Annotated in this window: 58 protein-coding genes and 1 pseudogene (2 of these 59 cut by a window edge); 21 read left to right on the forward strand and 38 right to left on the reverse strand. The window is 68.3% G+C overall.

Going from position 1 to position 56651, the window contains the following annotated elements; genetic code table 11:
• The 3 genes in view from ABQF13_RS18035 to ABQF13_RS18045 are tightly spaced (each overlapping or abutting the next) and all read right to left on the reverse strand, a layout consistent with a single transcriptional unit that may run on beyond the window.
• A protein-coding gene (locus tag ABQF13_RS18035) for a multicopper oxidase domain-containing protein (protein WP_448394147.1) crosses the window boundary here: on the reverse strand, positions 1-1685 show its 5' portion. The gene continues 874 nt to the left of window position 1, outside the view; only the first 1685 of its 2559 coding nucleotides appear in the window; its start codon is at positions 1683-1685; its stop codon lies beyond the left edge, outside the window.
• Entirely contained in the window at positions 1682-2770 is a 1089-nt protein-coding gene (locus tag ABQF13_RS18040) for a DUF8744 domain-containing protein (protein WP_448394148.1), read from the reverse strand. The genes ABQF13_RS18035 and ABQF13_RS18040 overlap by 4 nt, the downstream gene beginning before the upstream one ends.
• Positions 2763-3461, reverse strand: a complete 699-nt coding sequence (locus ABQF13_RS18045) for a helix-turn-helix transcriptional regulator (protein WP_448394149.1) — start codon at positions 3459-3461, stop codon at positions 2763-2765. Before ABQF13_RS18045 ends, ABQF13_RS18040 begins: the two co-directional genes overlap by 8 nt.
• A 58-nt stretch (positions 3462-3519) precedes the next feature.
• Here ABQF13_RS18045 and ABQF13_RS18050 point away from each other — a divergent pair, with 58 nt between their 5' ends.
• Both ABQF13_RS18050 and ABQF13_RS18055 read left to right on the forward strand, forming a co-directional pair.
• On the forward strand, positions 3520-4275 hold the full coding sequence (locus ABQF13_RS18050) for a DUF2249 domain-containing protein (protein WP_448394150.1): 756 nt from the start codon (positions 3520-3522) through the stop codon (positions 4273-4275).
• 34 nt (positions 4276-4309) lie between these two features.
• Positions 4310-5374 (forward strand): phosphotransferase family protein, encoded by a 1065-nt coding sequence (locus ABQF13_RS18055; protein ID WP_448394151.1) that lies wholly within the window; start codon positions 4310-4312, stop codon positions 5372-5374.
• Here ABQF13_RS18055 and ABQF13_RS18060 read toward each other — a convergent pair.
• The 4 genes from ABQF13_RS18060 to ABQF13_RS18075 are packed head-to-tail and all read right to left on the reverse strand — an operon-like array spanning position 5358 to position 8803.
• Positions 5358-6083, reverse strand: coding sequence for a cobalt-precorrin-6A reductase (locus ABQF13_RS18060; protein ID WP_448394152.1), 726 nt, complete (start codon positions 6081-6083; stop codon positions 5358-5360). The two genes, ABQF13_RS18055 and ABQF13_RS18060, sit on opposite strands and share 17 nt — an antisense overlap.
• Positions 6083-6838: a precorrin-4 C(11)-methyltransferase gene (cobM, locus tag ABQF13_RS18065; protein WP_448394153.1), complete on the reverse strand. Its 756-nt coding sequence runs from the start codon at positions 6836-6838 to the stop codon at positions 6083-6085. Before cobM ends, ABQF13_RS18060 begins: the two co-directional genes overlap by 1 nt.
• Entirely contained in the window at positions 6835-8016 is a 1182-nt protein-coding gene (cbiE, locus tag ABQF13_RS18070) for a precorrin-6y C5,15-methyltransferase (decarboxylating) subunit CbiE (RefSeq protein ID WP_448394154.1), read from the reverse strand. Before cbiE ends, cobM begins: the two co-directional genes overlap by 4 nt.
• 28 nt (positions 8017-8044) lie before the next feature.
• The gene (locus ABQF13_RS18075) at positions 8045-8803 is read right to left on the reverse strand and encodes a decaprenylphospho-beta-D-erythro-pentofuranosid-2-ulose 2-reductase (RefSeq protein WP_448394155.1); all 759 of its coding nucleotides are present in this window, start codon (positions 8801-8803) and stop codon (positions 8045-8047) included.
• A 35-nt stretch (positions 8804-8838) separates the two neighbouring features.
• Here ABQF13_RS18075 and ABQF13_RS18080 point away from each other — a divergent pair, with 35 nt between their 5' ends.
• On the forward strand, positions 8839-9264 hold the full coding sequence (locus tag ABQF13_RS18080) for a F420-dependent biliverdin reductase (RefSeq protein WP_448394156.1): 426 nt from the start codon (positions 8839-8841) through the stop codon (positions 9262-9264).
• Positions 9265-9271: 7 nt separating this feature from the next.
• Here the strand turns inward: ABQF13_RS18080 and ABQF13_RS18085 are convergent, their stop codons facing one another.
• Positions 9272-10411, reverse strand: coding sequence for a M24 family metallopeptidase (locus ABQF13_RS18085; RefSeq protein ID WP_448394157.1), 1140 nt, complete (start codon positions 10409-10411; stop codon positions 9272-9274).
• A gap of 38 nt (positions 10412-10449) precedes the next feature.
• Here ABQF13_RS18085 and ABQF13_RS18090 point away from each other — a divergent pair, with 38 nt between their 5' ends.
• Positions 10450-11409, forward strand: a complete 960-nt coding sequence (locus ABQF13_RS18090) for a 5'-3' exonuclease (RefSeq protein ID WP_448394158.1) — start codon at positions 10450-10452, stop codon at positions 11407-11409.
• Positions 11410-11415: 6 nt separating this feature from the next.
• Here ABQF13_RS18090 and ABQF13_RS18095 read toward each other — a convergent pair whose 3' ends face one another.
• From ABQF13_RS18095 to pafA, 8 genes are all read right to left on the reverse strand, one after another.
• Positions 11416-12180, reverse strand: coding sequence for a DUF4333 domain-containing protein (locus ABQF13_RS18095; protein ID WP_448394159.1), 765 nt, complete (start codon positions 12178-12180; stop codon positions 11416-11418).
• Between the two features lie 54 nt (positions 12181-12234).
• Positions 12235-14997, reverse strand: coding sequence for a DEAD/DEAH box helicase (locus ABQF13_RS18100; RefSeq protein WP_448394160.1), 2763 nt, complete (start codon positions 14995-14997; stop codon positions 12235-12237).
• Positions 14981-15931, reverse strand: coding sequence for a twin-arginine translocase subunit TatC (gene tatC, locus ABQF13_RS18105; RefSeq protein WP_448394161.1), 951 nt, complete (start codon positions 15929-15931; stop codon positions 14981-14983). Before tatC ends, ABQF13_RS18100 begins: the two co-directional genes overlap by 17 nt.
• A 51-nt stretch (positions 15932-15982) precedes the next feature.
• Positions 15983-16237 carry a Sec-independent protein translocase subunit TatA gene (tatA, locus tag ABQF13_RS18110; protein ID WP_448394162.1) on the reverse strand — a complete coding sequence of 85 codons (255 nt, stop codon included), beginning with the start codon at positions 16235-16237 and terminating at the stop codon, positions 15983-15985.
• Between the two features lie 30 nt (positions 16238-16267).
• Entirely contained in the window at positions 16268-17254 is a 987-nt protein-coding gene (locus ABQF13_RS18115) for a helix-turn-helix transcriptional regulator (protein ID WP_448394163.1), read from the reverse strand.
• The gene (locus ABQF13_RS18120) at positions 17251-18255 is read right to left on the reverse strand and encodes a helix-turn-helix transcriptional regulator (protein ID WP_448394164.1); all 1005 of its coding nucleotides are present in this window, start codon (positions 18253-18255) and stop codon (positions 17251-17253) included. Before ABQF13_RS18120 ends, ABQF13_RS18115 begins: the two co-directional genes overlap by 4 nt.
• 84 nt (positions 18256-18339) lie before the next feature.
• Positions 18340-19227 carry an endonuclease domain-containing protein gene (locus ABQF13_RS18125; RefSeq protein ID WP_448394165.1) on the reverse strand — a complete coding sequence of 296 codons (888 nt, stop codon included), beginning with the start codon at positions 19225-19227 and terminating at the stop codon, positions 18340-18342.
• Positions 19228-19360: 133 nt separating this feature from the next.
• The gene (gene pafA / locus ABQF13_RS18130) at positions 19361-20719 is read right to left on the reverse strand and encodes a Pup--protein ligase (RefSeq protein ID WP_448394166.1); all 1359 of its coding nucleotides are present in this window, start codon (positions 20717-20719) and stop codon (positions 19361-19363) included.
• Positions 20720-20832: 113 nt separating this feature from the next.
• Between pafA and ABQF13_RS18135 the strand changes: the two genes are divergently transcribed.
• Both ABQF13_RS18135 and ABQF13_RS18140 read left to right on the forward strand, forming a co-directional pair.
• Positions 20833-22446 carry an alpha/beta hydrolase gene (locus ABQF13_RS18135; protein ID WP_448394167.1) on the forward strand — a complete coding sequence of 538 codons (1614 nt, stop codon included), beginning with the start codon at positions 20833-20835 and terminating at the stop codon, positions 22444-22446.
• Between the two features lie 94 nt (positions 22447-22540).
• A complete protein-coding gene (locus ABQF13_RS18140; protein ID WP_448394168.1) occupies positions 22541-23419 on the forward strand; it encodes an alpha/beta fold hydrolase in 879 nt (292 codons plus the stop codon).
• Here the strand turns inward: ABQF13_RS18140 and prcA are convergent.
• The 4 genes from prcA to dop form a co-directional block, all read right to left on the reverse strand.
• A complete protein-coding gene (gene prcA, locus ABQF13_RS18145; RefSeq protein WP_448394169.1) occupies positions 23416-24138 on the reverse strand; it encodes a proteasome subunit alpha in 723 nt (240 codons plus the stop codon). The genes ABQF13_RS18140 and prcA overlap by 4 nt on opposite strands.
• Entirely contained in the window at positions 24135-25016 is an 882-nt protein-coding gene (prcB, locus tag ABQF13_RS18150; RefSeq protein ID WP_448394313.1) for a proteasome subunit beta, read from the reverse strand. Before prcB ends, prcA begins: the two co-directional genes overlap by 4 nt.
• 20 nt (positions 25017-25036) lie before the next feature.
• On the reverse strand, positions 25037-25231 hold the full coding sequence (locus tag ABQF13_RS18155; protein ID WP_069408097.1) for a ubiquitin-like protein Pup: 195 nt from the start codon (positions 25229-25231) through the stop codon (positions 25037-25039).
• A 103-nt stretch (positions 25232-25334) separates the two neighbouring features.
• The gene (gene dop, locus ABQF13_RS18160) at positions 25335-26843 is read right to left on the reverse strand and encodes a pup deamidase/depupylase (protein ID WP_448394170.1); all 1509 of its coding nucleotides are present in this window, start codon (positions 26841-26843) and stop codon (positions 25335-25337) included.
• A gap of 40 nt (positions 26844-26883) precedes the next feature.
• Between dop and ABQF13_RS18165 the strand changes: the two genes are divergently transcribed.
• The 3 genes from ABQF13_RS18165 (at position 26884) to ABQF13_RS18175 (ending at position 29967) form a co-directional block, all read left to right on the forward strand.
• Positions 26884-28053, forward strand: a complete 1170-nt coding sequence (locus ABQF13_RS18165; RefSeq protein WP_448394171.1) for a hypothetical protein — start codon at positions 26884-26886, stop codon at positions 28051-28053.
• Between the two features lie 45 nt (positions 28054-28098).
• The gene (locus ABQF13_RS18170; protein ID WP_448394314.1) at positions 28099-29244 is read left to right on the forward strand and encodes a hypothetical protein; all 1146 of its coding nucleotides are present in this window, start codon (positions 28099-28101) and stop codon (positions 29242-29244) included.
• A 96-nt stretch (positions 29245-29340) separates the two neighbouring features.
• Complete coding sequence (locus ABQF13_RS18175) at positions 29341-29967, forward strand: hypothetical protein (RefSeq protein ID WP_448394172.1); 627 nt, start codon at positions 29341-29343, stop codon at positions 29965-29967.
• 105 nt (positions 29968-30072) lie between these two features.
• Here ABQF13_RS18175 and arc read toward each other — a convergent pair whose 3' ends face one another.
• Positions 30073-31908 (reverse strand): proteasome ATPase, encoded by a 1836-nt coding sequence (arc, locus tag ABQF13_RS18180; protein WP_448394173.1) that lies wholly within the window; start codon positions 31906-31908, stop codon positions 30073-30075.
• A 146-nt stretch (positions 31909-32054) separates the two neighbouring features.
• Between arc and ABQF13_RS18185 the strand changes: the two genes are divergently transcribed.
• From ABQF13_RS18185 to ABQF13_RS18195, 3 genes are read left to right on the forward strand one after another with little or no spacing between them, the layout of a single operon-like run.
• Positions 32055-32549 carry an MTB12 family secreted protein gene (locus ABQF13_RS18185; RefSeq protein WP_448394174.1) on the forward strand — a complete coding sequence of 165 codons (495 nt, stop codon included), beginning with the start codon at positions 32055-32057 and terminating at the stop codon, positions 32547-32549.
• A 9-nt stretch (positions 32550-32558) separates the two neighbouring features.
• Positions 32559-33104 (forward strand): lipoprotein LppK, encoded by a 546-nt coding sequence (locus ABQF13_RS18190; protein ID WP_448394175.1) that lies wholly within the window; start codon positions 32559-32561, stop codon positions 33102-33104.
• 5 nt (positions 33105-33109) lie between these two features.
• Positions 33110-33403 carry a DUF503 domain-containing protein gene (locus ABQF13_RS18195; protein WP_448394176.1) on the forward strand — a complete coding sequence of 98 codons (294 nt, stop codon included), beginning with the start codon at positions 33110-33112 and terminating at the stop codon, positions 33401-33403.
• Between the two features lie 76 nt (positions 33404-33479).
• On the opposite strand, the gene ABQF13_RS18200 is transcribed toward ABQF13_RS18195, so the two are convergent.
• On the reverse strand, positions 33480-34322 hold the full coding sequence (locus tag ABQF13_RS18200) for a tRNA (adenine-N1)-methyltransferase (RefSeq protein ID WP_448394177.1): 843 nt from the start codon (positions 34320-34322) through the stop codon (positions 33480-33482).
• 74 nt (positions 34323-34396) lie between these two features.
• On the opposite strand from ABQF13_RS18200, the gene ABQF13_RS18205 reads away from it, so the two are divergent.
• The 6 genes from ABQF13_RS18205 (at position 34397) to ABQF13_RS18230 (ending at position 38063) form a co-directional block, all read left to right on the forward strand.
• Positions 34397-35275, forward strand: a complete 879-nt coding sequence (locus ABQF13_RS18205) for a RecB family exonuclease (RefSeq protein ID WP_448394178.1) — start codon at positions 34397-34399, stop codon at positions 35273-35275.
• Positions 35272-36069 (forward strand): thioesterase family protein, encoded by a 798-nt coding sequence (locus ABQF13_RS18210; protein ID WP_448394179.1) that lies wholly within the window; start codon positions 35272-35274, stop codon positions 36067-36069. The genes ABQF13_RS18205 and ABQF13_RS18210 overlap by 4 nt, the downstream gene beginning before the upstream one ends.
• Positions 36070-36243: 174 nt before the next feature.
• Entirely contained in the window at positions 36244-36561 is a 318-nt protein-coding gene (locus ABQF13_RS18215; RefSeq protein WP_448394180.1) for an ArsR/SmtB family transcription factor, read from the forward strand.
• Positions 36558-37061: an SRPBCC family protein gene (locus tag ABQF13_RS18220; protein ID WP_448394181.1), complete on the forward strand. Its 504-nt coding sequence runs from the start codon at positions 36558-36560 to the stop codon at positions 37059-37061. The genes ABQF13_RS18215 and ABQF13_RS18220 overlap by 4 nt, the downstream gene beginning before the upstream one ends.
• Before the next feature lies 1 nt (position 37062).
• Positions 37063-37707 (forward strand): flavodoxin family protein, encoded by a 645-nt coding sequence (locus ABQF13_RS18225; RefSeq protein ID WP_448394182.1) that lies wholly within the window; start codon positions 37063-37065, stop codon positions 37705-37707.
• The gene (locus ABQF13_RS18230; protein ID WP_448394183.1) at positions 37707-38063 is read left to right on the forward strand and encodes a DoxX family protein; all 357 of its coding nucleotides are present in this window, start codon (positions 37707-37709) and stop codon (positions 38061-38063) included. Before ABQF13_RS18225 ends, ABQF13_RS18230 begins: the two co-directional genes overlap by 1 nt.
• Here the strand turns inward: ABQF13_RS18230 and ABQF13_RS18235 are convergent.
• The 6 genes from ABQF13_RS18235 to ABQF13_RS18260 all read right to left on the reverse strand — a co-directional run bounded on the left by ABQF13_RS18235 (position 38060) and on the right by ABQF13_RS18260 (position 43411).
• Positions 38060-39430, reverse strand: coding sequence for an FAD-containing oxidoreductase (locus ABQF13_RS18235; protein ID WP_448394184.1), 1371 nt, complete (start codon positions 39428-39430; stop codon positions 38060-38062). The two genes, ABQF13_RS18230 and ABQF13_RS18235, sit on opposite strands and share 4 nt — an antisense overlap.
• Positions 39431-39440: 10 nt before the next feature.
• Entirely contained in the window at positions 39441-39923 is a 483-nt protein-coding gene (locus ABQF13_RS18240) for a DUF4126 family protein (RefSeq protein WP_448394185.1), read from the reverse strand.
• 67 nt (positions 39924-39990) lie between these two features.
• Positions 39991-40842 carry an ATP phosphoribosyltransferase gene (hisG, locus tag ABQF13_RS18245; protein WP_448394315.1) on the reverse strand — a complete coding sequence of 284 codons (852 nt, stop codon included), beginning with the start codon at positions 40840-40842 and terminating at the stop codon, positions 39991-39993.
• 5 nt (positions 40843-40847) lie between these two features.
• Complete coding sequence (locus tag ABQF13_RS18250) at positions 40848-41129, reverse strand: phosphoribosyl-ATP diphosphatase (RefSeq protein ID WP_448394186.1); 282 nt, start codon at positions 41127-41129, stop codon at positions 40848-40850.
• A gap of 26 nt (positions 41130-41155) precedes the next feature.
• A complete protein-coding gene (locus tag ABQF13_RS18255) occupies positions 41156-42670 on the reverse strand; it encodes a sugar porter family MFS transporter (RefSeq protein ID WP_448394187.1) in 1515 nt (504 codons plus the stop codon).
• Positions 42671-42727: 57 nt separating this feature from the next.
• Positions 42728-43411: an HAD family hydrolase gene (locus ABQF13_RS18260; protein ID WP_448394188.1), complete on the reverse strand. Its 684-nt coding sequence runs from the start codon at positions 43409-43411 to the stop codon at positions 42728-42730.
• Positions 43412-43451: 40 nt separating this feature from the next.
• Here ABQF13_RS18260 and ABQF13_RS18265 point away from each other — a divergent pair.
• Positions 43452-43605: pseudogene (locus ABQF13_RS18265) on the forward strand (NmrA family NAD(P)-binding protein); the annotation flags it as partial.
• 55 nt (positions 43606-43660) lie between these two features.
• Here the strand turns inward: ABQF13_RS18265 and metH are convergent.
• Positions 43661-47407 carry a methionine synthase gene (gene metH, locus ABQF13_RS18270; protein ID WP_448394189.1) on the reverse strand — a complete coding sequence of 1249 codons (3747 nt, stop codon included), beginning with the start codon at positions 47405-47407 and terminating at the stop codon, positions 43661-43663.
• A gap of 352 nt (positions 47408-47759) precedes the next feature.
• Between metH and ABQF13_RS18275 the strand changes: the two genes are divergently transcribed.
• Complete coding sequence (locus ABQF13_RS18275) at positions 47760-48656, forward strand: PAC2 family protein (RefSeq protein WP_448394190.1); 897 nt, start codon at positions 47760-47762, stop codon at positions 48654-48656.
• Here ABQF13_RS18275 and ABQF13_RS18280 read toward each other — a convergent pair.
• From ABQF13_RS18280 to ABQF13_RS18320, 9 genes are all read right to left on the reverse strand, one after another.
• Positions 48653-49999 carry a DUF1254 domain-containing protein gene (locus ABQF13_RS18280; protein ID WP_448394191.1) on the reverse strand — a complete coding sequence of 449 codons (1347 nt, stop codon included), beginning with the start codon at positions 49997-49999 and terminating at the stop codon, positions 48653-48655. The two genes, ABQF13_RS18275 and ABQF13_RS18280, sit on opposite strands and share 4 nt — an antisense overlap.
• Complete coding sequence (locus ABQF13_RS18285; protein WP_448394192.1) at positions 49996-50874, reverse strand: SDR family oxidoreductase; 879 nt, start codon at positions 50872-50874, stop codon at positions 49996-49998. The genes ABQF13_RS18280 and ABQF13_RS18285 overlap by 4 nt, the downstream gene beginning before the upstream one ends.
• Positions 50875-50905: 31 nt before the next feature.
• A complete protein-coding gene (mshC, locus tag ABQF13_RS18290; protein WP_448394193.1) occupies positions 50906-52144 on the reverse strand; it encodes a cysteine--1-D-myo-inosityl 2-amino-2-deoxy-alpha-D-glucopyranoside ligase in 1239 nt (412 codons plus the stop codon).
• Positions 52145-52223: 79 nt separating this feature from the next.
• Positions 52224-53003, reverse strand: coding sequence for a 3'(2'),5'-bisphosphate nucleotidase CysQ (locus ABQF13_RS18295; RefSeq protein ID WP_448394194.1), 780 nt, complete (start codon positions 53001-53003; stop codon positions 52224-52226).
• 28 nt (positions 53004-53031) lie between these two features.
• Complete coding sequence (locus tag ABQF13_RS18300) at positions 53032-53850, reverse strand: Rv2133c family protein (protein WP_448394195.1); 819 nt, start codon at positions 53848-53850, stop codon at positions 53032-53034.
• On the reverse strand, positions 53834-54421 hold the full coding sequence (locus tag ABQF13_RS18305) for an Rv2134c family protein (RefSeq protein WP_448394196.1): 588 nt from the start codon (positions 54419-54421) through the stop codon (positions 53834-53836). Before ABQF13_RS18305 ends, ABQF13_RS18300 begins: the two co-directional genes overlap by 17 nt.
• Positions 54422-54467: 46 nt before the next feature.
• Positions 54468-55172: a histidine phosphatase family protein gene (locus tag ABQF13_RS18310; protein WP_448394197.1), complete on the reverse strand. Its 705-nt coding sequence runs from the start codon at positions 55170-55172 to the stop codon at positions 54468-54470.
• A complete protein-coding gene (locus tag ABQF13_RS18315) occupies positions 55169-55999 on the reverse strand; it encodes an undecaprenyl-diphosphate phosphatase (RefSeq protein ID WP_448394316.1) in 831 nt (276 codons plus the stop codon). The genes ABQF13_RS18310 and ABQF13_RS18315 overlap by 4 nt, the downstream gene beginning before the upstream one ends.
• Positions 56000-56042: 43 nt before the next feature.
• Positions 56043-56354 (reverse strand): hypothetical protein, encoded by a 312-nt coding sequence (locus ABQF13_RS18320; RefSeq protein WP_448394198.1) that lies wholly within the window; start codon positions 56352-56354, stop codon positions 56043-56045.
• Positions 56355-56508: 154 nt separating this feature from the next.
• Between ABQF13_RS18320 and ABQF13_RS18325 the strand changes: the two genes are divergently transcribed.
• Positions 56509-56651: the start of an NHL repeat-containing protein gene (locus ABQF13_RS18325; RefSeq protein WP_448394199.1), read on the forward strand. Its footprint extends 859 nt past the window's final position; only the first 143 of its 1002 coding nucleotides appear in the window; it begins with the start codon at positions 56509-56511; its stop codon lies off the right edge, out of view.

The raw sequence follows: 56651 nt of genomic DNA on the forward strand, positions 1-56651 counted from the left end.
ATCGATGCGACGCCGCCGTCATCGTGGTGGCCGGGGTGCGCCTCGGCGCCGACCGCGCGCACCACCAGCGACATTCCCATCTGACGGTGCCCGGCCACCGAACACCAGCCGTCGACGTCGGCGCCGATCACGCCGGCGTCGAGCACGGCGCTCTCCCCCGGCGCGAGGCGGCCGGTGCGGGTGCCGTTGGCCAGCACCAGATCGTGGCGGTCAGCGCCGGTGTTGACCAGCGTGACCACCAGCCGGTTGCCCGCGGGCACGTCGATGGTGTCGGGCACGTAGCGCATGCCCTCGACGTGCACCTCGACCTCGGTGGTCTGCCCGGTGGCGGTCACCGACGCCTGGGGCCCGCTGGCGATGCCGACCGCGGCGGGGTCGGCGGCCACCGCGGCCGCGGCCGTCAGCACCACGACGCCCACCCCCGCGGCGGCGACGCCGAGCCGGTATCGCACCGACGGCCCGGACGGCGGCGGCCCCGGCTTCGACGGCGTATCGCGGTGTTTGCGCGCTTGCCACACCGCCCGCACCAGCAGCGGCAGAAATGTGCCGTAGGCGATCAGCACCAGCACCGACGCCGCGACCCGCAGCAGGCTGGGGGTCGGCAGCACGCATAGCAGCAGCGCGGAGTTGGCGACCGCCAGCCGCCACGGCGCGCCGCGTTCCAGTTCGGTGGTCGCGGCGATCGCGGCGGCACGCCCGCCCACCACGATCGTCGTCAGATACGACAGCGCACCGAGCAGCACCTGGACCAGAAAGCCCGCGAGCACCACCACGGTGAGCGGGCCGGCCCGGTCCAGCACCGCGGGCCAGGTGGGTGCGGTCGCGAACGCGACGACGGCATAGCTCAGCGAGCCCAGCAGCCACACCACACCGGAAAGCACCGACAGCGTCGCAAAGCTGCTCGGCCGCTTGCGGCGCACCTCGTCGAGGTGGGGCCAGAGCACATATGCGGTCGCGGCGAGGTAACCCAGGGCGCCGGCGGCGGTGAACGCCGGTGAGCCCGCCAGCGCTCCCGACACCACCGCGGCCAACCCGGCGACCAGCGCGGGCAATCCGCGCCGGGCGGCCACCTCGACGCCGTCGGCCATCCGGGTGCGCAGCATCGTCGGCCACAACGTCACCAGCGTGCCCAGCACCGTCAACCCGACGAACCCGAACAGGTTCACCGCCGCGTGGGCGATGATGAACCGATCATGCAGCGCGCCAGGCAATGTCGCGTTGGCCATCGCCACGCCGAGGCCGGCGCCGACCGAAAGCAGCGCTGCCGCAGCGATGTAGTAGCGCACGGTATCGCCGAAGCGGGACGGCAGTGCGCAGCGCAGCTGACGTAGCAAGGTCGCGGCGTGGGCCAGCGCGACGGCAGCGACCGCGATGCCGCCGGTCAGTACCGCGGGCCAGAAGCCGACGATCATGCCGGCGACCACCGCAACGGCGCCGATGTTGAAAACCGCCAGCGCCCAGGCCTGCCCGGCCCGCGACGGGTCCGGCGGGCGACGCAGCAGCGCATCGGCGAAGTGGCGGCTCCAGATCAGGATCGCGTTGCCCGCCGCGCCGAGGCCGAGCAGATGCACCAGTAGCCAGCCCGATACCGGCACCGACCGGTGCACGAGCGCTATGCCGACAAGTGCTGCCAGCCAAGCGAATACGATCGACCCGACCCGAAGATGCCATCTACCGCGGTTCATGCCGGCACCGCGATCCGTCGGCGCGCCGCCGAACGCACGGCTACCGCGGCGAAGGCGAGCATCGCCACGATGTTGAGCACGCCGCCGACCTGCACCGCCCACTCGACACCGCGCACGTCGCCGGTCACCACCCGCAGCAGCAGCGAGGCGTGCAGCAGCGCGACCGGGCCGTACATCATCGGGGTGTACGGCAGCGGGCGCCGCAGCACCGCGGGCAGGATGACCGGTGCGTGCGCCATGATCATCGACAGCACGAAACCGAGCATCACCGCGTGCACGATCGCGTCGTAGCCGCCGCCGAAGTTCACCGGCCCGACCAGCAGCCACACCGAGCCGGGCACCAGCAACCACGCGTACCCGGCCAGCAGGCACACCGCCGTATAGCGCGTCAACCCGGTCGTGTGGACGGTGCGCCTGGCGACGTCGAACCGGAAGAGCCACAGCGCAATGGCCAGCACCGCTGCACCCAGCAGCGTGAAACCGACTGTCGGCCAGAGCAGTTGGGCGAGCGCACCGAAGACCAGCGCGGCCGCTGCCGTGCCGAGCAGCAGTTCCGCGTTGGTGCCCTGCATCGCCACCCGCGCCAGCTCGAGGCGTTCCCCGGCGATGGTCAGGATCAGGAATCCGGCCAGCCAGCCCAGCAGATCCGGGGTCGGCAGCCCGGCCGCCCACAGCAGCGCCGCTCCGGTCGCCAACACCGCGCCGGCGGCCTGCACCAGCACCGCGGCGTCCCAACTGCGCCGCCACAGCGGTACGTACACCGCCACCAGCAGCGCGGCGCCGGCCAGCAGCGTGACATCGGCGAGGTGACACGGCGCCGGGCTGACGAGCAGCACGCCGCCCAGCCCGAGCAGCGCCGGCGCGGCGTAGCACCACCGCCGTCCCGCCGCGACGGCGCGTTCGACCGCGATCAAGGTCCCGACGAAGCCGAGCACCAGCACGATGCCGTGCACCTCGGCCAGCCGGACCGTTTCGACGGGCGCGGGCAGCCCGAGGCGCAACAGCGCGGCGTCCAAACCGGCCAACAGCGCAACGGCTGCCGGCACCATCCAGACCGACCGAAGGGGAATTCGCTTCTCAGCCATGCTTTTTCACCACCGGATCGGGGAGGAACAGCCGGCAGGCACCGGGTTCGGCGAACGGAATCAGGTCCAGGCCCGGTCCGGTCGGTGCGCCGATGCTCTGCAGCAGTCCCTCGACGATGCCGAGGTGGACCTGGCAGACCACGCTCGGATAGCGGCGTGCGGCATCGAGCAGCGGGCAGCGGCGCAGGGCCACCCCGTTTCCGGAGCCGTCGTCGTCGGGGGCGAAGCCCAGCCGTGTCAGCGCATCGAGCACGGCCTGCTGTTGGTCGCCGTCGGCGCGGGCGGTCCCCTCGACCAGCTCGCGTCCCCACTCGACACCGGCAGCGCGGGCGTCACGCTCCGGGTCGGCGCTGGTGCGGGCCAGATGCCCGGCCAGCGCAGTGGCCAGGCCCGCGTAGTCGCGGGCGGCCAGGGCGGGGTCGGCGGCGGACGGCCGATACAGCGCGGCCGGCCGCCCGCGTCCGACGGCGGGTTCGGTGGCGCGTTCGACGAGATCGAGGTCGACGAGCGCGTCGAGGTGTTCGCGGACGGTGTTCTGGTGCAGCCCCAACGCGGCGGCCGCGTCGGTGGTCCGCACCGGGGCGTGTGTGCGCACGTGCTCGAGCACCCGCAGTCGCTGTCCGGACAGGGGCACGTGACCGGCCGCCGGCGGAGTCGGTGGAGGACCGAGATGCGGCGCACTATTTACCACGGAAATTATTGTAGTAAATTGCTGGGTGTCGGACCAGCCCAGCGGAAAGGAAGTCACCATGACCATCAACGAGGTGCTCGTCGCCACTACATCTGCCGATGCGGAGGCGGCCGAAACGGTCAAGAACCATCACGCCGAGCTGGCCGGACACCTGCAGGCGCTCACCGACGCGATGCTGGCGGCGGCCGAGCGCGGCAGCGACTTCGAGGCCGCGCGGTCGGCCGCAGCACAGTTCCTGACCGGCGAGCTGCTGCCGCACGCCGCCGCGGAGGAGGACCGGCTGTATCCGGCCGCCGCTCGCACCGAGCGGGCCCGGCCGTTGATCGAGTCGATGATCGCCGTGCACCGCATCCTGGCCGGCCTGGTGGACACGATCTGCACCGAGTCGTCACCGATGCGCGCCGCCGCGGCGGCGCACGCGCTGCGGGTGATGTTCGACGCGCACCTGGTCGACGAGAACGACCGGATCCTGCCGATCGTGGCCGCCGACCCCGACGTCTCGCTCGCCGATGCTCTGGGTGGGATGCACGAGTTGCTCGGCGACCACCACGGCGGCGGGGGGCACACGTGCGGCTGTGCGCACGACGCCGAGGAGCCGGTGCTCGACGTGCGCGAGGTCCCGCACGCGATCCGGCATGCGACGGTCTTCGGCGCGTTCGACGCGGTTCCGGCGGGCGCCAGCCTGGTGCTGGTCGCCCCGCACGATCCGGTGCCGCTGCTGCGCCAGCTCTACGACCGGACGTCGGGGCGGGTCGCGGTGGATTACCTCGAACGCGGACCCGACGCGTGGCGGCTGCGGCTCGCGCGACTCTGAGGAGCTTTGGCGTCGCGGGTGTTATGTTCGGCGCGTGACCGGCATTCCACGTGGCCCCGAAGATGTAACGCCTGACTGGCTCGGCACGGCGCTCGGCGTCGACGTGCGCGCCGTCGACATCGAGCCGATCGGTACCGGGCAGACCGGCGCCACCTACCGGGCGACGGTCACGTACGCGACGGCGCAGACCGCGCTGCCCGGGTCGTTCGCGATCAAGCTGCCCGCCCAGGACGACGCGGTCCGGGAGCGGGTGGCACTCGGCTACCGCTCCGAGGTGGAGTTCTACACCGACGTCGCCGAGAAGGTGGCCATCCCGGTCCCGGGCTGCTTCTACAGCGACATCACCGAGGACGGAACGGATTTCGTGCTGATCCTCGCCGATATGGCGCCGGCGGTACAGGGTGATCAGATCGCCGGATGCAGCGAGCAGGAGGCCGCGCTGGCGGTCGAGGCGCTCGCCGGCCTGCACGCGCCGACGTGGTGTGATCCGGCCTGGACGCAGCTGGCGGGCATCGCGATGCCCAAACCCGGCGATGAAGCGGCAGCCGGCGGCATGGGTGAGGTGTGCAAGATGGCCGCCGAGATCACCATCGACAAACTCGGCGACTCGATGAGCGCCGAGGACCGCGAAACCCTTTCCGCCGCAATGGACGTCGTGACCCCGTGGCTGTTGACCGAACCGCAGCGGTTCGCGGTGATGCACGGTGACTACCGGCTCGACAACATGCTGTTCGACCCCGACCGCAAGCGCATCAGCGTGGTGGACTGGCAGACCGTCGGCGTCGGCCTGCCCGCCCGCGACCTCGCGTACTTCACCGCCACCAGCCTGCTCCCCGAGACCCGGTCGGCCATCGAGAAGGACCTGGTGCGCCTCTACCACGAGGCGCTGACCGGTCACGGTGTCACTGACTACGACCTCGACACCTGTTGGCGCGACTACCAGTTGGGCGCGGTCCAGGCGCCGGTGCTCACCGCGCTGGGCTATGCGTTCGCCTCGTCGACCGAACGCGGTGACGAGATGATCCTGACCATGCTGAGCAGGGGCTGTCAGGCGATCCGCGACCTCGGCACGCTCGAGCTGATCACATCGTCGACCTGACCCACGCGACCGCGTCGTCGACGGTGCTCACGGTCATCACCCCGGCGGGCAGCGGCGGTCGGTCCACCACCACCACCGGGATGCTCAGCGCGTCCGCCGCATCGAGTTTGGGCCTGGTCATCGACCCGCCGCTGTTCTTTGTGACCAGCGCGTCGATGCGGTGCTCGCGCAACAGCGCCAGCTCGTCGTCGTAGCGGTAAGGGCCTCGCGACAGCACCACCTGGTGGCGACGCGGAAGGTCCACCGGCTCGGGCGGGGTGACGGCGCGGATCAGAAACCACGCGTCGACGCCGGCGAACGCGGCGATGCCGGACCGCCCGGTCGTCAGGAACACCCGCGAGTACCCGTTCTCAGCAACGGTTTTCGCCGCTTCGGTATCGGAGCTGACCAGGATCGCGTCACCGGGCGGCCAGGCGGGCCGGGACAGCAGCAGATGCGGGATCTCGAGTGCGGCGCACACCTCGGCGGCGTGCGCGGTCATGGTCGCGGCGTACGGGTGGGTGGCGTCGACGACGGCGTCGACGGGGTTGTCGCCCAGCCAGCGTCGCAGCCCATCCACCCCGCCGAACCCGCCGATCCGCACCTGACCCACCGGCAGCGCGGGGTCGGGCACCCGACCGGCCAACGAGCTGATCACCTCGACGTCGGGGTGCAGCTGTGCGGCCAGCGCGCGGGCCTCCGATGTGCCGCCCAGCAACAGGATTCGCATCAGTGCCGCTCTCCGCGCACCCGGTGCGCCGAGTACAGGTAGCTGTCGGCGAAACCCTCGGCGCTGAGCACGTCACCGACGACGATGACCGCGGTGCGGGTGATGCCCGCAGCCGTGGTCTTTTCGGCCAGTTCGGCCAGCGTGCACCGGACCACCCGCTCCTGCGGCCAGGATGCGAACGCGACGACCGCACAGGGTGTTTCGGGTCGATATCCGCCTGCCAGCAGCTCCGGCACGATCGAGTCGATCTGCGCGGCCGCCAAATGCAGCACCAACGTCGCACCCGACTGCGACAGCGTGCGCAGGTCCTCACCGGGCGGCATCGCCGTCGACAGCGTCGCCACCCGGGTCAACGTGATCGTCTGCGCGACACCGGGAACCGTCAACTCGCGACCGAGCGCAGCGGCCGCCGCAGCGAATGCGGGCACGCCGGGCACGATCTCGTAGCCGATGCCCAGCGCGTCGAGGCGACGACACTGTTCGGCCAGCGCACTGTAGATCGACGGGTCACCCGAGTGCAGCCGCGCCACATCCAGACCCGCGGTATCGGCGTCGGCGATCTCGGTGACGATCTGATCCAGCGTCAACGGGCCGGTGTCGACCACCCGGGCCTCGGGAGGGCACAGCGCCAGCAGGTCGTCGGGCATGATCGAACCGGCGTACAGGCAGACCGGGCATCGGTTCAGCAGCCGCTGCCCCCGCACCGTGATCAGATCGGCGGCGCCCGGACCCGCGCCGATGAAGTAGACGGTCATCGCTTGGTCACCGACCACTGCGTGACCGGAAATGCAGGCCGCCATCCGGTGAACCCGCCCAGCGGTTCTCCGGAGTAGTGCTGGTAGCGGCTCAGCTCACCGCCTAGCCGCGAATACCATTGAGCAACAACGGATTCTGATTCGGTGGTGACGGCGTTGACGACCAGCCGGCCGTCACCGGGCAGCCGGTCGAAGCACTCCTGCAACAGCCCGGGGCGGGTCAGCCCGCCGCCGATGAAGATGACGTCGGGCACCGTGGCGTCGTCGAAGGCCTGCGGCGCGTCGCCGCGGACGTCGACGTTGACCCCGAACGCCGTCGCGTTCTCGGCGATCCGGCTACGGCGCTGCTCGTCGCGTTCGAATGCCACTGCCCGGCAACCGATTCCGCTGCGGCACCATTCGATCGCAATGCTGCCGGAGCCGGCGCCGACATCCCACAGCAGCTCCCCCGGCCGTGGCGCCAACGCGGCCATCGTGACTGCGCGCATGGGTTGTTTGGTGATCTGGCCGTCGTTGGCGTAGGCGGTATCGGGCAGGATGCCGAATTGCCGCTCGTCGGGTAGATAGCGCACGGCCATCACGTTGAGGTCGTCGACGTCGCGCGGCGGGTCGGCGGCCCATTTTCGCGCCGTCTCCGAGCGGCGCCGCTCGGCCGGGCCGCCGAGTTGTTCGAGCACCGTGAACTCGGAGTCGCCGCGGCCGGTGGCGGTGAGCAATTGGGCCAGGGCCGCGGGGCTGCCGGCGTCGCGCGACAGCACGACGGCGGTGCCACCGCGGCGCACCGCGGTATGCGGTTCGGCCGTGACCAGGCTGACGACCTCGGTGTCGTGCACCGGCCAGCCGAGCCGGGCGCACGCCAGCGTCACCGACGACACGTGCGGCAGCACGGTGACACGGTGTGCACCGTGCAATCGGACCAGCGAGCTGCCGACCCCGTGCAGCAGCGGGTCGCCGCTGGCCACCACGTGCACGTCGCCGTCGGCGCCGACGCGCAGCGCGCGTAGGGCGGGCAGCATCGGCGACGGCCACTCGCGCCGCTCCGCTGTCACGGTGTCGTCGAGCAGGTCGAGCTGCCGGGGTGACCCGTAAACGACGGTGCTCCTTGCTAATTCGGCTCGTGCAGCCGGTGCCAGCCCGGCCATACCGTCCGCGCCGATGCCGACGACGATGATGCTCATGGCCGTCCGTTCTTCGCGCAAGCGCTCATCACCGCGGCAACCTCCGCCACACGAACTGCGGAAGCAACCGCATGCCGGCGAACACCGGCCGCAGTATTCCGGGCACCCACACGGTGCGGCGGCCCTTGGCCAGTGCGCGCGCGGTCGCGTCGGCGACCTGGGCCGGCGTGCTGGCGAACGGCGCGGGCGCCATCCCCTCGGTCATGCGCCCGATCACGAACCCCGGCCGCACGGTCAGCAGCCGCACCCCCGAACCGTGCAGCGCGTCGGACAGACCGCTGCAGAAGCCGTCGAGGCCGGCCTTGGCCGAGCCGTACACATAGTTGGCGCGACGCACCCGCACGCCCGCCACCGACGAGAACGCGACGATGGCCCCCGATCCGGCCGCGCGCATGGTCGCGGCGAGCACGGTCAGCAGGCTGACCTGAGCGACGAAGTCGGTGTGCACGATCGCCACGGCGTGCGCCGGATCCTGCTCGGCGTGGGTTTGGTCGCCGAGAATCCCGAACGCCAACACCGCGGTGCCGATCGGCCCGTGCTCGGCGACGATCGACTCCACCAGCGGCCCGTGTGAGGTGAGGTCGTCGGCGTCGAACTCGCGGACCGCGACGGTGGCGGCACCCGCAGCGCGCACTGCGGCCACCTGCTGGTCGAGGTCGTCGGCGCGGCGCGCCGCGAGCAGCACCCTGGCCCCGGGCGCCAGCCGGGTCGCCAACTCCAGCCCGATTTCGCTGCGCCCGCCGAAAACCACCACCAACGCCGCAGGGGTGTCGGCCGTGTCCTTCATGGCTGGGATTATCCACTGCGCTAAGTTGGGCCGTGATGGCCCAATCAAGTCGCAAGGCAACCACCAAGCTCAACAGCGATGCCTTGGCGTTTCTGTCCGAGCGGCATCTGGCGATGCTGACGACGCTGCGCGGCGACAACTCCCCGCACGTGGTGGCCGTGGGTTTCACCTTCGACCCGACCACCCACATCGCGCGCGTCATCACCAGCGGCGGCTCCCAGAAGGCCGTCAACGCCGAGAACCAGGGCGTGGCCGTGCTCAGCCAGGTCGACGGTGCGCGGTGGCTGTCGCTGGAGGGTAAGGCCACCGTCAACACCGACGCCGAGGCCGTCCGCGACGCCGAACTGCGGTATGCGCAGCGCTACCGCACCCCGCGGGTCAACCCCAAGCGCGTGGTGATCGAGGTCCGCGTAGAGCGGGTGCTTGGCTCCTCGAGCCTGCTGGACCGCGGCGAGGTTTGAGCCCGGGTTAGCTGCCCGGCACCACAAGCAGGTCATGCGGGCGGTTGTTGACCGGCTCGGCGCCATCGGCGGTGACGATGACGATGTCCTCGATCCGCGCGCCCCACTGGCCGGGGAAGTAGATGCCGGGTTCGACGGAGAACGCCATACCCTCCTCGAGCGGTAGGTCGTTGCCCGCGACGATGTAGGGCTCCTCGTGCACCGACAGCCCGATGCCGTGGCCGGTGCGGTGCACGAACGCCTCGGCCAACCCCTCGGCGGCCAGCGCATCGCGCGCGACGGCGTCGATCTGCTCGGCGGTCACGCCGGGACGCACCGCCTCGACGGCGGCGCGTTGCGCCCGCTGTAGCACCGCGTAGCGCCGCGCGATCGCAGGGCTGGGTTCGCCGATGCTGTAGGTGCGCGTGCAGTCGGAGTTGTACCCGGGTTCATAAGGGCCGCCGATGTCGACGACGACGACGTCGCCGGCGCGCAGTTCGCGGTCCGAGCATTCGTGGTGCGGGTCGGCGCCGTGCGGCCCCGAGCCCACGATGATGAACGCCACCTCCGAATGTCCTTCGGCGACAATGGCATCGGCGATATCGGCGGCGACGTCGGCCTCGGTGCGGCCGGGTTTTAGGAAGTCGGGCACCCTGGCGTGAACCCGGTCGATCGCCGCGCCCGCCCTGCGCAGGACGTCGATCTCCGCGACGTCCTTGATCATCCGCAGCCGGCGCAGCACGTCGGTCGCCAGCACCGGCGTCGCGCCGAGCACGTCGGCCAGCGGCAGCAGGTGCAGCGCGGGCATCGAGTCGGTGACGGCGATTTCGAGGGTGCGGCCGCCCAGCACATCGCCCATCACGTTGGCCACCATCCGGTACGGATCGTCGCCGTCGACCCAGTCGTGCACCGGCAGGCCGAGTTCGGGCACCGCCGAGGCCTTGAGCGCGGCCAACTCCAGGCGCGGCACCACGACCGTCGGCTCCCCGTCTGCGGGCAGCACCAGCGCGGTCAGCCGCTCGAAGGTCTGCGCACGCGACCCGATCAGGTAGCGCAGGTCGTAGCCCGGGCTGATCACCAAGCCGGCGAGCCCGGCTTCGGCGGCGGCGGTGGCGGCGGACTGCAGCCGTCGGGCATACACGTCGGCGCTGAAACGACTGGCGGTCATGGCTTTCAGGCTAGTGCGCCCCTGGCAGGATGACAGCCATGCCCGCACCCCTGTTGCTGCTCGACGGCGCCAGCATGTGGTTTCGCTCGTACTTCGGCGTGCCGTCCTCGATCACCGCGCCCGACGGGCGGCCCGTCAACGCGGTGCGCGGATTCGTCGATGCCGTCGCGACCGTCATCACCCGTGAGCGCCCCGAGCGGTTGGTGGTGTGCCGCGACGACGACTGGCGCCCGCAGTGGCGCGTCGACCTGATCCCGTCGTACAAGGCGCACCGCGTGGAGGAACCCCAGCCCAAAGGGGTGCCCGACATCGAGGAAGTGCCCGACGATCTGACGCCGCAGGTCGACATGATCTCCGAACTCCTCGACGCGTTCGGCATCGCGACCGCGGGCGCCGCGCAGCACGAAGCCGACGACGTGCTGGGCACCCTGGCGTATCGGGAACGACGCAGCCCTGTGGTGGTGGTCAGCGGCGACCGGGACCTGCTGCAGCTGGTGACCGACGATCCGGTATCCGTGCGGGTGCTCTACATCGGGCGCGGGCTGGCCAAGGCGACGTTGTTCGGGCCCAAGGAGGTCGCCGAGACCTACGGGGTGCCCGTGCACCGCGCCGGGCCGGCCTACGCCGAGCTCGCGTTACTGCGCGGCGACCCGTCGGACGGGCTACCGGGTGTTCCTGGGGTCGGCGAGAAGACGGCGACCACGCTGCTGGCCCAGCACGGGTCGCTGGAGGCCATCATGGCCGCCGCGCACGACCCGAAATCGAAGATGTCCAAGGCGTTTCGGACCAAGCTGCTGGGCGCCACCGACTACATCGAGGCGGCGGGGCCGGTGGTGCGGGTGGCCACCGACTGCGACGTCGACTTCTCGACGCCCGACGACACGTTGCCGCTGGCCGCCAAGCATCCCCGTAAGGTCGCCGACTTGGCCCAAGCTTACGGGGTCACCTCGTCGATCGGCCGACTGCAGAAGGCGCTCGACGGTCTGCCTGCGCGCTGATGGCCGCTACTTGGGGCGGCCGACCTCATAAGTGCCGCTGTCGTCCTGGAACGTCACGGTGACCTGACGTTTGGTGCCGTCGATGCTGACCTCGCAGTCGAAGGTGCCGCCCTTCTCGACGACGGGGTTCTGGCCGTCGTTGCACTTGACGTCCTTGACGTTCTTGGCGCCGTAGCCGTTGGCCTCGTCGGTGAGGATCTGCTGCACACCGCTTTGGGCCGCGTCGATGTCGAGCTTGGTGGTCACGAAGAAGCCGGGCGTCCAGAACCCGAGCACCAGCACCACCGCGATGATGACCGCGGCCAGCACGCCGACGACGCCGCCGATCACCTTCAGCGAACGCTTGGAACCCTCTTCACCGCCGGGCTGGCCGTACTGACCCGGCTGCTGACCGTACTGGCCGGGTTGGCCGTAGGGCTGACCGTACTGGCCGGGCTGGCCGTACTGGCCGGGTTGGCCATAGGGCTGGCCGTACTGGCCGGGTTGACCGTACTGCCCTGGCGGATAGCCCTGCTGCCCGTACTGCTCGGTCGGCGGGTACTGCTGCGGAGGCTGGTAGGCGGGCTGCTGGTACTGCGGATACTGCTGCGCCTGCTGGGGATCGTAGGCGGGCGGCTGCCAGGCAGGCTGCTGCTGCTCGCCGGTGGGCTGCTGCCACTGCTGGTTCGCCTGATCGGTCGACGGCGCATCGCTCGATGGCTGGTCCGTCGGCTGTTCCGGCTGCTGGCCGGGCCACGGCTGCGTCGGATCAGATCCCTGCGGTCCGCTCATCTCACTCCTTCACCCGCGGCCGCGCCGCGGTTCGGTTCCCGTTCTGCGCACACACTACCTCGCGTCAACTGCCACGACGCCGCGTCGAATATCGCTGACGGCGCGTTTTGCCGACGCGCGCAGCGCCGGGCTCGGGGCGGCGTTGCGCACCTGGTCGAGCAGGTCGAGCACCTGGCGGCACCAGCGCACGAAGTCACCGGCCGATAGCGGCGACCCCGATCCGGTGGCGTCGCTGGCCGCCAGCGCAGTGGGCAGATCTCCGGTGGTGGCCCAGCGATAGATCGCGGCGACGAATCCCGGGTCGGGCTCGCGGCTGTGCGCGATGCGGTGGCGCTGCTCGTCGGTGCGCAACTCGGCCCACAGCCTGATGGTCTGGTTCAAGGCCCGGCGCAGCCGGCCCGTCGGCACCTCGACGTTCTCGGGTGAACCGGGCGTGTCACCGCGCGACTCGAAGAGCACCGCCGACAGCACCGCTGCCAGCTCGGCGGGCTCCAGCCCCGCCCAAATGCCGCTGCGCAGCGATTCGGCGACCAGCAGGTCGCTTTCGCTGTAGATGCGGGCCAGCAGCCGGCCGTCGTCGGTGACCGTCGGGTCCTCCCCCGCGGCGATGTAGCCGCGTTCGGTGAGCAGCACCACGATCCGGTCGAATGTGCGCCCCAGCGAGTTGGTCGCCGCGGCCACCTTCTGCCGGATCTGCTCGTTGTCGCGCTCGATGCGCAGGTACCGCTCGGCCAGCCGGGCCTTCTCCTCGCGATCGGGCAGCTGATGGGCGGAATGCCGGCGCAGCCGCTCCCGCAGTGACGCCAGCTCGGGGTCGACGTCGCGATCTTTGACCGGCCCCCGACGTTTCCCCCTCGCCGACGGCACATCCAGCTCGGCCGCGGTCGAACGCAGCGCCGACGCCAGATCGCGTCGCACCCGCGGGCTGCGGTGTTCGACGCGCTTGGGCAGCGACATCGACCCCAACGGGTCGGAACCCGAATAGTCGGCCGACGAGATCCGCCCTGCCCACTTGTGCTCGGACAGCACCAGCGGACGCGGATCGTCCTTGTCGCGTGCCGGGTCGAGCACCACCGCCAGCCCGCCGCGGCGTCCGTGGCTGATGTCGATGATGTCGCCGCGGCGCAGCGCGGCCAGCGCATCGTTGACCGCCTGGCGGCGCTGCAAGCGCGACGCGCGTGACTGCGCCTTCTCCCGGTTCGAGATGTCCTGGCGCAGCCGCACATACTCCAGGACCGGCGCGTCGTGGCCGCCGTCGAGTTCGGCGGCGATCTCGTCGAGCATCCGCTCACCGCGCTCGATGCCGCGACGTAGACCGACCACCGACCGGTCCGCCTGGTACTGCGCGAACGAACTCTCCAAGAGTTGGTGCGCCTGCGCAGGGCTCATGTGCTGCACCAGGTTGATGGTCATGTTGTAGGACGGCGCGAACGAACTGCGCAGCGGGAAGGTGCGGGTGGAGGCCAGCCCGGCCACTTCGGCGGGATCAGAGGTGACGTCGTTGGGGTGCCACAACACCACCGCGTGGCCCTCCACGTCGATACCGCGGCGCCCCGCACGGCCCGTCAACTGGGTGTATTCCCCCGGCGTCAACGGCATGTGTTGCTCACCGTTGAACTTCACCAGCCGCTCCAGGACCACCGTGCGTGCCGGCATATTGATCCCCAAAGCCAGTGTCTCCGTGGCGAATACGGCCTTCACCAGGCCCGCGGTGAACAGCTCCTCCACGGTGTGGCGAAACACCGGCAGCATCCCGGCGTGGTGGGCGGCCAGCCCGCGCAGCAGGCCCTCGCGAAACTCGTGGTAGTCCAACACGATCAGATCCGATTCGGGCAGATCGCCGCAACGGCGGTCAACCACCTCGGCGATGGCCTTGCGCTCCTGCTCGGTGGTGAGCCGAAGCGACGAGCGCAGACACTGCTTGACCGCCGCGTCGCACCCCGCCCGCGAGAAGATGAAGGTGATGGCGGGCAGCAGCCCTTCGCGGTCCAGCATGCTGATCACGTCGGGCCGCGACGGCGGCCGGTACATGGTGGGCCTGCCGCGGTGGCTGCTCCTGCCGCGACCGCGTGGCTGCCAGTCCGACAGCCGATCGGCTTCGCGGCGATGGGCGATGTGGCGCAACAGTTCCGGGTCGACCACCAACTCGCGTTTGGACTTCTCCGATTTGGTGTTGCGGTAGTCGAACAGGTCGAACAGCCGCTTGCCAACCAGAACGTGCTGCCACAGCGGCACAGGGCGGTGCTCGTCGACGACCACCGCGGTGTCCCCGCGCACGGTCTGCATCCACCCGCCGAACTCCTCGGCGTTGCTCACCGTGGCCGACAAGCTCACCAGCAGCACCTCGTCGGGCAGGTGCAGGATCACCTCCTCCCACACCGCACCGCGCATCCGGTCGGCCAGGAAATGCACTTCGTCCATCACGACGTAGGAAAGTCCGTGCAGCGTAGGCGAGTTCGCATAGAGCATGTTGCGAAGCACTTCGGTGGTCATCACCACCACGTCGGCGTCGCCGTTGATCGACTGATCACCGGTGAGCAGGCCGATGTTCTGCGGCCCGTACCGGCGCACCAGATCGTTGTGTTTCTGGTTGCTCAACGCCTTGATCGGCGTGGTGTAGAAGCACTTTCCGCCCGACGCCAGCGCCAGGTGCACCGCGAACTCACCCACCACGGTCTTTCCTGCGCCGGTCGGGGCGCACACCAGCACGCCGTGTCCGTTCTCCAGGGACTGGCAGGCATCCCGCTGGAAGTCGTCGAGCGCAAACGGCAGTTGCTTGGCGAACTCGGCCAGTTGCCCGCTAAGTTGCATCGTCATCGACCACGGGCCGCGCCGGCGTCGGCACGGCCGACGACGTATCGATCGATTCGGGGCTGCCGATGGGCGCCGCTTGGTCGTCGGGCACCTCGTCGACCGCGGCGCGGCGCGCCTTGCGCTTGTCGTTGAACCGGGCGACCTGGATCGCGACCTCGAGCAGCGCGGTCAACGCCAGCGCCAGCGCCAGCATCGAGAACGGGTCCGAGCCCGGGGTGAAGATCGCGGCGAACACGAACAGCGCGAAGATCAGGCCCCGCCGCCACGCCTTGAGCCGCTCGTAGGTGAGCACGCCGACCAGGTTGAGCATGATGATCAGCAGCGGGAACTCGAAGCTGAACCCGAACACCAGCAGCAGGTTGATCAAGAACCCGAAGTACTGGTCGCCCGAGAGGGCGGTCACCTGCACGTCGGCGCCGACCGTCAGCAGAAAACCCAACGCCGTGGACAGCACCACGTAGGCCAGCACCGCGCCCGCGACGAACAACGCGGCGCCCACGACCACGAACGCGATCGCGAACCGGCGCTCCTTGCGGTACAGGCCCGGGGTGATGAACGCCCACAGCTGGTACAGCCACACCGGGCAGGCCAGCACGATGCCGGCGGTCAGGCCCACCTTCAAGCGCAGCATGAACTGGTCGAACGGCGACGTCGCAAGCAGTCGGCAGCCACCGTCGGCGGTGATGTCGGCACGCGACGACGCGGGCAATTCACAGTAGGGTCCACGCAGCCAGTCGCCCAGGCTGGGCAGCCCGAAGACGCCGTGGCTGTACCAGAGGAAACCGAGGATTGTGGTCACGACGATCGCGGCCGCGGCGATCAGCAACCGGTTACGCAGCTCCTGCAGATGTTCGACCAGCGACATGGTGCCGTCCGGGTTGGCCCGGGAACGACGCTGACGAGGATCGAGTTTCTTGAGGATCGCTGGGGGCTGCACGGCAGGCCTATCGACGCGGCGTCATGCCGCGGTCGGCTTCGTCGGCGACGGTCAGGCTGAACGTTTGTCCGACGGCTGCCCGGAGGGCGGCGTCGTATCGTCGACGCGTTCCGAGGCGATCGGTGTGGCCTGCTGCGTCGTCGTGTCGTCCTGCTTGGAGTCGGACTGCATCTCCTTGATCTCGGACTTGAAGATCCGCATGGACTTTCCGAGCGAACGCGCTGCGTCCGGGAGCTTCTTGGCACCGAAGAGCAGCACGAACACGGCGATGACGATCACCCAGTGCCAGGGTTGCAAACTACCCAATTTGGTTACCTCCAGAACGTCGTGGCCAGTCTACCGTCCCGCGGCGTCCGCGTCGTAGGCCCGCAGCGCCGCGGCGGCCGTTTTCTGGACCTGACGCGCCAGCGACTCCGGCGCCAGCACCCGCACCGCCGACCCGAAACCGAGCACGAAGCGCGCCATCCAGTCCTCGGCCGCGTAGGTCATCGCGGCCTCGACGGCGCCGTCGGGCAGCTCGCGGATCTCGCGCAGCGGGTAATAGTCGAACATCCAGGCCGCGGAGCGGTCGATGAGTAGAAGTGCGGAGGGCAGGGAAGGATCAGCCGGGTCGGCGTCGAATAGCGAGGTGTCGGGTTCGGCCGCCACGGCCGGCGGCGGCGGGTCCGACGGCTCATCGAGCACCTGCGCGTCGACGATGCGGTCGAACCGAAACAGCCGCACCCCCTCGGCCGACCGGCACCACGCCTCCAGGTAGCTGTGGTCGCCGACCAGCACCACCCGGATCGGGTCGACGGTGCGTTCGGACAACATGTCATGCGACGCCGAGTAGTACTCGAGGGTCACCGCCCTGCCGTCGCGCACCGCCTCGCGTACCGATGCGGCCGCCTCGCTCTCGATCGGGGCGCGCTCATCGACCGCGGCCACCGATGCCCCGGTGTCCTGGCCCAGCGCGCCGGCAGCCGACTCGATCTTGGCGATCGCGCTGCGCGCGGCTTCCGGATCGACCATGCCGGGCACGTCGGCCAGCGCGCGCAGCGCCACCAGCACACCAGTGGCCTCCGGCGACGTCAGCCGCAGCGGATGGTCGATACCGGCTGAGAAGGTGACTTCGATTGTGTCACCGGAGAACTCGAAGTCGATGAGGTCACCGGGCCCGTAGCCGGGCAGCCCGCACATCCACAGCTGGTTGATGTCGTCGCGCAGTTGTTTGACGCTGACCCCGAGGTCGGTTGCCGCTTCGGCATAGGTGATCCGTGGGTTGGCCTGAAAGTACGGGACCATGTTGAGCAGCCGCACCAGCCGCGCCGAGACGCCCGTCACGCCGTGACCCCCTCGGGTCGGTGCGCCTGTGCGCGCAGCCGGGCCACCACGTCGTCGCGCAGCGCCTGCGGCTCGAGTGCCACCGCGTCGGGACCGTAGCTGGCGACTTCGCGGGCCAGCCGGTCCAGCATGCCGATGTCCACGCTGATCTCCTCACCGGCGCGGCCGTCGAGCCGGCGTGGGCCGATGACGGTCGCCCGGCGGCGCAGGGCGGTGGCCCTGCCCTCGGCGACCCACACCCGCGCCTCACCGGTGCTCGGCCACTCCCCGACCGCGCGGTCGACGATCCCGCGCAGGTTCACACCCTCCGGGCGGGAAACCGCCCCGGCCGGCCCGATCGGGGTGACGTCGGCGCCGATGCGGGACAGCCGGAAGGTGCGCGTCGCGTTGCGGTCGCGGTCGTGACCGACCAGGTACCAGCGGCCCTTGTCGGTCAGCACGCCCCACGGTTCGACGGTGCGGGTGGTGTAGGGATCGCTGCGCGAGGGTCGGTGCGGAAACTGCACCGCCCGGCCGGCGTCGATGGCCGACAACAGGATTCCCAGCACGTCTTCCGAGCCACGCAGGCCCGGCAACGCGGCCGTCGACGTGATCGAGACGGCGGCGTCGACGGCGTCGATGTCGACGCCGGCGGCCCGCAGTTTGAGCAGTGCACCCTGGGTGGCGGTGATCAGCTCGGGTGACTCCCACAGTTGGGTGGCGACGGCGACGGTGGCGGCTTCGTCGGCGGTCAGCTCGACGGCGGGCAACGCGTAGGCCTCGCGGTTGATGCGGTAGCCCTCGGTCGGGTCGAACTGCGACACCCGGCCGGTCTCCAACGGGATGCCGAGGTCGCGCAGCTCGTTCTTGTCCCGCTCGAACATCCGGGAGAACGCCTCGTCGCTGGGGCTGTCGGCGTAGCCGAACACGGTCTCGCGGATCCGTTCGGCGGTGATGTAGGTGTTGGTGGACAGCAACGCGATGACCAGGTTCATCAGCCGTTCGACTTTGGAGATCGCCACTTGGCTCAGCCTAGCGTGGTCGGCCCACCGCGAGCGCTCACCCTGGTACGGGATTTCGCGCCAGAACCGTACGTGGTTGAGCGCTCACGCGGCCAACGTCCGCGTGAGCTGGGCGCGGATGCGGCGGACCATCGCATGGGGGTGCCTTCGCACATCGTCGCTGACAATGGACATCATCCCCCACCCGATCTCTTCGAGGGCAGCCCTCTTCTGGCGGTCCTTCCGTAGCGATTCTCGCGAGCTGTGGTAATCGAATCCGTCGAACTCGACGGCGACCCTGCGATCCGGCCAGGCAAAGTCGACCCGCCACAACCGGCCGTCTCTGTCGACGATCTCGTATTGCAGAACAGGTTCGGGTAGTCCGCCGTCGAGCATGACGAGGCGGGCCTCGCTTTCCATTGGCGACTCGGCCCCGGGCCGGGCCAACGGAATGAGCTCTCGAACCCCGACGATGCCGCGTCGGCCGGCCTGTGCCTTCGCCGCTGCCAGCAGATCGCCGCGATTGCACGTCTGGCTGCGCAAGGCGGCATCGAGCGTTGCCAATGCACGCGGTCGACCCAGGCCCCGCGCGACCTCGACCGCCGTCCAGCTCGGCGTGGTGAGCGGGCGACCCCGGCAGCTGGTGAGGGGCGCGCCCTGCCGCCGATGCACTTTGAGGCTGTCGTGGTCCCGCAGCAGGTGGCCCTCGGCATTAAGCACATGCAGGTCGGTGACGTCTTCGGTGTCGAAGCCGAAGAGCGCTGCGGCCGTGCCCAAACACACCGCGACCGGTGTGCCGCAGCGGAGGTCCAACCCGCGTAGCCGTGTAAAGGTGTCGGGGGTGCCAAAGCTGTAGACGTTCGGAAACATCTTGACGAGTTCGGCGCTACGGAGCCGACGCTGCATATCGCGTCGGCTCAAATGAGCCAGAATCTGAGCCGAGGTGGCGACTCCACCCTGCGCGGCAAAGATGGCGCGGAGCTCTGGCGGCATGCGGGAATTGTTGGCCGCAACTGCGCCCGACCGCCAATAGACCCTGTGGATAACCGTCGAGCGCTCAGCCTTGTACGGATTTTCGCCGCGAAACCGTACAACAGTGAGCGCTCACGGACCGCTAGACGGTCGGTCACATGCTGGCGATCAGCCGCTTGACCCGTTCGTCGACCGAGCGGAACGGATCCTTGCACAACACCGTGCGCTGCGCCTGGTCGTTGAGCTTGAGGTGCACCCAGTCGACGGTGAAGTCGCGGCCGGCTTCCTGAGCGGCGCTGATGAACTCACCGCGCAGCTTGGCGCGGGTCGTCTGCGGCGGTGTGGTGACCGCGGCTTCGATCTCCTCGTCGGTGGTGATGCGCGCTGCCAGCCCCTTGCGCTGCAGCAGGTCGAACACCCCGCGCCCGCGCTTGATGTCGTGGTAGGCCAGGTCGAGTTGGCTGATCTTCGGGTCGGACAGCTCCATGCTGTAGCGGTCCTGGTAGCGCTGAAACAGCTTGCGCTTGATCACCCAGTCGATCTCGGTGTCGACCTTGGCGAAGTCCTGGCTCTCGACTGCGTCGAGTTGGCGCCCCCACAGATCGACCACCTGCTGGATCTGCGTGTCGGGTTCGCGGTTCTGCAGGTACTCGACGGCGCGCGCGTAGTACTCGCGCTGGATGTCCAGCGCGCTGGCTTGCCTGCCGCCGGCCAGCCGCACCGGGCGGCGGCCGGTCAGATCGTGGCTGACCTCGCGGATGGCGCGGATCGGGTTGTCCAGCGAGAAGTCACGGAACGCGACACCTGCCTCGATCATCTCCAGCACCAACGACGCCGTGCCCACCTTGAGCATGGTGGTGGCCTCGGACATGTTGGAGTCGCCGACGATGACGTGCAGCCTGCGGTACTTCTCGGCGTCGGCGTGCGGTTCGTCGCGGGTGTTGATGATCGGCCTGCTGCGGGTGGTGGCAGACGACACGCCCTCCCAGATGTGCTCGGCGCGTTGGGACAGGCAGAAGGTCGCGGCCTTGGGCGTCTGTAGCACCTTGCCCGCGCCGCAGATCAGCTGGCGGGTGACCAGAAACGGCAGCAGCACATCGGAGATCCGGGAGAACTCGCCCGCACGCACGATCAGGTAGTTCTCGTGGCAGCCGTAGGAGTTGCCCGCCGAGTCGGTGTTGTTCTTGAACAGGTAGATATCGCCGCCGATGCCTTCGTCGGCGAGGCGTTGCTCGGCGTCGATCAGCAGGTCTTCCAGCACCCGCTCGCCTGCGCGGTCATGGGTGACCAACTGCGTCAGGCTGTCGCATTCTGCGGTGGCGTACTCGGGGTGGCTGCCGACGTCGAGGTACAGGCGCGCACCGTTGCGGAGGAACACGTTGGAGCTGCGGCCCCACGACACCACCCGCCGAAAGAGATAGCGCGCGACCTCATCGGGACTGAGCCGCCGATGGCCGTGGAACGTGCAGGTGACACCGAATTCGGTCTCGATGCCCATGATTCGTCGCTGCACCTCATCGAGACTACTGGTTGCCGGGCGGCGATGGTGTGCAAGCCGCGCCGATGCCGGCCCCGCCCCTGTGGATAACCGCAGCGCAGCCGCCCGCGGCTGTGCTTGCATGAGGCGTGGGCGAAGGGACGCGTCCGACCGTGTCGCAGGCCGAGCAGTGGCGACCTGATGACCTGCGCGAGTTCGCCGACCACCTGTGCGCCGCGGCGGCCGACGTCAACGACCGCGTCGAGGCCACCGTGCGCGGCGTGCTCGCCAGCGCGGACTTCTGGACCGGCGCGGCCGCCGAAGCCGCACGGCGCGAGGCGCTCTCGATCGGCGAGGAGTCCGACGCGGTCGCGCGGGCCGCGGTGCGCGCGGCTGTCGCGGCCTCCGACGGCGCGCAGCAGATCGCCGCCGCCCGCGAGGTGGTGCTGGCGCGCGTCGCCGACGCCACCTCCGAGGGGTTCACCGTCGGCGACGACGGCTCGGTGTCAGTGGGTGCGGATCCGACGTCGCTGCTGGTGGCGCTCTCCGGCGGCGACGACGGCGTCGCACGCGGCATGCTGGCGGTGCGCGCCGACGCGCTGAGCGCCCAGATCGTCGAGGCGCTCGACCGGTTGGCCGCCGCCGACGCCGACGCCGCCGACGATATCGCCGACGCCCTCGCGCTACCGGTGGCCGCCGCGCCCTCGACAGTGCCGGCCGGGGCATGGCCCGTGCATGCCGGCGACGTGGTGGCGGGCTGGCCGGCGCTGAGCCAGGACCGCATCGCCGAGCAGATCACGGCGATGACGCCCGAGCAGCGGCAGCGGCTGATCGTTGAGTTTCCGCACCAGGTAGGCAACACCGACGGAGTGCCCTGGGCGATGCGGGTCGAGGCCAATCGCACCAACATCGCGCAGGCGATCCTGGACGAAGAGGATCCCGACCGGCTGGCCGTCTACCGCGACCTGCTCTCCGAGGTCGACGACCCCGCGGGCAGCGGGGGCCGTATCGACCGGCAGATCCTTGCGTTTGACCCCGCCCGCGCGTCGCTGGTGGAGTTGCACGGCGACGTGTCGAGGGCCACCAGCGTGGCGGTGCTGGTGCCCGGGCTCAACACCACGATTGCGGGGTCTGCCGCCGTCAACGACACCGCCCGTCGGTTCGTCTCGGCGACCCGGGGCGAGGCCGCCGCGATCAGCTATCTGGGCGGCCCGTTTCCGCGCGGTGACAATCCGGCCACCGCGCTGGTCTCGGCGGCCGACCCCCGCTACGCCCTGCAGATGGCGCCGCGGCTGGTCGCGTTCAGCGAGGACGTCGACCGCACCGTCGGCACCGCAGCCGCGCCGGAACAACCGGTACCGGTGACATTCATCGGCCACTCCTACGGCGGTTCGATCCTCGGCACGGCCGAGGCGCTGGGCCTGACCGCCGATCGCACGCTGTATGTGGCGGCCGCCGGGGCCGGCGTCGGTGTCGACGATCCGGGTGACTGGCACAATCGCAACCCCCATGTGCTGCGCTTCTCGATGACCGCGCCCGGCGACTACATCCAGGCCGTGCAGGGTATCCCCGGCGGCCCACACGGCGCCGACCCCGACGAGATGCCCGGCGTAATCCCATTGGCCACAGGCCATTACGACGACGGCCGGCTGATGGCCGGGCCGTGGGCGCATTCCGATGTGCTCAACCGTCAGTCGGACGCGTGGCGCAACATCCTCGCGGTGATCACCGGGGACCGGGCCGCGATCCAACTGCCGGGTTGACTTCCCTCGGTGAGCAGACGCGAAATCGCACTTGAGCACCGCCAAATAGACGAGTTCGTGTCTGTTCGCGGGGGAACGCGGCCAAAATGGGGCGATGTGGTCGCGCAGCGCGCCGGTGGACGGGTTCCGCCTGGCCTTCGACCGGTTCGGCACCACAGGTGCGCCGCCAGTGGTGCTGCTGCACGGGTGGCCCGGCAACCGCCACGATTACCGCCACGTGGTGCCGCTGCTCGCTGGTGCCGCCGACGTCATCGTGCCCGATCTGCGCGGCTTCGGCGGCTCCGACAAACACGCCGTCGCGGTGCGGCACTTCTACAGCGCGACCGCCCAAGCCAGCAGCATCATCGGACTGATCAAGGAACTGGAGCTGCCGCCGGTGGTGCTCGGCGGATACGACGTCGGCAGCCGCGTCGCACAGAGCGTGGCCCGGATGCAACCGGACCTGGTTGCGGCGCTTGTGCTGTCTCCCCCACTACCCGGCGCCGGCGACCGCGTGCTGAGCGCACACGTCCAGAGCGAGTTCTGGTACCAGGCCTTCCACCAGTTGCCGATGGCCGCGCAGCTGATCGACGGCAACGCCGACGCGGTACGGGAGTACTTGCGGCACTTCTGGATTCACTGGTCAGGACCAAACTTCACCCTGCCCGAGGATGAGTTGGAAAGACTGGTGGGCGATTACGCGCTGCCCGGTGCGTTCACCGCGTCGATCGCCTGGTACCGCGCGGGGGCGGGGATGATCGCCCAAGCGCTCACCGAGCTACCACCCGAGCGGGCCATCAGGATCCGCGTCCCCGCCGATGTGTTGTGGCCCCACCACGATCCGCTGTTTCCGCGCGAGTGGGCCGACCGGATCGACCACTACTTCACCGACGTGACGCTGAACTACGCGTTCGACTCCGGCCATTTCACTCCGTTGGAGTGCCCGGAGCAGTTCGCCGAGTTGGTCCTGGTCCGCGCCGCGACAAACCCTTAGGAGCCGGCAGCCTGGTCCTCGGGCAGCAGCGCCTCGAGCGCAGCACCGGTGTAACGGCGAAACGCCCGGCGCGGCCGGTTGGCATCGAGGATGGCGACCTCCAGCGTGGCGGGTCCGAGGCTTCGCTGTTCTGAACCACCGTTGGCGTCCGCCTTCAGCGCGTCGACGGCGATCTTCACCGCGTCGGGCAGGCTGGCATTCTCGGTGTAGGACTCGTTGAGCGCCGCGGTGATCGGTTCGGTCGTGCCGCCCATTACGACGAAATGCGGCTCGTCGGCGATGGACCCATCGTAAGTGATGCGGTACAGCTCAGGCGGTTTGGACTCGCCGTAGTGCGCGACCTCGGCGACGCACAACTCCACCTCGTAGGGCTTGGCCTGCTCGGTGAAGATGGTGCCGAGAGTTTGCGCGTAGACGTTGGCCAGTTGGCGGCCCGTGACATCGCGCCGCGCATAGGCATAACCGCGGGTGTCGGCGAACTGGATGCCGCCGCGTCGCAGGTTGTCGAACTCGTTGAACCGGCCGACGGCGGCGAACCCGACGCGGTCGTAGAGTTCGCTGACCTTCTGCAGCGAACGCGAGGGGTTTTCGGCGACGAACAGCACACCGTCGGCGTATGCCAGCACGACCACGCTGCGGCCCTTGGCGATTCCTTTACGTGCGAGCTCCGAACGCTCGCGCATCGCCTGTTCTGGCGATATGAAATATGGAAAGCTCACGAGTCCCCTCGCGCGTCAGTCGATCGGTGGGTGGCATCGGGTCCGAATGTGTCGGTACGCGAACGGCTTTCGATGACTTGGCGCGCGAGATCGGCGATCCGTTCTTCGGTCACCTCCTCGGCGCCATCTTCGCCGATGATCACCGCGGTCGGGTAGATGCCGCGCACCAGGTCCGGTCCGCCGGTCGCCGAGTCGTCGTCGGCGGCGTCGTAGAGCGCCTCCACCGCCACCCGCAACGCCGAATCGCCGTCGCGGACTTGGGAGTACAGCTTCTTCATCGACGACTTGGCGAAGATCGAGCCCGAACCCACCGACTGGTAGCCCTCTTCCTCGAAGTTCCATCCGCCGGCGGCGTCGAACGACACGATCCGGCCTGCGGCCTCGGGATTGGGGTCATCGAGGTCGTATCCGGCCAGCAGCGGCAGTGCGACGAAGCCCTGCAGGGCCGCACCGAGATTGCCGCGCACCATGGTGGCCAGCCGGTTGACCTTGCCGTTGAAGGTCAGCGCGACACCCTCGAGCTTCTCGTAGTGCTCGAGTTCGACGGCATAGAGCCGGGCGAACTCCACCGCGATCGCCGCGGTGCCCGCGATACCGGTGGCCGTGTAATCGTCGGTGATGTACACCTTCTGCACGTCGCGTCCGGCGATCATGTGGCCCTGGGTGGACCGGCGGTCGCCGGCCATCACCACACCACCCGGGTACTTAAGCGCGACGATCGTAGTGCCGTGCGGCACCGCGTCGGTGACGGCGGCGTGCATGTTCACGGGCAACAGCTCCGGTGCCTGATGGCGCAGCAGATCAGAAAAAGACGATAGGTCCACGGATACAGACGGAACCAGGGGCGTAGGAAAGTTCGACTGGGTGGGCAAGGTCAGCTTTTCGCGATTCGCCCAGCTCACTGTCCGCCCTTCTGGACGTATGCGCGGACGAAGTCCTCGGCGTTCTCTTCCAGAACGTCGTCGATCTCGTCGAGCAGGTCGTCGGTGTCCTCGGCCAGCTTCTCGCGACGCTCCTGCCCGCCGGCCGCGTTGCCGGAGAGGTCGTCGTCCTCGCCGCCACCACCGCCACGCTTGGTCTGCTCCTGAGCCATCGCTGCCTCCTGCTATGTCTATAGCCGTCGCGGGCGGGCCATTTGCCTGCCCGCCGTCCTTCCACCCTACCGGTCGGCACGTGAAATGCCGGGCTTAGCGCTATCAGTTCGTGAGCTGTTCGACCAGTTCGACGGCGCTGTCCACCGAGTCGAGCAGCGCGCCGACATGCGCCTTGCTGCCCCGCAGCGGCTCGAGGGTGGGTATCCGCACCAGCGAATCGCCGCCCAGGTCGAAGATGACCGAGTCCCAGCTGGCGGCCGCGATATCGGCGCCGAAGCGCCGCAGGCACTCACCCCGAAAGTATGCACGGGTGTCGGTGGGCGGGTTCTCGACCGCGTCGAGCACCTGCTGCTCGGTGACGAGCCGCTTCATCGACCCGCGTGCCACCAGCCGGTTGTAGAGGCCCTTGTCCAGCCGCACATCCGAGTACTGCAGGTCGACGAGATGCAGCCGGGGCGCCGACCAGCCCAGGTTCTCCCGCTGCCGGAAACCCTCCAGCAACCGCAGCTTGGCGGGCCAGTCGAGGATCTCGGAACATTCCATCGGGTCGCGCTCCAACAGATCCAGCACGTGCGCCCAGGTCTGGACGATGTCGCTGGCGCGCGGGTCGAAGTCGCGGCTGTCGACCAGTTTGGCCACCCGGTCGAGGTAAATGCGTTGCAACGCAAGACCGGTCAGTTCCCGGCCGTCGGCCAGCGCGACGGTGGCGCGCAGCGACGGGTCGCGGCTGAGCACGTGTACCGCGTGCACCGGCCGGGCCAGCGCCAGGTCGGTCAGGTCCACCCCGATCTGGTGGCCCTCTTCGATGAGGTCGAGCACCAGCGCGGTGGTGCCGAGCTTGAGGTAGGTCGAGGTTTCCGACAGGTTGGCGTCCCCGATGATCACGTGCAGTCGGCGGTACTTGTCGGCGTCGGCGTGGGGCTCGTCGCGGGTGTTGATGATGCCGCGTTTGAGCGTGGTCTCCAGGCCGACCTCCACCTCGATGTAGTCGGCGCGCTGCGACAGCTGGAAGCCGGGCTCGTCGCCGGACGGGCCGATGCCGACCCGGCCCGAACCGGTGATCACCTGGCGCGACACGAAGAACGGTGTCAACCCGGCGATCACCGCCGAGAACGGCGTCTGGCGGCTCATCAGGTAATTCTCGTGCGATCCGTAGGACGCGCCCTTGCCGTCCACGTTGTTCTTGTAGAGCTGCAGTTTGACGGCTCCGGGCACGCTGGCGACGTGCCGCGCGGCGGCCTCCATCACCCGCTCACCGGCCTTATCCCAGATCACCGCGTCCAACGCGTCGGTGGTCTCGGGTGCCGAGTATTCCGGGTGCGCGTGGTCGACGTACAGCCGCGCGCCGTTGGTCAGGATCATGTTGGCGGCACCGACCTCGTCGGCGTCCACGATCGGCGGTGGGCCCGCCGAGCGGCTCAGATCGAATCCGCGTGCGTCGCGCAGCGGTGATTCCACCTCGTAGTCCCACCGGGTGCGCTTGGCACGTTGAATCCCGGCGGCGGCCGCATAGGCGAGCACCGCCTGCGTCGACGTCAAAATCGGATTCGCGGTCGGATCGGACGGCGACGAGATGCCGTACTCGACCTCAGTCCCGATAATCCGTTGCATGTGGCCCAGCGTAGGCGACGCCGCACAGTAGCCTGCCACCGTGCCGTCCAATCGCCAGGCCAAACAGGCCGATGAGGTGGTGCTGCGCCGCGCCGCCGACGCGTGGTTCCTCGACCACGGGCTGCCGGCCGTACTGCGGCCCGGCGCCCTGGTCCGGCGGGTGTGGCCGCGCTCGGCGCCCGCGCTGGCGGCGTTCGCGGTGTTCATGCTCAACTCCGCGTTGGTCGTGCAGATCACCGGTAAGCACACCATCGACATCGACGGCCAACCGACGCGCACCGAGTGGTTCGTTCTGGCGCTGGTGATTCTGGTGTTGCCGGCTGCTGCGGTGGTCGGCTGGCTGGTGTCACGCATCGCCACGGTGCCGCGCCGCAGGGTGGCTGCAACGGTGTCGCTGGCCGTCGCGGTCGTCGGCGGTATCCTCGGCGGCCCGGGCCCGCGGGTGATCGGAGACCTGATCTTCGAGGCCATCGTCATCGCGATCATCCTGGCGGCCACCGCGTGCGGCGCCGGTTCGATCCTGAGCTGGACGGCGCGAATGACGTTGTCGCATCTGGCCGCTGCCGGTTCGCTGGTCGTCCGCGCCCTTCCGGTGCTGCTGCTGACGTTCCTGGTGTTTTTCAACTCGCCGGTGTGGTTGATGGCGGCCAAGATCTCGCGTCAGCGGCTGTGGCTGGCGCTGTTGTTCCTGTCGTTGATCGCCGCGGCGTTCGTGGTGTCGGTGACCGTCGACAGGTTCCGGCCGCTGATGGAAACCCAGGGTCTGCTCGACGGTCGTGAAGCACAGTTGGACACAACGCCTTTCGAGGCGATGCCCGATCCGCCGGGCAGCCTTCCCCTGCGCAGACCCGAGCAGCTCAACGTGATGTTCGTGCTGGCCGCCTCCCAGCTGGCGCATATCTTCGTGGTGGCCGTCGTGACGGCGCTGATCTTTCTGGTGCTGGGGCTGATCGTGCTCTCCCCCGAGGTGCTGGCCGCCTGGACCCAGCACGGGTCAAGCGACGGAACGCTTCTCGGCATGACGATCCCCGTACCCCAGGCGCTGATCCAGGTCACCCTGTTTCTGGGTGCGCTGACGTTCATGTACGTCAGCGCCAAGTCGGTCGCCGACAGCGCTTACCGGCAGCAGTTCCTCGATCCGCTGACCGACGATCTGCGGCTCACCCTGATGGCCCGTGACCGCTACCGGGCCTACGTGTCGGCGCGCTGACCCGCCGGAGCCGTCGTCATCACGCACAATGTGGCGGTGTCCGACATGCGGCATGTCCACGAATGGTTTCTACATCGCGGCCTGCCGCTGGTCCTGACCCGGCGCGTGCGGTCACGTGCGCTGGTGGAACGCTCCGCGCCGATGGTCAGCGGTATCGGCGCGCTCATCGCGCTGACGTTTCTGCTCGCCGAATTGAGCGACGGCGATCCCGACTTCGGCATCGTGACCCGCCTGGCGGTGCTGACGCTGCTGCTGATCGCCGCACCGTTCGCGTTGTATGCGCTGCACCGCTCGGGCACGACCCGCTCTGATGCGGTCCGGCGGTCTGCCGCCCTGCTCGTGATCGCCCTGTTCGTGTTCGGGCTTCCGTTCGCCGACAGCGGCTTTACGGGTATCGCGGCGGCGGAGGCGGTGGGGTTTGCGGTCGTCGTGCTGGTGGCGATCTGGCTGACCTACATCGGGTTCGGCGCGATCGCGTTGTGGGCGCTGCGGTTCGCGTCGGTGCAGTTCGGCGCGCTCGGCACGTTGATGAGCCGAGCGCTGCCGCTGCTGATGATCACCGTGGTCGTGTATTTCACCGGCGAGCTGTGGCAGCTGGCCGCCCGGATGACCCGTCAACGACTGTGGGAGACAATCGGTTTCCTGGCGCTGGTGGCCCTGCTGTTCATGGTGACCACCATCCGCGACGAGGTCCGCGCGCTGCGGGAAGACCGCGCAGAACGAAACGATCCGGCCAAACTGCTGGCCGGCACCCCGTTGGCCACGCCGAACGGCCACCAGCCTGCGCGCACCCCGCTGTCACTGGCCGAACAGGTCAACGTCGTCGCGGTGATGGTGGTGTCGCAGACCATCCAGGTGGTGTTCTTCACCGCGGGTATCTTCGCGTTCTTCCTGGCGCTGGGCATCGTCGCGATACCCGACGACGTGGCCGTGCTGTGGGCGGCCGAGCAGTCCTGTGCTATCGGTCAACCACCGTGTCCAGGAACATGGTTCGGCGTCGACGTGCCTGTGCCGCAGACCGTCGTACACGTTTCGCTGTTCGTCGCGGTGCTGTCGGGGTTGTACTTCACCGTGAGCACCAGCGTCGACCCGCACTATCGGGAGCGGTTCTTCGATCCGCTGATCGCCGATGTGGCGGTCAGCCTCGCCGGCCGCGACGCATATCTGGAACGCGAAACCACCGGCCCGTAACCGCGGCGAGCGTGCGAGCCTGCCTGAGGGCGACACGCCGGTCATTTGCGCGATTTTCCGCACCCTCGTCGCGGCGCTGACGCTACGTTCGCGGGTATGCCCGACGATATGACGACGACGACCGACGTGTTCGGAAAGCGCTACGGCGAAATCTTGCTGGTGCACAACGCAGCGAACGGTCCGGAGGCCACCGTCTACAACACCTTTCCGCTGAACGACTGCCCGGCCGAGTTATGGGAGAAGCTGGACGCCCAAGCCATTGCAGCGGACAACGGCGCCGTCGCCGCGCTGCTCAACGGACCCCGGTACTGGCTGATGAGCAGCATCGGTAAGCGTGGTCGAGAAACGCTGGCACACAAGACCTTCGGCGGTATCGAAATGATCCGCCAGGCCACGGTGCAGCTGTCCTCGATGAACCCGGCGCCCTACAACGTCAACCGGGTGGACCGCAAAGCCGTGTTCACCTTCGACGCCGGCCGCGAGATCTACGAACTCGTCGACCCCGACGGCCGGTGTTGGGTGATGCAGACCTGGAGCCAGACGGTCGATCCGTCGCTGTCACTGGACGATCTGGCTGGATTGGGCGAGCGGCTTTCGCTACCGGCGGGCTGGAGCTACCGGTCGCGGGTGCCGACGTCGCCCCTGGTGGTCGACACCGCGACCGAGCGCGCCTGCGTCACCCAGGACGATCTGGCCAACAGCTACTCGCTGCAGACGGCGTAAAGCTGACCAGCCTGACGAGCGTGCGCAGAATCGGCTAGTGCACCGGCGTGCCGGGCTCAGACACGCACGATCGCGGCAAAAGGGGCTACACCCAGCGCACCCTCGCTATAGGTACTGGCCGAGGTTGCTTTCGGTGTCGATCGCGCGCGATGCGCTCGAACTCTTACCGGTGACCAGGGTGCGGATGTAGACGATCCGCTCACCCTTCTTACCCGAGATCCGTGCCCAGTCATCGGGATTGGTGGTGTTGGGCAGGTCCTCGTTCTCGGCGAACTCGTCGACGATCGAGTCGAGCAGGTGTTGGATGCGCAGACCGGGCTGACCGGTTTCCAGCACCGACTTGATCGCGTTCTTCTTCGCGCGGTCCACGACGTTCTGGATCATCGCCCCGGAGTTGAAGTCCTTGAAGTACATGACTTCCTTGTCACCGTTGGCGTAGGTGACCTCCAGGAACCGGTTGTCGTCGATCTCGGCGTACATCCGGTCGACGACCTTCTCGATCATCGCCTTCAGGCATGCCGACCGGTCGCCACCGAACTCGGCCAGGTCGTCGGCGTGCACCGGCAGGTCCTCGGTGAGGTACTTGCTGAAGATGTCTTGGGCCGCTTCGGCATCGGGCCGCTCGATCTTGATCTTGACGTCGAGGCGGCCGGGCCGCAGGATCGCCGGGTCGATCATGTCCTCGCGGTTGGAGGCGCCGATCACGATGACGTTCTCCAGCCCCTCGACGCCGTCGATCTCGCTGAGCAACTGCGGCACGACGGTGGTCTCCACGTCAGAGCTCACCCCGGTGCCACGGGTGCGGAAGATCGAGTCCATCTCGTCGAAGAACACGATCACCGGGGTGCCTTCGGAGGCCTTCTCGCGCGCCCGCTGGAAGATCAGCCGGATGTGTCGCTCGGTCTCGCCGACGAACTTGTTCAGCAGCTCCGGGCCCTTGATGTTGAGGAAGTAGCTCTTGGCCTCGCGGGCGTCGTCACCGCGGACCTCGGCCATCTTCTTGGCCAACGAGTTGGCCACCGCCTTGGCGATCAGCGTCTTACCGCAGCCGGGCGGACCGTAGAGCAGCACGCCCTTGGGCGGGCGCAGCGAGTACTCCCGGTACAGCTCCTTGTGCAGGAACGGCAACTCGACCGCGTCGCGGATCTGCTCGATCTGGCGGCCCAGCCCGCCGATGTCGTTGTAGCTGACGTCCGGCACTTCTTCGAGCACCAGATCCTCGACCTCGGCCTTGGGGATGCGCTCGAAGGCGTAACCGGCCTTGGTGTCGACGAGCAGCGAATCGCCCGGCCGCAACCGGCGGGGCCGTTCGTCGTCGAGGGGGTCGTACTCGTCGGTCAGATCCTCGACGGACACCAGCGGCTCGGCCAGCCAGACGATGCGCTCCTCGTCCGCGTGGCCGACCACGAGTGCGCGGTGGCCGTCGGAAAGGATCTCGCGCAGCGTGCTGATCTCACCGACCGCTTCGAAGTTGCCGGCCTCGACGACGGTCAGCGCCTCGTTCAGCCGGACCGTCTGACCCTGCTTGAGCGTCTTGGTGTCAATATTGGGTGAGCACGTCAGCCGCATCTTGCGTCCGGAGGTGAAGACGTCGACGGTGTCGTCGTCCTGCACGCCCAGCAGCACGCCGTAACCGCTCGGCGGCTGACCGAGACGGTCGACTTCCTCGCGCAACGCCAGCAGTTGCTGACGGGCTTCTTTAAGAGTTTCCATCAGTTTGGCGTTTCGCGCCGCCAGGGAGTCGATCCGCGCCTCGAGCTGATGCACATCGCGTGCGCTCCGCAACCCGCTCGCCGGGCCCACTGCGCTCTCCAACTGCTCCCGCAGAACTGCCGCCTCGCGGCGCAGTTCCTCGAGCTCAGCGGCATCGTCGCTGGACATGCCTGATTCCCGGCTGCCGAAACCATCTGGGTAGGCTTCAGAACGCTCGGATTCACTCATGTTGCGCCCCTTCCCGCACCGGAAGTTGGTGCAGTAACAACTTCAACGCTACCGGCGATTCAGCCATTGTGTGCGGTGTAGGAAGCCGACACACCAGCACCACTTGTTAACCTCTCTGCTCAGTTGGTCCCATCGAAAGGACAATCGTGATCCTGAAAACCCTCGTTACCGGCATGGCGGCGGCCGCTGTCGTAGCCGGTGCGGCGGCGGGTGTGACTTCCCTTGCATCCAATGGAAATTCTGCCGCCCCGGCCGTGCAACCCGTGGTGTGGGACATCCCCATGCCGCAGACGCCGGCGCCGGAGCTCGAGGGCCCGCTGCTGACGACGCTCAACGCGCTGGCCGGCGGAGGTTCGTTCGGCGGCTCCAAGGAGGCCTACATCCAGGGCGGCATCGGCCGCATCGAGGCCCTCACCGCCGACCGTGCGTTCAAGAACGCGGCGTCCAACGGCGTGTTCCCGCTGTCGTTCAGCCTGTCCGGCATCGAACAGAACGGCCCGTCGGCGACGGCGAATGTCACCGCCTCGGCCGCCAACGGTTCCGTCGCGACGCAGAACGTCCTCTTCGTCGCGGGTCCGAGTCCCACCGGCTGGCAGCTGTCGAAGTCCTCGGCCATGGCCCTGCTTTCGGCAGCCGGCTGACCGATTCCGGTGCCGCGCACCACGCAGTCCGTTGTCCTGGGCGCCGTCGCGATAGCGGCGGCGCTCGGGCTAGGTGCGTGCGGCGCCGACGAAACACCCCGGCCGGCGGCAAACGAGACGCTGCCGCCGATCACCAAACCACCGACGGTGCCGCCCTCTGCGCCATCGCCGACGGCCGCCCCGCTTCCCCCGGACACCGCGCTGACCGACGTGATCTACCGGCTCGGCGACCCGAACGTGCCCGGCGCAGAAAAGCTCACCCTAGTGCAGCACGCCACACCCGACGACGCGGCCGCGCTGGACAAGTTCGCCCGCGCGCTCGCCGACGGCGGGTTCGCCCCGCTGACCGTGGAGGCGCACGATATGAACTGGTCGCAGGGCGGCACCGGTGACATCGTCGCGCGCATCGTCATCAAGCCCGCCGACCCCCAAGGCGGCGACTTCGCGTTCCCGATGGAGTTCACCCCCGGCCCCGACGGCTGGCAGCTGACCCGTCAGACGGCCGACGTGCTGCTGTACGCGGACAAGGAACCGTCGCCGACACCGACGCGCTGACCGCGATGTGGATCGGCTGGCTGGAATTCGATCTGCTGCTCGGCGACGTGCGGTCGCTGAAGCAGAAGCGCTCGCTCATCCGTCCGGTCATCGCCGAACTGCACCGCCGGTTCACCGTGTCGGCGGCCGAGACCGGGGCGCAGGAGCTGTACCGCCGCGCCAACGTCGGCCTCGCTGCGGTGTCCGCGGACCGCGGACACGTCGTCGACGTGCTCGACGCCGCCGAACGGTTGGTCGCGGCGCGCCCGGAGATGGAACTGCTGTCCGCGCGGCGGGGCCTGCTTCGCAGCACCGACTGAGCGGAGCCGCGCGAAACCGACGCTTTGGTCGTTTCCGCGCGGCGGATTCGACCATTGCGTCGGTCTGGGCGAGCGACTAGCCGCCGAGCCGGCGTTTGCGTCGGCTCGGCAGCGGCGCGACGGTTCCCGGCGCCAGCCTGCGCGCGCTGATCAAGAACGCCGTGTGTCCGCGCATCGTGTGTTCCGGACGCACCGCGAGGCCGACGACGTGCCAGCCGCGTTGCATGCCCTCCCAGGCCCGGGGCTCGGTCCAGCACTGCTGCGCGCGCAGCGCCTCCACCGTGCGCGAAAGCTGGGTCACCGTCGCGACGTAGACCATCAGCACCCCACCCGGGATCAGGGCACCGGCCACCGTCTCCAGCACCTCCCACGGCGCCAACATGTCGAGCACCACGCGGTCGACTTCGGCGCCCGCGTAGTCGGTGAGGTCGCCGATCACCAACTCCCAGTTGCCCGGCCGCTCACCGAAGAAGGTGGCCACATTGCGGGCCGCGTGCTCGGCGTGGTCCGCACGCACCTCGTAGGAGGTGACCCGGCCCTCCGGGCCGACGGCGCGCAGCAGCGAGCACGTCAGCGCGCCGGAGCCCGCGCCGGCCTCCAGCACCCTGGCGCCCGGGAAGACGTCGCCTTCGTGCACGATCTGCGCGGCGTCCTTGGGATAGACGACCTGCGCGCCGCGCGGCATCGACATCACGTAGTCCACGAGCAGGGGGCGCAGCACCAAAAACTGGTCACCGCTGGTGGACTTCACCACGCTGCCCTCCGGCAGGCCGATCACGGTGTCCAGCGAGATGATGCCGCGATGCGTGTGGAACTCGCCGCCGGGGGTGAGCAGCATCGTGTAGCGCCTGCCCTTTGCATCGGTGAGCTGAACCCGATCGCCGACGGCGAACGGACCGGTCCGCGAGTTGCCTGCCACAGCCGTTTAGCGTGCCAGTCGACTCGCCGCCACGGCTGTCCGGGGTTGTCGGAGCTCAGTCTTAGGCTGCCCCTATGACCGACGTGCCGGACGAACGGGCGGCCCGGCGTCCGGCGCTGTCGCCGTCGCGGGCCGCCGACTTCAAGCAGTGCCCGCTGCTGTACCGGTTCCGTGCCATCGACCGGTTGCCCGAGCCGCCGTCGGCCGCTCAGGTGCGCGGTTCGGTGGTGCACGCCGCGCTGGAGCAGCTCTACGCGCTGCCGGCCGACCAGCGGCGTTGGGAGACGGCGAGGACGCTCGTCGTGCCGGCCGCCGAACGGCTGGTGGCCGCCGAGCCCGAGCTCGCCGATCAGATCGACCCGGCGCTGCTGGATGAGGCGCGGGCGTTGCTGGCGGGCTACTACCGACTCGAGGATCCGACCCGGTTCGATCCGCAGAGCTGCGAACAACGCGTCGAGGTCGAGCTCGCGGACGGCACGCTGCTGCGCGGGTTCGTCGACCGCATCGACGTCGCGCCCACCGGTGAGCTTCGGGTGGTCGACTACAAGACGGGCAAGGCCCCACCGGAGGCGCGCGCACACGCCGAGTTCAAGGCGATGTTCCAGATGAAGTTCTACGCGGTGGCGGTGCTGCGCTCGCGCGGGGTGGTGCCCACCCGGCTGCGGCTGCTGTATCTGGCCGACGGTCAGATTCTGGACTACACGCCCGACATCGAGGAGCTGCTGCGGTTCGAGAAGACGTTGTCGGCGATCTGGCGGGCCATCCAAACCGCGGGCGCCACCGGCGACTTCCGGCCCAGCCCGTCGCGGATGTGTGACTGGTGCGCCCACCACGCGCACTGTCCGGTGTTCGGCGGGACACCCCCGCCGTATCCGGGTTGGCCGCAGGCACCCGATGACGGCCGCGGGTCCAGTGACGACGTGGTGCTGCGCGGCGCGGAGCCGGCCGCGTGATCGACTGCTATTTCCGCCGCGTCGGCGTCGACGGCGATTACGCGGTCTTCGACTCCACCGACGGCACCCGCAGCAACTGGGATCCCGAAATCCAGCACGGCTCTCCGCCGCTGGCGTTGATGACCAAGCACATCGAGGCTCTCGCCGGCGATTCCGGGTTGCGGATCGGCCGGTTGACGCTCGACATCCTCGGCGCGATCCCGGTGACGCGGGTGCGGGTGCGGGCTTGGGTGGACCGCCCGGGCAGGCGGATCTCGTTGATGGTCGCCGAAATGGCTGCGGCGCAACCCGACGGTACGTACCGGGTGGTGGCGCGCGTCACGGCGTGGCTGCTGGCCACCAGCGATACTGCCGACGTGGCGACCGACCGCTATCCCCCGCTGGTCGAGGGTGAGGCGTTGTCGGTGCCGCACAGTTGGGAGGGCGCCAAGGGTTACCTGGAGACGGTGAGCTGGCGCAGGCAGCGCGTTACCGAGGGCGAGTCCGCGGTGGTGTGGTTGGGCCCGCTGGTGCCGCTGGTGGATGCCGAGCCGACGACGGATCTGCAGCGCCTGGCGATGGTGGTCGATTCCGCGAACGGGGCCGGCGCCGCGTTGGACCCGACGGAGTTCCTGTTCATGAACACCGACACCGCCGTGCACCTGCACCGGTTGCCCGTCGGCAGCGACTTCGCGTTGCGCGCGCAGGGTTCGATCGGTCCCGACGGGATCGGTGTCACCACCGCCGATCTGTTCGACCGGCACGGCTTCATCGGCACCTCGGCGCAGACGCTGCTGGTGCAACGCCGCCGATGACCGTACCCGTGGGGTTCCGAGCTCACGTTCACCCACACCGCGCTGTGGGTGAACGTGGAACTGACGAAGAACATCTCCGAGATCGGCCAACTCCGTTTTGATGCGCTCCGCCGCGGGCACCCCTAGGAGTTATATGTGTTTGCATCTATATAGACGAGATGCGATACTCGATGGGTGGATGTCTTCGAAGCCGTCGCCGAGCCGAGTCGTCGGGCACTGCTCGACGCGCTGATCGACGGTGAACGCACCGCCGGTGAGCTCGTCGCGACCCTGCCCGGCCTGACCCAGCCGACCGTGTCCCGCCACCTGCGCGTGCTGCGCGAGGTCGGGTTGGTCGAGGTTCGGCCGGACGCGCAGCGCCGGATCTACGCGCTGCGCGCCGACGGGCTCGTCGCCATGGACGCATGGATCAACCGTTACCGCCGCTACTGGACCGATCACCTCGACGCCCTCGAGCGGCACCTGGAACGCACGCACAAGGAGTCACAGTGACCGAACTCGACGGCCGGCTGACGGTCGACGGCGACCGCGCCGTGTTGAATTTCGAACGCCGTCTGCCCTTTCCGATCGAGGCGGTGTGGTCGGCCATCACCGATCCAGCGCAGCGGGCGCAGTGGTTCGGCGAGACGACGATCGATGCCCGCGAAGGCGGTTCGATCGAGATGGTGGCGACCGACCCGCCGCTGCCGCCCGAACGCAAGCGGATGAACGGGCGCATTCTGGTCTGGGATCCACCGCGCGTGTTCGAACACGAGTGGAAGCAGCCCATCGTCGAGGACGGCGTGGTGCGTTACGAGTTGGCGCCCGACGGCGACGGCACGCTGCTGCGATTCAGCCACCGCGGCCTGAGCGTCCGCAACGCGTCGGGCTTCTACGGTGGCAGCCACGCCTACCTCGACCGCTTGGCGGCCTATCTGGCGGGCACCGAGTTGCCGGACTGGGAGGGCCGTCGGCTGGAAGTGAACAAACTCGCCCATCAGGAAGCGAACTGACATGTCTCACAACGGATCCGATATCGCCGCAGCTACGATTGTTATCGCCTACCATTCCGGATTCGGTCACACCGCCACGCTCGCCGGCGCGGTGGCCGCCGGTGCGCGCGAGGCCGGCGCCGCGGTCACGCTGCTGTCGGTGGACCAGATGACCGAAACGGATTGGGACGTTCTCGACGGGGCGGACGGCATCATCTTCGGCAGCCCCACCTACATGGGCAATCTGTCGGCGGGCTTTCAGGCGTTCGCCGAGAAGACCGGACGGCGCTGCGCCAACGGCGACTGGCGCGACAAGGTCGCGGCGGGGTTCACCAACTCCGGCGCCAAGAGCGGCGACAAGCTCAACACGCTGGTGTCGATGGCGGTCTTCGCGGCCCAGCACCATATGCATTGGGTCAGTTTGGGTTTGGGTCCTGGATGGAACAGTTCGGGCAGCAGTCAGAACGATCTCAACCGCCTGGGCTTCTGGCTGGGCGCCGGCGCGCAGACCGACATCGACGCCGACCCCGATCGGGTGCATCCGTCCGATGTGCAGACCTGCCGGCACCTCGGTTGGCGGGTGGCGATCGTGACCCGCCAACTCAAGGTCGGCCGGTCCGTCACCCCGGCGGCGTCGTCTCCCGCAGTAGCGTCGGCGGCTCGCTGATGCTGACCACCGCGTACGTCATCGTCACGGCGGTCACCGCCGTCGTCAACGTCGCGGCAGCCGTCGCGGACTTCGCTCGTGCCCAATTCGTGCTCGACAACGCCGCCGCCGTTCACCTCTCGGACCGCTCCATCACACCGCTGGGTGTGCTCAAGGCCGCCGGAGCGGCCGGCCTGATCGTCGGGCTGGCCGGCGTGCCGGTCATCGGGCTCGCGGCGGCGGTCGGCCTGGTGCTGTTCTTCATCGGCGCGGTCGCCATCCACGTGCGCTACCGGGTGTTCCACAACATCGCCTACCCGACGATCTTTCTCGCGCTGGCGGTGGCGACGCTGGTGCTCGACCTGGCGCGGCCCTAGTCGAGCGGCTTCAACTCCTGCAGCATCGTCGGCACCAATTCGCTGACCGTCGGGTGGATGTGCATCGTGCGCGAGATCGCGGTGTAGGGCTCGTCGGCGGTCATGATGTCGAGGATCGCGTGAATCACCTCATCGCCGCCGACGCCGAGGATCGCCGCACCGAGGATCTTCTCGGTCTCGGCGTCGACGACCACCTTCATGAAGCCTTGCGTCTCCCCCTTTTCCACCGCGCGACCGACCCGCGTCATCGGGCGCGTGCCCACCAACGCCTTTCGCCCGGACTTGCGCACCTGGGCCTCGGTCATCCCGGCGCGGCCCAGCGGCGGGTCGATGTAGAGCGCGTAGGTGGTGATGCGGTCGCTCACCCGGCGCGGGTCGTCATCGAGCAGGTTCGCCGCGACGATCTCGAAATCGTTGTACGACGTGTGCGTGAACGCGCCCTTGCCGTTGCAGTCGCCCATTGCCCAGATGTGCTCGACGTTGGTTCGCAGCTGGTCGTCGACGACGATGTAGCCGCGATCGTCGGTCGCGACCCCCGCCTTGTCGAGCCCCAGGTCGTCGGTGTTGGGCGTGCGGCCGACGGCGACGAGCAGATGGGTTCCCGCGATCGGTGCCGCACCGTCGCTCGGGACGACTTCGAAGCCGTCGTCGGTTTTGGTGAACCGGATCGCGTCGGCGTCGACGACCACCTCGATCCCCTCGGCTTCGAGGATCTCTTTGATGGCGGCCGAGACGTCCTCGTCCTCCCGTGACGTCAACCGCGGGCCCTTCTCGATCACCGTGACGCCGGCGCCGAACCGGTGGTACATCTGCGCGAACTCCAACGCGATGTAGCTGCCGCCGATGATCACCAGATGCTCAGGCACGGCGTCGAGTTCGAGAATGCCGACGTTGGTCATGTAGTCGATGTCAGACAACCCGGGCATATCGGGGGCCACCGCGCGACCGCCGACGTTGAGGTAGATCCTGTCGGCCTCCAGCACCCGGTCGTCGACCCGGATCGTGTGCGGGTCCTCGAACCGGGCGTGGCCGCGGAGGAACGTACACCCCGACATCCCGGCCAGCCAGGACTCCACACCTTCGCGGTCGTCGTTGACGATGCTGTCCTTGCGGGCCTTGACCTTTCGCATGTCGATCGTGACTTCGCCTGTGCCGACCCCGTATTCGGCGCCGCGACGCGCCAATTGAGCGGCGTGGGCGCTGGCCACCAGGGTTTTGGTCGGGATGCAGCCGTAGTTGACGCAGGTGCCGCCGACCAGCTTGCGTTCGATCACCGCGACCGTCTGCCCGGCCTCGGTCAGCCGTCCCGCCAGCGGTGGCCCCGCCTGACCGGCGCCGACGATGATCGCGTCGAACTTCTCTGCCATCGGCTGCCGCTCAGATGAGGCTGACGAGGAAGGCGACGAGGAATCCGCCGCCGACAGCGACGATGTCCTCGAGGATGGCGCCGGGGCGGTCCTGGCCGTTGCGCAGCGATGCCAGCCGCTCGCGCGCCGCCGCACCGGCCAGGGTGCCGAGCACCGCACCCACCATTCCGGCGCCCAGCGCGCTGAACGTGTGGAAGAAGGCGCTGCCGATGACGGCACCGGCGAAGGCGCCCATGATGAGCCGGAAGACGAACTGGGGCGTCGTCTTGCGGCTCGGTGTCTGCGGCAGTTGGTCGGTGACCAACTCCACCAGCAGGAAGATCGTCAACACCGTGACGGTGATCGGATGCGCCATCCACTCAGACCACTTGTCGCCCACGTCGATCCAGCCCAGTACCGCGCCCCATGACACCACCGCGGGCGCGGTGAACGACCGCAGGCCGGCGATCACACCGATCAGTAGCGCGAGCAAGATAACCAGAGCCTGCGTCATGTCGACCTCCGACCGGTGAATACGCCTTTCGGACGCTAACACGGCCCACGCGTGCCGGCCGGGTGAATCAGATGCGGCAGAACCGGATATCGGAGGCCAGGATCGCCTTCGCGCCGATGGCTCCGAGCTGGTCCATGATGGCGTTGACGTCGCGGCGCGGTACCAGCGAGCGCACGGCCACCCACGCCGTATCGGCCAGCGGCGCGATGGTGGGCGATTCCAGGCCGGGCGTGACGGCGATCGCGGCGTCCAGCACACTGCGCGGACAGTCGTAGTCCAGCATCAGGTACTGCTGGCCCCGCACCACGCCTTGGACGCGTCCGGCCAATTGGTCGCGGGCCGAGCGGTTGTCGTCGGAGGCGTCGATGCGTTCGACGAGCACCGCCTCTGAATCGCACAGCGATTCTCCGAACGCCACCAGGTTGTGCAGCCCGAGGGTTCGGCCCGAACCCACCACGTCGGCGATCGCGTCGGCGAGGCCCAGCTGCACCGAAATCTCCACCGCACCATCGAGGCGGATGACCGTGGCCTCAATTCCCTTTTCCGCCAGATCTTTTCGGACCAGATTCGGAAATGCCGTGGCGATCCGCTTACCTGCGAGGTCCTCGACCCGCCAGGTGGTCCCGGCAGGCGCCGCGTAGCGGAAAGTCGAGTAGCCGAACCCCAGCGCCAGACGTTCTGTCACCGGCGCATCGGATTCGGCGGCGAGGTCACGTCCGGTGATACCGAAGTCCAGCTCGCCCGACCCGACGTAGGTGGCGATGTCCTTCGGCCGCAGGAAGAAGAACTCGACGTGGTTGGCGACGTCGACGACCGTCAAGTCCTTGGAGTCGGTGCGGCGCCGGTATCCGGCCTCCGACAGGATTTCGGAGGCCGGTTCGGACAGCGTGCCCTTGTTCGGGACGGCGACGCGCAGCATGTCGGTCATAGCTTCGCGTAGACGTCATCGAGCGTGAGCCCCCGCGCGAGCATCAACACCTGCGTCCAGTACAGCAGTTGGCTGATCTCCTCGGCCAGGGCCTCGTCACTCTCGTGTTCGGCGGCCAGCCACACCTCGCCGGCCTCTTCGAGGATCTTCTTACCGAGCCCGTGCACGCCGCCGTCGAGCGCTGCGACGGTTCCGCTGCCTGCCGGCCGGGTCCGCGCGCGCTCGGACAGTTCGGCGAACAGCGCTTCGAAGGTCTTCACGGCCTGCGATTGTTTCACGCCGGACCGGTGCGGGTCACGCGGGTTTAGCCAGCACGGGGTTTCGACACCGGAATGTCCTGCTGCATATCCTCCAGGTGCTTACCCTTGGTCTCTGCCACCCAGCGCCACACGAACACCAACGACAGCACCGCGCACACCGCATAGAAGCCGTACGCCGCGCCCAGATGGTCGCGCAGACCAGGGAACGTCACGGTGATCAGCCAGTTGGACACCCACTGTCCGGCCGCGGCCAGGCCGAGCGCCGCAGCGCGGATACGGTTGGGGAACATCTCGCCGAGCAGCACCCAGACCACCGGGCCCCACGACATGCCGAACGACACCACGAACAGGTTCGCCGCGACCAGCGCGATCGGCCCCGATGCCCCTTGGAGCACCGGTTGTTCCACGCCGTCGACGACCTCGGTGCCCGCGGTGGCAAAGATCACCGCCATCGTGCTCAGCGTGACCGCCATACCCGTCGAACCCACGAGCAGCAGGGGTTTGCGCCCGACCTTGTCGATCAGCGCGATCGCGATCAACGTCGTGACGATATTGGTCACCGACGTGATCACCGTGATGACGAACGCCTGGCTCTCATCGAAGCCGACGGCCTCCCACAGGATGTTTGAGTAGTAGAAGATCACGTTGATGCCGACGAACTGCTGGAACATCGACAACCCCAGGCCGACCCACACGATGCCGTAGATGCCGCCGGTGGGCTTGCGCAAATCACGCCATGACGGCGGCTTCTCGGCCTCGAGCGACTTCTGGATGCGGGTGATCGTCAACTCCAGGTTCTTCTCCCCCAGCAGCATGGTGAGGACCCTGCGCGCTTCCGGAATCCGGTATTTCGCAACGAGATAACGCGGCGACTCGGGGATCGTGAACGCCAGCGAGCCGTAGACGACGGCCGGGACCGCCATCATGAGGAACATCCAGCGCCACGCCTCCATGCCGAGCCACAGGACTTCACCGGACCCTCCTGCCAGGTGGGCCAGCAGGTAATCGATCGCCAGCGATAAGAAGATGCCCGTGACGATCGCCAACTGTTGCAGCGAGCCGAGCCGGCCCCGGATCCGCGGCGGCGAGGTCTCCGCGATGTACATCGGAGCGATCACCGAGGCGACACCCACCCCGACGCCGCCGACGATGCGGAACACCACCAGCATCCACAGGCCGCTCGGCAGGCCGAGATAGTGGTCGTCGTTGCCACCGATGAAGTTGAACGCCAAACCGGTGCCGAACGCGCTGATCAAAAAGAGCATGGCCGCGAGCTTCATGACCGCCAGGCGGCCGATTTTGTCGGCGAGCCCGCCCGCGGTCATCGCGCCGACCGCGGCCCCCAGCAAAGCCGATGCCACCGCGAAGCCCAACCCGAGGCCGCCGATTGCGAACTCGTCCTCGATCGCGGCGACCGCACCGTTGATCACCGCGCTGTCGTATCCGAACAGCAGCCCGCCCAGGGCCGCCACGGCCGCGATCCGCACGACCCGCCCGGCGTGCTCCGTCTCCTCGTAATCCAATCCGGATTCGGGTGCGCCAGCCGGTGAATGACTCATGAGTCGCCCCTCCGCAGCATGCGTGACAAGAGACACATTGAATCATTGGCGCCCGCGTCAGGCGGGCTGTTCGCCGAGTTCTCCCGTCAGTTGCGCGTAGATCTTCAGCAACGCCGCAGCGTCCAAACCCGCGAGCGAATCGACGTGTCGGCGCCGGGGCCCGGCGGGTACCTCGACGTCATTGGGTACCACCAGCACCGGGCAGCCGGCGTTCTCGGCGGCGGCGGTGCCGGTGACGGAGTCCTCGATCGCCAGGCACTTCGCCGGCGCCACCCCGAGCAGGTCGGCGGCCCGCTGGTAGGCGTCGGGCGCGGGCTTGCCGCGACGCACCTCGTCGCCGCAGACAGTTGCCGAAAAGTAATGCCTGCCAATGCTGTTCAGCGCACGCTCAGTCAGCAGGCGCTGCGTATTGGTCACCAATGCCATCGGAATTGCTTCGGCGGCAAGCGCTTCCAGCATTTCACGGGCGCCTTCACACCACGGCAGCCCGTCCTCGAACAGCTCGGCGGTGTAGGTATGCAGCCAACGGTCGGATTCGGCCATCGCGGCCGGGTCCGCGTCGAGGCCGAGGTCGGCGTACACCGTGCGGATGGTGTCTTCGGCGGAACTGCCCACCAGCGACGCCCTGACCTTCGCGGTCAACCCGCCACCGAGTTCGGTGTAGAGCGCGGCCAGCGAGACGTCCCAGAGTTTTTCGGAGTCGACGAGGGTGCCATCCATATCGAGCAGCACGGCCTGCATGTTCGCGATTGTGTCATGGCCGGCGCGGAGCGTGAAATCCGTGACAATTCTCGTGACGGGAGCCACCGGAAACATCGGTCGCCGCATTGTCGACCACCTGATCGACTTGGGCTGCAACGACATCCGCGCACTGACCAAAAACTCCCGCCAAGGCCAGCCTGCCCGATGGGGTCGGCGCCGTCACCGGCCACCTCGGCGAACCCGAAATCGTGCAGCAGATCGGCGTGGTTATCGGCATCGACGTCAGGCTCAGTCCTCCGGGTTGTAGCTGAGGTTCGAGCTCAGCCAGCGCTCGGCTTCCTTCAGCGTCCAACCCTTGCGCTTGGCGTAGTCGGCGACCTGATCCTGGGCCACCCGGCCGACCACGAAGTACTGGGACTGCGGGTGCGAGAAGTACCAGCCGCTGACCGCAGCACCGGGCCACATCGCCATCGACTCGGTCAGCTCGATGCCGGTGCGCTTGTGCACGTCCATCAACTCCCAGAGCGTCGCCTTCTCGGTGTGCTCCGGGCACGCCGGATAACCCGGGGCCGGGCGGATTCCGACGTACTTCTCCCCGATCAGTGCCTCGTTGTCGAGCTGCTCGTCGGGCTGGTATCCCCAGAACTCCGTGCGGACCCGCTGGTGCATCCGTTCGGCAAACGCCTCTGCCAGCCGATCGGCAATCGACTCCAGCAGGATCGCGCTGTAGTCGTCGAGCGCCGCCTTGAACTCCATGATCTTTTCCTGGCTGCCCAGCCCCGCGGTGACAGCGAACGCGCCGACGTAGTCGGCCAGCCCGGTGTCTTTGGGCGCGACGTAGTCACCCAGCGAGCGGTTCGGGATGCCTTCGCGGTGCTCACCCTGCTGGCGCAGGTTGTGCAGCGTGGTCAACACCTGGGTGCGGGTCTCGTCGGTGTAGACCTCGACGTCGTCCCCATTACCTGAGCCGACGGCGTTGGCCGGGAAGAACCCGATCACCCCGTTGGCCGTCAGCCACTTCTCCTTGATCACGGTGTCGAGCATTTCCTGGGCGTCGCCATACAGCTTGCGGGCGGTCTCGCCGGTCGACGGGTTGTTGAGGATGTCGGGGAAGCGACCCTTCATCTCCCAGGCGTTGAAGAACGGCTGCCAATCGATGTACTCGCGCAGTTCGGCGAGGTCGTAGTCCAGAAACTCCCGCACCCCGAGCCCCTGGGCAGGCACCGGCGGTGTGTAACCGTCCCACTCGATCGGCGTCCGGTTGGCGCGGGCCTTGTCCAGCGTCAACATCGGCCGCTCGTTCTTCTTGGCGTGCCGATCGCGCAGTGCTGCGTAGTCCTTCTCGGTGGCCTCCAGCAGGGCCGGCCGCTGTTTGTCGTCCAGCAATGCGGCGGCCACCGGCACCGAGCGCGAAGCATCCTTGACCCAGACCACCGGGCCGCTGCGCCGCGGCGAGATCTTCACGGCCGTGTGGGCCCGCGAGGTGGTGGCGCCACCGATCAGCAGCGGGATCTCCAGGCCCTCGCGTTCCATCTCGACGGCGAAGTTGGACATCTCGTCCAGGGACGGGGTGATCAGCCCGGACAGCCCGATGATGTCGGCGTCGTGTTCCCTGGCCGCGGCCAGGATCTTCTGCGCGGGCACCATCACACCGAGGTCGATCACCTCGAAGTTGTTGCACTGCAGGACGACCCCGACGATGTTCTTGCCGATGTCGTGGACGTCGCCCTTCACCGTCGCCATCACGATCGTGCCGTTGGTGTCCTTCTCGGCGGCCGTGCCCGACGCTTCCTTCTCCGCCTCGATGAACGGCAGCAGGTACGCCACGGCCTTCTTCATCACCCGGGCCGACTTCACCACCTGGGGCAAGAACATCTTGCCCGAGCCGAACAAATCCCCGACGACGTTCATCCCGTCCATCAGCGGACCCTCGATCACCTCGATGGGGCGACCGCCGGCCGCGGCGATCTCGGCCCGCAGCTCCTCGGTGTCCGACTCGGCGTAGGCGTCGATGCCCTTGACCAACGCGTGCGTGATCCGTTCGCGGACCGGCAGGTTGCGCCACTCGGCGGCGGCCGGATCCTCCGACTTCTCGGTGCTGTTGAACCGTTCGGCGATCTCCAGGAGCCGTTCGGCAGCGTCCTCGCGACGGTTCAGCACCACGTCCTCGATGCGGTCCCGCAACTCGGGGTCGATCGAGTCGTAGGGCACCAGCGCGCCGGCGTTGACGATGCCCATGCTCAGCCCGGCGTTGATGGCGTGATAGAGGAACACCGCGTGGATCGCCTCGCGCACCGGGTTGTTGCCGCGGAACGAGAACGACACGTTGGAGATGCCGCCGGAGAGGTGCACCCCGGGCAGGTTCTCCTTGATCCAGGCGCAGGCCTCGATGAAGTCGATGCCGTAGGTCGCGTGCTCCTCGATCCCGGTGGCCAGCGCGAAGCAGTTCGGGTCGAAGATGATGTCCTCGGCCGGGAAGCCGACCTGCTCGGTCAGGATCCGGTAGGCGCGCCCGCAGATCTCCTTGCGGCGCTCCAGGTTGTCGGCCTGGCCCTCTTCGTCGAAGGCCATCACGACGACGGCGGCGCCGTACTTGCGGCACAGCCGGGCCTCCTGGATGAACTTCTCCTCGCCCTCCTTCATGGAGATCGAGTTGACGATCGGCTTGCCCTGTACGTTCTTCAGACCGGCCTCGATGACCTCCCATTTGGAGGAGTCGATCATCACCGGGATCCGGCTGATGTCGGGCTCTGAAGCGATCAGCTTGGTGAACCGGTCCATCGCGGCCACGCCGTCGATCATGCCCTCGTCCATGTTGATGTCGATGACCTGCGCACCGACCTCGACCTGCTGCAGGGCCACCGACAGCGCAGTGTCGTAGTCCTCGGCCTTGATCAGGTTGCGGAACCGGGCCGAACCGGTGATGTTGGTGCGCTCACCGATGTTGACGAACAGGGAGTCGTCATCGATGTTGAGCGGCTCCAGCCCCGAGAGCCTGGTGGCCACCGGGATTTCGGGCACCTGCCGCGGCGCTTTGCCCTCGACGACTTTGGCGATCTCGGCGATGTGCGCAGGCGTCGTGCCGCAGCACCCACCGACCAGGTTGACGAAGCCCGCCTCGATGAAGTCGGCGAGGTATCCGGCCTGACGCTCGGGGGTCTCGTCGTACTCGGCGAAGGCGTTGGGCAGCCCGGCGTTCGGATAGCAGGAGACGAAGGTGTCGGCGATCCGCGACACCTCGGCGATGTAGGGCCTCATCTCCGGCGCGCCCAGCGCGCAGTTGAGGCCGATCGCCAGCGGTTTCGCGTGCCGGATCGAGTTCCAGAACGCCTCGGTGACCTGACCGGACAGCGTGCGCCCGGACGCGTCGGTGATGGTGCCCGAGATGATCACCGGCCAGCGGCGTCCACGTTCCTCGAACAGCGTCTCGATGGCGAACACCGCCGCCTTGGCGTTCAGGGTGTCGAAGATGGTCTCGACGAGCAGGATGTCGGCACCGCCGTCGACCAGGCCGTTGGCCGCTTCGAGGTAGGCGGCGGCGAGCTGGTCGTAGGTGACGTTGCGGGCCCCCGGATCGTTGACGTCCGGTGAGATCGACGCGGTCCGGGTGGTGGGCCCCAGTACCCCGGCGACGTAGCGGGGCTTGTCCGGGGTGGCGAACTCGTCGCAGGCTGTGCGCGCCAGGGCGGCGCCGGCGTAGTTCAGCTCGTAGCTGAGCTCGGCCATACCGTAGTCGGACAGTGAGACCGCGTTCCCGTTGAACGTATTGGTCTCCAGGATTTCGGCGCCCGCTTCCAGATATTCGCGGTGGATCGCCTCGATGATCTGCGGTTGCGTCAGGTTGAGCAGGTCGTTGTTGCCCTGAAGATCGCTCGGCCAGTCCTTGAACCGCTCGCCGCGGTAGCCGGCTTCGTCTGGCCGGTCGCGCTGGATCGCGGTGCCCATCGCGCCGTCGATGACCATGATCCGTTGGCGCAGCGTGGCCGCGAGTTCGTCGGTGCAGTCCGGGCGGATATTGGGCTCAAATTCAGTCATGGCGCTCCTTCCGTAACGGAAGGCGTCCTTGTTGACCTCGTCGAGCGTGGCGGATACCGAGGGGAACCCCGCCCCCCAGATAGCCGTTGCAACGCCTCTCGACCAGCAAAGTCTACGTCCTAACCTGTTTGGCGTCTCCTCGTCGCTGCGAATCGCCGTGCCCGCGGGTGACAGTCCGCATTAACCGAATTGCAGCTGAACGTATTTCGTCTTGGTGGCCTCGGCTGGCCGCTGGCGGCCGGTAGCGGCCGGTTGCTTCACCTCAGCCACGCATACAGGGTAGTCGCCCGGTTCAAGTCGGCTCGTGCGGCGATGCCGCTCCTCTCCCCCGCACAGGGCTTACGCTGGCGTTGTGACCCTGTCGGATGCAAGCGGCTCATCTGAAAACCGCCCGGGCCTGCCCAAACTCAACGAGACCATCATCGTTGCGGCTTTCGAAGGCTGGAACGACGCCGGTGACGCCGCCAGCGACGCGCTGGGCCACCTGGAGGCGGTCTGGGGCGCTGAACCGCTCGTGGAGATCGACGACGAGTCATACTACGACTACCAGGTCAACAGGCCGGTGATCCGCCAGGTCGACGGCGTCACCCGGGAGTTGGTGTGGCCCTCGATGCGCATCTCGCACTGCCGGCCCCCGGGGTCGGGGCGCGACATCGTGCTGATGAACGGAGTGGAGCCCAATATGCGGTGGCGTACGTTCTGCGCCGAGCTGCTGGCGATCGCCGACAAGCTCAACGTGCAGACCGTGGTGATCCTGGGCGCGTTGCTCGCCGACACCCCGCATACCCGGCCGGTGCCGGTGTCCGGGGCGGCCTACTCGTCGGACTCCGCGGAGACGTTCGGGCTCGAGGAGACCCGCTACGAGGGCCCGACCGGTATCGCCGGGGTGCTTCAGGACGCGTGCGTGCAGTCCGGTATCCCGGCGGTGACGTTCTGGGCGGCGGTGCCACACTATGTGTCGCAACCGCCGTGCCCCAAGGCCACGGTGGCGCTGCTGCGCCGGGTGGAAGACGTGCTCGACGTCGAGGTGCCGCTCGGCGACCTGCCCGCCCAAGCCGAGGAGTGGGAGCAGGCGGTCTCGGAAATGACGGCCGACGACGACGAGATCGCCGAGTACGTGCAGTCACTCGAGCAGCGCGGTGACGCCGAGGTGGATATGCACGACGTGCTCGGCAAGATCGACGGCGACGCGCTAGCCGCCGAGTTCGAGCGGTATCTACGCCGTCGCGGTCCGGGTTTCCGCGGCTAGACCTTCACCACCTGCGGTGGCTTCCATGTGCCGTTCAGCGCGTCGGGTTTGGGCCAGTACAGCCGCATGACCATCTGGAACGGGCCCTTCGGAGCCGGCAACCAGTTGGCCTCTCGGGCAAGACCGGGCGATGCGTTCTGCACATAGACGGTGTATCCGCCGTCGGGGTCGGGCACCAGGCCGGGCAGCATCTCCGAGTTGATCAGGTAGCGCTGGATCGGGTTATTCACCAGCAGGCTTTGCGGCATCTCGTACATCGTCACCGACCAGAAGGCGTTGACCGGGGGCAGCTGGCCGGCAGGCAGCTTCACGACGTAGTCGTTGGCTCCGGTCAGCGGCGCCCCCGTGGCATCGACGGCCAGACCGGGATATACCGCCTCGGCCGCGGTGTTGCCGAAGATGCCGTACACCGCGCCCGCCATCCGGTAGAGGTAGTTGCCGTTCAGATCCGCTGCGGTGCCGAAGAACTGCGCAGATCCGACCTCGCCGGTTTCGATCTTGTCCTTGGTCAGCGTGTCGAGCTCGACCCACGCGTCCGCCATACCGGCTTGTACGGCCGAGCGCATCTGCGCTGAGAGCTTGTCCGCTTCGAAGTCGCCGTCGGGCCCGATCCCGATGGACGCGAACCGCTCACGCAGTTCCTTCTCTTCGGGCAACGTCGGCATGCTCCGCAACGTGAACCCGAGAATCTCGAAGAACTGCGGCGACGTCCGCTGCTGATCCGGGCGCAGCGGCGGCACGAAGTCGATCGGAGGGGCCGGCTCGGGCGCCGGTTGGTTCAGGTATGCCGACAGGGGCGTCGCGGTGTATCCGGCCTGGATCTCCTCGACGTTCGGCAGATCCGCGGGCCCGAACAGCTGGGTGCGGTAGATCACCGACCCGAGCTGGGTGTCGAACCGGATGACCTCGTCAATGCCTTCGGGTTTCGGGCCGTCCCAGTCAGGACCGGTCAGAAGGTATTTGCCGCCGTCGTTTCCGGTGGTGCGGCTGCCGATATACGCGACGTTGTAGGTGTAGCCGTCGATGAACTGCAGCGAGTAGTAGCGGTCCTGTTCGATCCGCGGAACGGTGAGCACCAGCGGCTCGGTGCGCAGGTCGACACCCAGCATCGAATACGGCGTGTCCGCGTTCGGCGTCTGCACCGCCTTGTCCTCGGGTGTGAAAAGCCTTGCCTCGCTGTGAACTTCGTTGAATCCGCCCCTGTACTCCGGATCCTGCCGATCGACGAAGTAGGAGTACTGGATGCGGTAGCTGTCGACCAACGGGAAACCGTAGATGTAGGCCTCTTTGGCGATTGCCCTCGCCTGCTCCGGGCTCACCGGCGCCGCGGCGCGGCGGATCACCGCTTTTCCAGGCCTTCGGTGCGTGCGCTCATCGAGCGTCCGAGGGCGGCCACCTCGGCGTCCATCTGCGGCAGCAGCTCCGGCACCGATTTAGCGGTGATGCGGTCGCCTAGCTGCGACGCCATCAGCGGCTTGAGCCACCGCATCAAGCCGACCCAGCGCGGGCAGTTGATCTGGCGTTTGCGGGCTTCGATGCCCTCGACGAAGATTTCGCCGCACTTCTGTACCGACGTGGTCGTGCCCAACGGCCCCGGCAGCCGTCGCATCATCTCGCGGAAGGCGGCCGAATCGGCCTTGCCCTCGCGCACCATCGGCGTATCGATCCACAGCATGTGGCCCGAGCCGACGTCGACGCCGCGGTGGGCAACCTCCAGCCGCAGCGCGTTGGCGAAGTGTTCGACGCCGGCCTTCGAGGCGTCGTATGCCGCCATCCCGGCCCCGGCTGCGTAGGCGGCTGCCGACGACATGACCAGCACGTAGCCGCGCCGGTCGAGCACCGACGGCAGTGCGGCGCGCACGGTGTGGAACACGCCGACCACGTTGACGTCGATCAGCGTCTGAAACGCCTGCGGATCCACCCCGAGCACGGAGCCGGCCGTCGCGATACCCGCGTTGGCGATCACGATGTCGATGCCGCCGAAGCGTTGCACGCCCTGGTCCACCGCGGCCTGCATGGCCTGCAGGTCACGCACGTCGGCGACGGTGGTCAGCACCCGCTCTCCGCCGAGGCGTGCGGCCACCTTCTGCAGTTGGTCGTCGTCCAGGTCGGTCAGCACCAGGCGGGCGCCCTTGGCATGCAGGCGCTGCGCCACTTCGGCTCCGATGCCGCTGGCGGCGCCGGTGATTAACGCGACTTTTCCGTGCACAGAAGTCATGGCGCCAAAATTACCCGGCGGGTGCACCCGGTTACAGCTCCACACCCAGCAGCGCGTCGGTCACGGCCGCCACGGTGCGCGGGGCTTCGGTGTCGTGGCCGCCATACTCGAGCGCGTCGGTGGCCCAACCGTCCAGCGCGGCGAGCGCTTTCGGGGTGTCCAAATCGTCTGCCAGGTAGCGACGCACCCGCGCCACCACGTCGGTGGCGTCGGGACCGGCGGGCAGCGCGGCCGCCGTGCGCCAGCGGTGCAGCCGCTCGTTGGCCTCGGTGAGCACCGCGTCGCTCCAGTACCGGTCGGTGCGGTAGTGCCCGGCGAACAGGCCCAACCGGATCGCGGAGGGGTCGACGCCGTCAGCGCGTAGCGCCGAGACCAGCACCAGGTTGCCGAGGCTCTTGCTCATCTTCTCGCCGTCCCAGCCGATCATGCCCGCATGCACGTAGTGGCGCGCGAAACGCCGCTCTCCGGTGACGGATTCGGCGTGGGCCGCTGAGAACTCGTGGTGCGGGAAGATCAAGTCGCTGCCCCCGCCCTGGATGTCCAGCCCGGTGCCGATGCGGCTCAGCGCGATCGCCGAACACTCCACATGCCAACCGGGCCGTCCCGGTCCGAACGGCGATGGCCAGCTGGGTTCACCCGGTCGGGCCGCCTGCCAGAGCAACGCGTCGAGCTCGTCGCTCTTACCGGCCCGCGCGGGGTCGCCGCCGCGCTCGGCGAACAGCTCCAGCATGGTGTCGCGGTCGTAGCCGGACTCGTAGCCGAACTGGCGGGTGGCGTCGGCACGGTAGTAGATGTCGGGATGCTCGGGATCGTCGACGACGTAGGCCGCGCCGGAGGCCAACATCTTCTCGACGATCTCGATCACCTCGGCGATGGCGTCGGTGGCCGCCACATAGTCGTGCGGCGGCAGCACCCGCAGCGCGGCCATATCCTCGCGGAACAGCTGGGTTTCGCGTTCGGCGAGCTCACGCCAGTCGATCCCGTCGCGCTGCGCGCGTTCGAGAAGCGGATCGTCGACGTCGGTGATGTTCTGCACGTAGTGCACCCGGTGTCCCCCGTCGAGCCAGATCCGGTACACCAGGTCGAAGGCGAGGTAGGTGGCCGCATGGCCCAGGTGGGTGGCGTCGTACGGGGTGATTCCGCAGACGTACATGGTGGCGGTTTCACCGGCGCCGACCGGGCGTACCTGCCGGTCGGCGCTGTCGTAGAGGCGCAGTTGCGGACTGCGACCCGCGATCGCCGGAACGACGGGCGCCGGCCACGAATTCATGATCTCGACTCTAGGCATCGACGTGACCGACAACGCAGGGGGCTGTTTCTATTCCCGTTCTATTCCCGCTTACACCCGGTCAGTTTCGAAACCGGCTGCGGTAGGCCGACAGGATGCTGTCGAGCAACACGTCGCGCAGTTCTGTTCGACACATCAGCAGGTCGGGCAGGTACGGATCGCGCCGGTTGTAGATCAACTCGGACCCGTCGAGCCGGGACGCATGCAGGCCGGCCGCCTGCACCACCCCGGCCGGCGCCGCCGAATCCCACTCCCACTGACCGCCCGCGTGCAGGTAGGCGTCGACGTCGCCGCGCACCACGGCCATCGCCTTGGCCCCCGCGGAGCCGATGGCCACCAGCCGGATATCCAACCGCTCGCGCAGCCACCACAGCACCGCCGGCGGGCGGTTGGAGCTCGCGGTGATGAGGATCGGGCCGTCGGCGCGCGGCGGCGGCGGTGGCACCGTATCGGTGCGGTACACCTCACCGCGCCCGGGCAGCGCGACGGCGGCGTCGGTGATGGCCCCGTTGGGTCCGCCGTCGCGGCGCCACAGCGCGATGTGCACCGCCCAGTCGGTGCGGCCGGGGATCGAAAACTCGTGGGTGCCGTCGACGGGGTCGACGATCCAGACCCGGTCGGCATGCACCCGGGACAGGTCGTCGACGGCTTCCTCGGACAGCACCGCATCGTCGGGCCTGGCCTGACGCAGCCGGTCCAGGATCAGCACATTGGCGCGCTTGTCACCGAGGTCGCCGAGGTCGTAAGGGTCCCAGAAGCCGATCTCCTCACGGATGCCCAGCAGCATCTCGCCGGCTTCGGCGGCCACCTCGGCCGCCAATGCCGCATCCGTCAGGCTCACCGGCTCAGTAGACCATGCGTCGCGGCCATCAGAACGCGGGCCACGGGATCGGGCGGTGCCGGTCGGGTGTCGGCATCACCGGATTGGCCAGCAGCTCAACGGCTCTGGCTTCCAGCGCGGCGATCTCGCGGCGGGTGATGTGTTCAGTCAACTGCTCGCCCAAGCCGTTTCGCAGCTCTTCGCGCAGCCGGTTGACCGATTCGAGCATCTGATCGTCCACGGGTTTACCGGCCCAGCCCCACAGCACGGTGCGCAGCTTGTCCTCGGCGTGCAGGCACACGCCGTGGTCCACGCCGTACACGTGCCCGTCGACACCACACAAGATGTGCCCGCCTTTGCGGTCGGCGTTGTTGATCAGCACGTCGAAGACGGCCATGCGCCGCAACCGCAGATCGTCGGCGTGCACCAGGGTCACCTCGTCGCCGGCGTAGTCGTAGGCCCGCAACACCGGCAGGTAGCCGGGCGGAATGTGTCCCACCGGCAGCAGATCGATGAGGTCGGGGCCGGACACCGGTTCGTCGTCGGGGTCGTCGCCGGGCTGGTCCACCCATAGCTGCAACATCCCGCGCCCGGCCGGTCCGTCGCGAATAATGGTGTAGGGCACGATGTTCCAGCCGAGCGCCACCGATACCAGGTACGCGCCTAGTTCTCGGCCCGCCAGCGTGCCGTCCGGGAAGTCCCACAACGGCGCCTCACCTTTGATCGGCTTGTACACGCAATGCGCCTGGCGTTCACCGAGATGCGCCTCGCACAAGAACGTGGCGTTGCTGGCCGAGCGGATACGTCCGATGACGGTCAACTCGCCGCCGCGCAGCACCTCCGATGGCCCGCTAGATGTCGGGGTCATCGTCGGACTCTGCGAAGGCGCCGCGCCGGTAACCGTTGGTGCGTACGCAGAAGTGACCCTCCGGATCCAGCGGTTCGTCACACAGCGGGCACGGCGGCCGGCCCGCCGAGATGACCCGATTCGAGCGCGTCGCGAACTCGCGCGCAGACTCGGGGCTCAAGAACACCCGCACGGCGTCGGGCCCGTCCTCGGCGTCGTCGAGCACCACCGACGCGTCGAACTCGGTTTCGGAGACCGCGAGGAGTTCGACGACGACGGTCTGGGCCTCCGAATCCCAGCCCAGCCCCATGGTGCCGACCCGGAACTCGGCGTTCACCGGCGTGATCAGCGCGTCCAGATCCTCCACCTCACCGGTGTCCGGCGGCACCGGCGTGCCGAACCGACGGTTGATTTCGAGCAGCAACGCAGAAATGCGTTCTGCGAGCACGGCAACCTGCTGCTTCTCCAGGACCACCGACACCACCCGCTTGTCGTGGACGGCCTGCAGGTAGAAGGTGCGGTTGCCCGGCTGCCCAACCGTGCCGGCCACGAAGCGGTCGGGGGTGCGGAAGACGTGAATTGCGCGGGCCATGGTCTCTCCCAAAATACCGGCAACGATTCGCCAGCCGTAACCGCTACTAACCGGTGGATCCCCCGACGACGGCGTCGTCCGGCGGCACCTCGTGGTCGGATCCTTCGGCCTTCGGCGGTTTGGCCAACAGTGCGGAGGTCAACTGAGCGCCAGTGTGGTTGACGTGGATAACAAAGGGCCGCACCGGGGTGTAACGGATCACGCTCATCGATGCGGGGTCGGCGGTGATGCGCTGAAAACTGTCCAGATGGGTGCCGAGCGCATCGGCGACGACGGCCTTGATCACGTCGCCGTGCGTGCAGGCCACCCACAGCGCGTCGCCGTCGTGGGCTTCGGCCAGCCGGCGATCGTGCTCGCGCACCGCGGCCACCGCGCGCGCCTGCACCGCGGCCAGGCCTTCGCCGTCGGGAAACACCGCGGCGCTGGGCTGCTGCTGGACGACCGCCCACAGCGGCTCCTTGACCAGTTCGCCGATCTTGCGGCCGGTCCAGGCGCCGTAGTCGACCTCGCTGATCCGCTCGTCGACGATGACGTCGAGGCCGAGCGCGGCGGCCAGCGGTTCCACCGTGCGCTGGCAGCGCAGCAGCGGTGAGCGCACGACCGCGCGGATCGGCAACTCGCCGATCCGGCTCACCAGCGCCTGCGCCTGTGCGCGGCCCCGGTCGTCGAGGTCGACGCCGTCGGAGCGGCCGGCCAGGGTGTGGGCGGTGTTGGAGGTGGAGCGGCCGTGGCGCAGCAGGATCACCGTCATGTCGCCGACATCACCCCCGTACCCAACAGGATCAACACCAGCGTGCCCAGCGCGATCCGATACCCGACGAACCAGTACATGCTGTGGCGGACCAGGAACCGCAGGAACCACGCGACGGCTGCGAAGCCGACGACGAAGGCGATCAGCGTCGCGACCAACAGCTGGGGTCCGCTGGCGCTCATCCCCTTGCCGGCGGGTTCGAAGGCGTCCGGCAATGAGAAAAGTCCGGAGGCGAACACCGCCGGAATCGCGAGCAGAAAGCCGAAGCGGGCCGCGACCTCACGGTTCAGCCCGAGGAACAGCCCGGCCGAAATGGTGGCGCCCGACCGCGATACGCCGGGCAGTAGCGCCAGGCACTGCGCCAGCCCGACGATGATGCCGTCCTTCCAGGTGAGCTGGTCGAGGCGGCGGGTCTGGCGGCCGAAGTACTCGGCGGCGGCGATCACGAACGAGAAGGCCACCAACGCGATCGCGATCGCCCACAAATTCCTTGCGCCCGTGCGAATTTCGTCTTTGAACACCAGGCCGATCACGCCAATCGGGATGGTGCCGATGATGACGTACCAGCCCAGCCAGTAGTCGGCGGTGCGCTTCGCGCCTGCGAATAGCCCGGCGAACCATGCCTTGACGATGCGGGCGATGTCCCTGGCGAAGTAAAGGAGGACGGCGAACTCGGTGCCCAGCTGGCTGACCGCGGTGAAGGATGCGCCCGCGTCGTCGTCGAAGAACAACCGGGAGGCGATCGCCAGGTGACCTGACGACGAGACCGGCAGAAATTCGGTGAGGCCCTGCAATATCGCGAGGACGACGACCTGCAGCCACGACATCGCCGCCACGTCAGTCACGACGACGACCGTACCGTGGGCCCGGTCAGCGCCCGTTCCGCGCCACCGGCTGCGCGGCGGCCACCGCGTCACGCACGGCCGCCGACAGGCTGCGCTTGTCAGTGAGGTCGATGTCGGTGAGCTTGTGGCTGCCCAGGGCGACGACGTCTTCTTCCTGAGGTACCAAGGCGGTCAGCCGGGGGCGATACACCTCCACGACGAGCAGCTGCCGTTCGATCCGGAAGGAAAAACTTCGTCCGTCACCGACTTGGCCAAACCCGCTGGCGTGTACACCAGTCGAGATGTCCTCTATAGCAAACTCTTGGTGGCCCAGGTCCCGTTCCGCCGCGAGGGTCATGATCGCACCATACCGCTGTTGAATCCAAAGTTTGCGCACCCCCGCCGAGCGGGCGGGGCGCTGCCAGGAGCAGTCTGCATAGACTGACCTTTCGATCGGGATCAACGTCGCACGAACCGAGAGCTACCCCTTGCCGTCTTCTGTAAACGCGCGAATGCAGGTCTTTCGCGTATGCGTTTCCCTGCTGGCTATTTTTTCGTTTTCGGGATGCTCGTCGAACCCGGTCGACGCACCGCCCGCGACGATTCCCCCGGCGCAGGCCGCGGACTCCCCGCCGGTCACCGCCGAGCCCGCCGG

It is taken from the genome of Mycolicibacterium sp. XJ879, assembly GCF_053483935.1.

Excerpts from the sequence above, each read along its gene's own strand:
- ABQF13_RS18040 (WP_448394148.1), bottom strand. The coding sequence starts at position 2,770 with ATGGCTGAGAAGCGAATTCCCCTTCGGTCGGTCTGGATGGTGCCGGCA.
- ABQF13_RS18050 (WP_448394150.1), top strand. The coding sequence starts at position 3,520 with ATGACCATCAACGAGGTGCTCGTCGCCACTACATCTGCCGATGCGGAG.
- ABQF13_RS18060 (WP_448394152.1), bottom strand. The coding sequence starts at position 6,083 with ATGCGAATCCTGTTGCTGGGCGGCACATCGGAGGCCCGCGCGCTGGCC.
- cobM (WP_448394153.1), bottom strand. The coding sequence starts at position 6,838 with ATGACCGTCTACTTCATCGGCGCGGGTCCGGGCGCCGCCGATCTGATC.
- cbiE (WP_448394154.1), bottom strand. The coding sequence starts at position 8,016 with ATGAGCATCATCGTCGTCGGCATCGGCGCGGACGGTATGGCCGGGCTG.
- ABQF13_RS18075 (WP_448394155.1), bottom strand. The coding sequence starts at position 8,803 with ATGAAGGACACGGCCGACACCCCTGCGGCGTTGGTGGTGGTTTTCGGC.
- ABQF13_RS18080 (WP_448394156.1), top strand. The coding sequence starts at position 8,839 with ATGGCCCAATCAAGTCGCAAGGCAACCACCAAGCTCAACAGCGATGCC.
- ABQF13_RS18085 (WP_448394157.1), bottom strand. The coding sequence starts at position 10,411 with ATGACCGCCAGTCGTTTCAGCGCCGACGTGTATGCCCGACGGCTGCAG.
- ABQF13_RS18090 (WP_448394158.1), top strand. The coding sequence starts at position 10,450 with ATGCCCGCACCCCTGTTGCTGCTCGACGGCGCCAGCATGTGGTTTCGC.
- ABQF13_RS18095 (WP_448394159.1), bottom strand. The coding sequence starts at position 12,180 with ATGAGCGGACCGCAGGGATCTGATCCGACGCAGCCGTGGCCCGGCCAG.
- ABQF13_RS18100 (WP_448394160.1), bottom strand. The coding sequence starts at position 14,997 with ATGACGATGCAACTTAGCGGGCAACTGGCCGAGTTCGCCAAGCAACTG.
- ABQF13_RS18125 (WP_448394165.1), bottom strand. The coding sequence starts at position 19,227 with ATGCCGCCAGAGCTCCGCGCCATCTTTGCCGCGCAGGGTGGAGTCGCC.
- ABQF13_RS18140 (WP_448394168.1), top strand. The coding sequence starts at position 22,541 with ATGTGGTCGCGCAGCGCGCCGGTGGACGGGTTCCGCCTGGCCTTCGAC.
- ABQF13_RS18155 (WP_069408097.1), bottom strand. The coding sequence starts at position 25,231 with ATGGCTCAGGAGCAGACCAAGCGTGGCGGTGGTGGCGGCGAGGACGAC.
- dop (WP_448394170.1), bottom strand. The coding sequence starts at position 26,843 with ATGCAACGGATTATCGGGACTGAGGTCGAGTACGGCATCTCGTCGCCG.
- ABQF13_RS18170 (WP_448394314.1), top strand. The coding sequence starts at position 28,099 with ATGCGGCATGTCCACGAATGGTTTCTACATCGCGGCCTGCCGCTGGTC.
- ABQF13_RS18175 (WP_448394172.1), top strand. The coding sequence starts at position 29,341 with ATGCCCGACGATATGACGACGACGACCGACGTGTTCGGAAAGCGCTAC.
- arc (WP_448394173.1), bottom strand. The coding sequence starts at position 31,908 with ATGAGTGAATCCGAGCGTTCTGAAGCCTACCCAGATGGTTTCGGCAGC.
- ABQF13_RS18195 (WP_448394176.1), top strand. The coding sequence starts at position 33,110 with ATGTGGATCGGCTGGCTGGAATTCGATCTGCTGCTCGGCGACGTGCGG.
- ABQF13_RS18205 (WP_448394178.1), top strand. The coding sequence starts at position 34,397 with ATGACCGACGTGCCGGACGAACGGGCGGCCCGGCGTCCGGCGCTGTCG.
- ABQF13_RS18225 (WP_448394182.1), top strand. The coding sequence starts at position 37,063 with ATGTCTCACAACGGATCCGATATCGCCGCAGCTACGATTGTTATCGCC.
- ABQF13_RS18230 (WP_448394183.1), top strand. The coding sequence starts at position 37,707 with ATGCTGACCACCGCGTACGTCATCGTCACGGCGGTCACCGCCGTCGTC.
- ABQF13_RS18235 (WP_448394184.1), bottom strand. The coding sequence starts at position 39,430 with ATGGCAGAGAAGTTCGACGCGATCATCGTCGGCGCCGGTCAGGCGGGG.
- ABQF13_RS18240 (WP_448394185.1), bottom strand. The coding sequence starts at position 39,923 with ATGACGCAGGCTCTGGTTATCTTGCTCGCGCTACTGATCGGTGTGATC.
- hisG (WP_448394315.1), bottom strand. The coding sequence starts at position 40,842 with ATGCTGCGCGTCGCCGTCCCGAACAAGGGCACGCTGTCCGAACCGGCC.
- ABQF13_RS18255 (WP_448394187.1), bottom strand. The coding sequence starts at position 42,670 with ATGAGTCATTCACCGGCTGGCGCACCCGAATCCGGATTGGATTACGAG.
- ABQF13_RS18260 (WP_448394188.1), bottom strand. The coding sequence starts at position 43,411 with ATGCAGGCCGTGCTGCTCGATATGGATGGCACCCTCGTCGACTCCGAA.
- metH (WP_448394189.1), bottom strand. The coding sequence starts at position 47,407 with ATGACTGAATTTGAGCCCAATATCCGCCCGGACTGCACCGACGAACTC.
- ABQF13_RS18285 (WP_448394192.1), bottom strand. The coding sequence starts at position 50,874 with ATGACTTCTGTGCACGGAAAAGTCGCGTTAATCACCGGCGCCGCCAGC.
- mshC (WP_448394193.1), bottom strand. The coding sequence starts at position 52,144 with ATGAATTCGTGGCCGGCGCCCGTCGTTCCGGCGATCGCGGGTCGCAGT.
- ABQF13_RS18300 (WP_448394195.1), bottom strand. The coding sequence starts at position 53,850 with ATGACCCCGACATCTAGCGGGCCATCGGAGGTGCTGCGCGGCGGCGAG.
- ABQF13_RS18305 (WP_448394196.1), bottom strand. The coding sequence starts at position 54,421 with ATGGCCCGCGCAATTCACGTCTTCCGCACCCCCGACCGCTTCGTGGCC.
- ABQF13_RS18310 (WP_448394197.1), bottom strand. The coding sequence starts at position 55,172 with ATGACGGTGATCCTGCTGCGCCACGGCCGCTCCACCTCCAACACCGCC.
- ABQF13_RS18315 (WP_448394316.1), bottom strand. The coding sequence starts at position 55,999 with ATGTCGTGGCTGCAGGTCGTCGTCCTCGCGATATTGCAGGGCCTCACC.
- ABQF13_RS18320 (WP_448394198.1), bottom strand. The coding sequence starts at position 56,354 with ATGACCCTCGCGGCGGAACGGGACCTGGGCCACCAAGAGTTTGCTATA.